Annotated in this window: 51 protein-coding genes and 1 pseudogene (2 of these 52 cut by a window edge); 10 read left to right on the plus strand and 42 right to left on the minus strand. The window is 65.1% G+C overall.

Going from position 1 to position 57,671, the window contains the following annotated elements:
- The 13 genes and pseudogenes from F600_RS30760 to F600_RS0121475 form a co-directional block, all read right to left on the minus strand.
- Nucleotides 1–2,643, minus strand: partial view of a type I polyketide synthase gene (locus F600_RS30760; protein WP_162141461.1) — the 5' portion only. Its footprint begins 5,043 nt before the window's first position; 2,643 of the gene's 7,686 nt are visible here — the first part of the coding sequence; it begins with the start codon at nt 2,641–2,643; the stop codon falls past the left edge of the window.
- Between the two features lie 226 nt (nt 2,644–2,869).
- On the minus strand, nt 2,870–5,386 hold the full coding sequence (locus F600_RS0121425; RefSeq protein WP_018162711.1) for an ABC transporter permease: 2,517 nt from the start codon (nt 5,384–5,386) through the stop codon (nt 2,870–2,872).
- Nucleotides 5,387–5,402: 16 nt separating this feature from the next.
- Nucleotides 5,403–6,176, minus strand: coding sequence for an ABC transporter ATP-binding protein (locus F600_RS32470; RefSeq protein ID WP_051090916.1), 774 nt, complete (start codon nt 6,174–6,176; stop codon nt 5,403–5,405).
- Between the two features lie 534 nt (nt 6,177–6,710).
- Nucleotides 6,711–7,193 (minus strand): annotated as a pseudogene (locus F600_RS32475) (NYN domain-containing protein); the annotation flags it as partial.
- Between the two features lie 155 nt (nt 7,194–7,348).
- Nucleotides 7,349–9,631, minus strand: a complete 2,283-nt coding sequence (locus tag F600_RS0121435; RefSeq protein WP_018162713.1) for a Tex family protein — start codon at nt 9,629–9,631, stop codon at nt 7,349–7,351.
- Between the two features lie 20 nt (nt 9,632–9,651).
- Complete coding sequence (locus F600_RS0121440) at nt 9,652–10,704, minus strand: alpha/beta fold hydrolase (protein ID WP_018162714.1); 1,053 nt, start codon at nt 10,702–10,704, stop codon at nt 9,652–9,654.
- A gap of 6 nt (nt 10,705–10,710) precedes the next feature.
- Nucleotides 10,711–11,394, minus strand: a complete 684-nt coding sequence (gene trmD, locus F600_RS0121445) for a tRNA (guanosine(37)-N1)-methyltransferase TrmD (RefSeq protein WP_018162715.1) — start codon at nt 11,392–11,394, stop codon at nt 10,711–10,713.
- Nucleotides 11,391–11,906: a ribosome maturation factor RimM gene (gene rimM / locus F600_RS0121450; protein ID WP_018162716.1), complete on the minus strand. Its 516-nt coding sequence runs from the start codon at nt 11,904–11,906 to the stop codon at nt 11,391–11,393. The genes trmD and rimM overlap by 4 nt, the downstream gene beginning before the upstream one ends.
- 13 nt (nt 11,907–11,919) lie before the next feature.
- Nucleotides 11,920–12,162, minus strand: coding sequence for an RNA-binding protein (locus F600_RS0121455; RefSeq protein ID WP_018162717.1), 243 nt, complete (start codon nt 12,160–12,162; stop codon nt 11,920–11,922).
- A complete protein-coding gene (gene rpsP / locus F600_RS0121460) occupies nt 12,162–12,605 on the minus strand; it encodes a 30S ribosomal protein S16 (RefSeq protein WP_018162718.1) in 444 nt (147 codons plus the stop codon). Before rpsP ends, F600_RS0121455 begins: the two co-directional genes overlap by 1 nt.
- Nucleotides 12,606–12,795: 190 nt before the next feature.
- A complete protein-coding gene (locus F600_RS0121465; RefSeq protein ID WP_018162719.1) occupies nt 12,796–13,341 on the minus strand; it encodes a DUF4333 domain-containing protein in 546 nt (181 codons plus the stop codon).
- A gap of 47 nt (nt 13,342–13,388) precedes the next feature.
- Nucleotides 13,389–14,288 carry a hypothetical protein gene (locus F600_RS0121470; RefSeq protein WP_026306814.1) on the minus strand — a complete coding sequence of 300 codons (900 nt, stop codon included), beginning with the start codon at nt 14,286–14,288 and terminating at the stop codon, nt 13,389–13,391.
- Between the two features lie 28 nt (nt 14,289–14,316).
- On the minus strand, nt 14,317–14,874 hold the full coding sequence (locus tag F600_RS0121475) for a TIGR03086 family metal-binding protein (RefSeq protein WP_156024756.1): 558 nt from the start codon (nt 14,872–14,874) through the stop codon (nt 14,317–14,319).
- 153 nt (nt 14,875–15,027) lie between these two features.
- Between F600_RS0121475 and F600_RS0121480 the strand changes: the two genes are divergently transcribed.
- A complete protein-coding gene (locus F600_RS0121480; RefSeq protein ID WP_018162722.1) occupies nt 15,028–15,903 on the plus strand; it encodes an SGNH/GDSL hydrolase family protein in 876 nt (291 codons plus the stop codon).
- On the opposite strand, the gene F600_RS0121485 is transcribed toward F600_RS0121480, so the two are convergent.
- Both F600_RS0121485 and F600_RS0121490 read right to left on the minus strand, forming a co-directional pair.
- Entirely contained in the window at nt 15,892–17,286 is a 1,395-nt protein-coding gene (locus tag F600_RS0121485) for an acyltransferase (protein WP_018162723.1), read from the minus strand. The two genes, F600_RS0121480 and F600_RS0121485, sit on opposite strands and share 12 nt — an antisense overlap.
- A gap of 109 nt (nt 17,287–17,395) precedes the next feature.
- The gene (locus F600_RS0121490; protein ID WP_018162724.1) at nt 17,396–18,499 is read right to left on the minus strand and encodes an amidohydrolase family protein; all 1,104 of its coding nucleotides are present in this window, start codon (nt 18,497–18,499) and stop codon (nt 17,396–17,398) included.
- Nucleotides 18,500–18,660: 161 nt separating this feature from the next.
- On the opposite strand from F600_RS0121490, the gene F600_RS0121495 reads away from it, so the two are divergent.
- Genes F600_RS0121495 through F600_RS0121505 form a run of 3 tightly spaced genes read left to right on the plus strand, consistent with a single transcriptional unit; the run spans nt 18,661 to nt 22,113 of the window.
- Nucleotides 18,661–20,001 (plus strand): glutamine synthetase family protein, encoded by a 1,341-nt coding sequence (locus F600_RS0121495; RefSeq protein ID WP_018162725.1) that lies wholly within the window; start codon nt 18,661–18,663, stop codon nt 19,999–20,001.
- A complete protein-coding gene (locus F600_RS0121500) occupies nt 19,952–21,337 on the plus strand; it encodes an aldehyde dehydrogenase family protein (protein ID WP_051090892.1) in 1,386 nt (461 codons plus the stop codon). The genes F600_RS0121495 and F600_RS0121500 overlap by 50 nt, the downstream gene beginning before the upstream one ends.
- An 11-nt stretch (nt 21,338–21,348) precedes the next feature.
- Nucleotides 21,349–22,113: a 3-oxoacyl-ACP reductase gene (locus tag F600_RS0121505; RefSeq protein ID WP_026306815.1), complete on the plus strand. Its 765-nt coding sequence runs from the start codon at nt 21,349–21,351 to the stop codon at nt 22,111–22,113.
- 87 nt (nt 22,114–22,200) lie between these two features.
- On the opposite strand, the gene ffh is transcribed toward F600_RS0121505, so the two are convergent.
- The 13 genes from ffh to F600_RS0121570 all read right to left on the minus strand — a co-directional run bounded on the left by ffh (nt 22,201) and on the right by F600_RS0121570 (nt 37,453).
- On the minus strand, nt 22,201–23,778 hold the full coding sequence (gene ffh / locus F600_RS0121510; RefSeq protein WP_026306816.1) for a signal recognition particle protein: 1,578 nt from the start codon (nt 23,776–23,778) through the stop codon (nt 22,201–22,203).
- 95 nt (nt 23,779–23,873) lie between these two features.
- The gene (locus F600_RS31730; protein WP_018162729.1) at nt 23,874–24,047 is read right to left on the minus strand and encodes a hypothetical protein; all 174 of its coding nucleotides are present in this window, start codon (nt 24,045–24,047) and stop codon (nt 23,874–23,876) included.
- Between the two features lie 163 nt (nt 24,048–24,210).
- A complete protein-coding gene (locus F600_RS0121520; RefSeq protein WP_081628969.1) occupies nt 24,211–26,790 on the minus strand; it encodes a [protein-PII] uridylyltransferase in 2,580 nt (859 codons plus the stop codon).
- Nucleotides 26,780–27,118: a P-II family nitrogen regulator gene (locus F600_RS0121525; RefSeq protein ID WP_018162731.1), complete on the minus strand. Its 339-nt coding sequence runs from the start codon at nt 27,116–27,118 to the stop codon at nt 26,780–26,782. The genes F600_RS0121520 and F600_RS0121525 overlap by 11 nt, the downstream gene beginning before the upstream one ends.
- 33 nt (nt 27,119–27,151) lie before the next feature.
- Nucleotides 27,152–28,510, minus strand: a complete 1,359-nt coding sequence (locus F600_RS0121530) for an ammonium transporter (RefSeq protein ID WP_018162732.1) — start codon at nt 28,508–28,510, stop codon at nt 27,152–27,154.
- A gap of 245 nt (nt 28,511–28,755) precedes the next feature.
- Nucleotides 28,756–29,370, minus strand: a complete 615-nt coding sequence (locus F600_RS0121535) for a hypothetical protein (RefSeq protein WP_156024757.1) — start codon at nt 29,368–29,370, stop codon at nt 28,756–28,758.
- A gap of 93 nt (nt 29,371–29,463) precedes the next feature.
- On the minus strand, nt 29,464–30,825 hold the full coding sequence (gene ftsY, locus F600_RS0121540; protein ID WP_018162734.1) for a signal recognition particle-docking protein FtsY: 1,362 nt from the start codon (nt 30,823–30,825) through the stop codon (nt 29,464–29,466).
- A gap of 38 nt (nt 30,826–30,863) precedes the next feature.
- Nucleotides 30,864–34,433 carry a chromosome segregation protein SMC gene (gene smc / locus F600_RS0121545; protein ID WP_018162735.1) on the minus strand — a complete coding sequence of 1,190 codons (3,570 nt, stop codon included), beginning with the start codon at nt 34,431–34,433 and terminating at the stop codon, nt 30,864–30,866.
- A gap of 12 nt (nt 34,434–34,445) precedes the next feature.
- Nucleotides 34,446–34,901 carry a DUF350 domain-containing protein gene (locus tag F600_RS0121550; protein WP_018162736.1) on the minus strand — a complete coding sequence of 152 codons (456 nt, stop codon included), beginning with the start codon at nt 34,899–34,901 and terminating at the stop codon, nt 34,446–34,448.
- A complete protein-coding gene (locus tag F600_RS0121555) occupies nt 34,901–36,073 on the minus strand; it encodes a glutathionylspermidine synthase family protein (RefSeq protein WP_018162737.1) in 1,173 nt (390 codons plus the stop codon). Before F600_RS0121555 ends, F600_RS0121550 begins: the two co-directional genes overlap by 1 nt.
- The gene (locus F600_RS29290) at nt 36,073–36,732 is read right to left on the minus strand and encodes a twin-arginine translocation signal domain-containing protein (protein WP_040632264.1); all 660 of its coding nucleotides are present in this window, start codon (nt 36,730–36,732) and stop codon (nt 36,073–36,075) included. Before F600_RS29290 ends, F600_RS0121555 begins: the two co-directional genes overlap by 1 nt.
- Nucleotides 36,732–37,007 (minus strand): acylphosphatase, encoded by a 276-nt coding sequence (locus tag F600_RS0121565; protein WP_018162739.1) that lies wholly within the window; start codon nt 37,005–37,007, stop codon nt 36,732–36,734. Before F600_RS0121565 ends, F600_RS29290 begins: the two co-directional genes overlap by 1 nt.
- A gap of 5 nt (nt 37,008–37,012) precedes the next feature.
- On the minus strand, nt 37,013–37,453 hold the full coding sequence (locus F600_RS0121570; protein ID WP_018162740.1) for an OsmC family protein: 441 nt from the start codon (nt 37,451–37,453) through the stop codon (nt 37,013–37,015).
- 150 nt (nt 37,454–37,603) lie between these two features.
- Between F600_RS0121570 and F600_RS0121575 the strand changes: the two genes are divergently transcribed.
- Nucleotides 37,604–39,169 carry an alpha/beta fold hydrolase gene (locus F600_RS0121575; protein ID WP_162141462.1) on the plus strand — a complete coding sequence of 522 codons (1,566 nt, stop codon included), beginning with the start codon at nt 37,604–37,606 and terminating at the stop codon, nt 39,167–39,169.
- Here the strand turns inward: F600_RS0121575 and F600_RS0121580 are convergent.
- From F600_RS0121580 to coaD, 9 genes are all read right to left on the minus strand, one after another.
- Entirely contained in the window at nt 39,159–40,184 is a 1,026-nt protein-coding gene (locus F600_RS0121580) for a PHP domain-containing protein (RefSeq protein WP_018162741.1), read from the minus strand. The genes F600_RS0121575 and F600_RS0121580 overlap by 11 nt on opposite strands.
- A 10-nt stretch (nt 40,185–40,194) precedes the next feature.
- Entirely contained in the window at nt 40,195–40,758 is a 564-nt protein-coding gene (locus F600_RS0121585; protein WP_018162742.1) for a dihydrofolate reductase family protein, read from the minus strand.
- A gap of 89 nt (nt 40,759–40,847) precedes the next feature.
- Nucleotides 40,848–41,771 carry a Dyp-type peroxidase gene (locus tag F600_RS29295; protein WP_018162743.1) on the minus strand — a complete coding sequence of 308 codons (924 nt, stop codon included), beginning with the start codon at nt 41,769–41,771 and terminating at the stop codon, nt 40,848–40,850.
- A gap of 9 nt (nt 41,772–41,780) precedes the next feature.
- Entirely contained in the window at nt 41,781–42,644 is an 864-nt protein-coding gene (gene mutM / locus F600_RS0121595) for a bifunctional DNA-formamidopyrimidine glycosylase/DNA-(apurinic or apyrimidinic site) lyase (protein WP_018162744.1), read from the minus strand.
- Nucleotides 42,645–42,652: 8 nt separating this feature from the next.
- Entirely contained in the window at nt 42,653–43,405 is a 753-nt protein-coding gene (rnc, locus tag F600_RS0121600) for a ribonuclease III (protein WP_018162745.1), read from the minus strand.
- A 20-nt stretch (nt 43,406–43,425) separates the two neighbouring features.
- The gene (rpmF, locus tag F600_RS31330; RefSeq protein ID WP_081628971.1) at nt 43,426–43,605 is read right to left on the minus strand and encodes a 50S ribosomal protein L32; all 180 of its coding nucleotides are present in this window, start codon (nt 43,603–43,605) and stop codon (nt 43,426–43,428) included.
- Nucleotides 43,606–43,671: 66 nt separating this feature from the next.
- Nucleotides 43,672–44,265 (minus strand): YceD family protein, encoded by a 594-nt coding sequence (locus tag F600_RS0121605; RefSeq protein ID WP_370670712.1) that lies wholly within the window; start codon nt 44,263–44,265, stop codon nt 43,672–43,674.
- Nucleotides 44,266–44,305: 40 nt separating this feature from the next.
- Complete coding sequence (locus tag F600_RS0121610) at nt 44,306–45,013, minus strand: DivIVA domain-containing protein (RefSeq protein WP_018162747.1); 708 nt, start codon at nt 45,011–45,013, stop codon at nt 44,306–44,308.
- A gap of 310 nt (nt 45,014–45,323) precedes the next feature.
- Nucleotides 45,324–45,800, minus strand: coding sequence for a pantetheine-phosphate adenylyltransferase (gene coaD / locus F600_RS0121615; RefSeq protein ID WP_018162748.1), 477 nt, complete (start codon nt 45,798–45,800; stop codon nt 45,324–45,326).
- A gap of 107 nt (nt 45,801–45,907) precedes the next feature.
- Between coaD and F600_RS0121620 the strand changes: the two genes are divergently transcribed.
- The gene (locus F600_RS0121620) at nt 45,908–46,141 is read left to right on the plus strand and encodes a hypothetical protein (protein ID WP_018162749.1); all 234 of its coding nucleotides are present in this window, start codon (nt 45,908–45,910) and stop codon (nt 46,139–46,141) included.
- On the opposite strand, the gene rsmD is transcribed toward F600_RS0121620, so the two are convergent.
- Together rsmD and F600_RS0121630 are read right to left on the minus strand one after the other, a co-directional pair.
- A complete protein-coding gene (gene rsmD, locus F600_RS0121625) occupies nt 46,138–46,692 on the minus strand; it encodes a 16S rRNA (guanine(966)-N(2))-methyltransferase RsmD (RefSeq protein ID WP_018162750.1) in 555 nt (184 codons plus the stop codon). The genes F600_RS0121620 and rsmD overlap by 4 nt on opposite strands.
- Nucleotides 46,693–46,701: 9 nt before the next feature.
- Nucleotides 46,702–50,106, minus strand: a complete 3,405-nt coding sequence (locus tag F600_RS0121630; RefSeq protein ID WP_018162751.1) for a pyruvate carboxylase — start codon at nt 50,104–50,106, stop codon at nt 46,702–46,704.
- 148 nt (nt 50,107–50,254) lie between these two features.
- On the opposite strand from F600_RS0121630, the gene F600_RS0121635 reads away from it, so the two are divergent.
- On the plus strand, nt 50,255–50,653 hold the full coding sequence (locus tag F600_RS0121635) for a cold-shock protein (RefSeq protein WP_018162752.1): 399 nt from the start codon (nt 50,255–50,257) through the stop codon (nt 50,651–50,653).
- A gap of 112 nt (nt 50,654–50,765) precedes the next feature.
- Here the strand turns inward: F600_RS0121635 and recG are convergent, their stop codons facing one another.
- Nucleotides 50,766–53,015, minus strand: a complete 2,250-nt coding sequence (recG, locus tag F600_RS0121640) for an ATP-dependent DNA helicase RecG (RefSeq protein ID WP_018162753.1) — start codon at nt 53,013–53,015, stop codon at nt 50,766–50,768.
- Entirely contained in the window at nt 53,012–54,562 is a 1,551-nt protein-coding gene (locus tag F600_RS0121645; protein ID WP_245541599.1) for a DAK2 domain-containing protein, read from the minus strand. Before F600_RS0121645 ends, recG begins: the two co-directional genes overlap by 4 nt.
- A 168-nt stretch (nt 54,563–54,730) precedes the next feature.
- Here F600_RS0121645 and F600_RS0121650 point away from each other — a divergent pair, with 168 nt between their 5' ends.
- The 3 genes from F600_RS0121650 to F600_RS0121660 all read left to right on the plus strand — a co-directional run bounded on the left by F600_RS0121650 (nt 54,731) and on the right by F600_RS0121660 (nt 57,416).
- Complete coding sequence (locus F600_RS0121650) at nt 54,731–56,668, plus strand: GMC family oxidoreductase (protein ID WP_018162755.1); 1,938 nt, start codon at nt 54,731–54,733, stop codon at nt 56,666–56,668.
- Between the two features lie 106 nt (nt 56,669–56,774).
- Nucleotides 56,775–56,966, plus strand: a complete 192-nt coding sequence (rpmB, locus tag F600_RS0121655; protein ID WP_018162756.1) for a 50S ribosomal protein L28 — start codon at nt 56,775–56,777, stop codon at nt 56,964–56,966.
- Complete coding sequence (locus F600_RS0121660; protein ID WP_018162757.1) at nt 56,967–57,416, plus strand: GNAT family N-acetyltransferase; 450 nt, start codon at nt 56,967–56,969, stop codon at nt 57,414–57,416.
- 70 nt (nt 57,417–57,486) lie between these two features.
- On the opposite strand, the gene F600_RS0121665 is transcribed toward F600_RS0121660, so the two are convergent.
- Nucleotides 57,487–57,671: the 3' end of a uracil-DNA glycosylase gene (locus F600_RS0121665; protein WP_018162758.1), read on the minus strand. Its footprint extends 490 nt past the window's final position; only the last 185 of its 675 coding nucleotides appear in the window; its start codon lies beyond the right edge, outside the window; the stop codon is at nt 57,487–57,489.

Consider the following 57,671-nt stretch of genomic DNA (forward strand, 5'->3'; position numbering starts at 1 on the left):
GGCATCGACGGTGTAGTTGACGCCGCCGAAATCGAACCGGTTGGCAATGCGACCAGCGGCGACGTTCATCAACAAGCCGGCGAACGAGTCTTCGGTCCACTCCGGCAGAACGCCATCGAGCCGGTCCGCCAACTCGTCGGCCTGAGCGCCGAAGAGTCGTGGGAGGTTCGACCGCACGAGGTAGCCGTTGCCGAGGTCGCCTACGCCACCACCGGCGCCGAGTATCACCGACGTACGTTCGCGGTTGAACGGGCGCGTCCGATAACCGGCGTCGGCGAGCGCGTCCCGCACCATCAACAGAGCGAGGAGTTGGAAAGGTTCGATCGATCGCAGCGAGGCGGGCGGCATTCCGAATTCGAGCGGATCGAACGGCACGTCCTCGATGAACCCGCCCCACTTGGAGTAGATCCGGTCTCGGACAGTTTTGTCGGCGTTGAAGTAGTCGTCGACCCTCCAGCGGTCGGCCGGTATCTCGCCGACCGCGTCGACCTCGTTGAGGATGTTCCGCCAGAAGGCATCGAGCGTGCTCGCCCCGGGAACGATCGACGACATCCCGACGATCGCCACGGCGCACGGGTTCGGTGCCTTGACCTCCACGTCCCGTACCCGACCGAAGGCCTCGAGTCGGTTAACGGCACCGCTACTGATCTGCTCATGCAGCTCGGCGATGGTGCACGTCTTCTCGCGCAGCGCGGCCACCTGGCCGATCATGTACATGCCCTGGTCCCAGCGTTCGACCTCGGAAAGCTCGGCGAACTTGGGGGCAGACGGATCGGTTCCGTATCCGGGGTGTCGAGTCAAGCCTTTGGACGCGATGCGCAGCCGGCCGATGTTGAGGACTTCGAGCTCGTCCTTGATCTCGGCCGTCGAGGCACCGGAGCGCTCGAGCCGTTGCTTCTCGGCGATGAATGTCTCGGCGAACGGCGACGGAAGACACCTCGTCACGTAGCCGGGCGCCGACTCGAGTTCGATCGTCGCGTCCGCGCCCAACGCCGCGGATTGGTAGTCGGCACCGATCGCGCCGAACGCCACCGCTTCCGCGGTGAAAAGGTAGGCCGTACCGCACAGGACGCCAATGGCAACGCCGCGCTTGACCAGCGGCGCCGCGATCGCGGCGACCATCGCGGCCGAACCCCCGTCGTGTACACCACCGGCGAACAGGACACGCAGACCATCGATCCGCGGGTGCGCGTCAAGGTAGGCCACGAGTTCGGTCACCGCCGTGTTCCACAACACGAAGCTGCTGCGCGGCCCGATGTGTCCCCCGCATTCGCGGCCTTCGAGCACGAACTTGCGCACGCCATCGTCGAGGAACATCTTCAGCAGTCCCGGCGACGGCACGTGCATGTACGTCGCGATGCCCTCGCTCTCCAGCAGGTTGGCCTGGTCGGCGCGACCACCCGCGATGAGTGCGAACGGCGGCTTGAATCGCCGGATCAGATCGAACTGTTCCTGCCGCAGCGCCGGCGGTACGAATCCGAGGATGCCGACGCCCCACGGACGGTCGCCGATAAGTTGCGCCGTTTCGCGCAACAGCGGATCGATCTCGTCGCCGCGCATGAGGGCAAGCGCAAGGAACGGGAGCCCACCGGCTTCAGCGACGCTCTTGGCGAACCGCGCAGTATCGCTGACTCGGGTCATCGGGCCCTGCACGATCGGATAGCGCGTGCCGTTCGCTGTGCCCAGCGCCGACTGCGTTCCCATCGCAGCTTGTTCGCAGGCGAGCGCGACCTGCTCCCGGGCGGCCGTTGTCAGGGCCTCGATGATTCCACCGACGGTGCAAAAGCGTTCCGCAAGATCGGCCGCAAAGGCCGCATCCTGGCCGATCGCCCACAACGGGTCGTCGGCGACCCGGGTTTGCGCAATCACGTGCTCTCGCCACTGTCCCGCGGTGCCAACGTCGGTGCCCAGCGTCCGGACCCGCGCGGCGGCCGCGGAGTCCTGACGCGAGTAGCAGCGAAATCGAGTGCCAGCGGCGCTGATGGCCTCGGTTTCGCTGCCGTCCGTTGCGGCCAAACGGCGACGAACCGTTTCGGCCGGTCGAGCTTCGCGGGCCAGGAGGAGCTGAGTGTCCAGCACGATGCCCGCCGCGCCGGCGACCATGGCCGCGGCCGCAGTGTGTAGCCCGATTCCGCCCTGCAGCCAGACCGGGGTATCGATGTGGTGCACGATCTGCTGCGCGAGAGTGAACGTCGTCTCCGAACCGACCCAACCCGCCGCTTCGTTTCCCTTCGCGATGATTCCGTCGACGTCGGCGCCGGCACAGCGCAGCGCTTCCGCGAGGCTGGTGACCACCGCCAGCGCCCGGTGACCGGCCGACTTGACCGTCTGCACGGACTCAGCGAGCGTCTCGGCGTCCGCGAACATCGACGTGAGCAGGACCGCGTCGAGTCGCCGAAGTGGCAGAGACAGGACGGTCGCTAGCAAGTCGCTGTCGACTGCGTCGATCAACACACCGAATTTCCCGCCGGCGTGCTCGTCGAGCCGCGTGAGCGAATCGACAGCGTCCTCGTGCGTCGTAGCGAATTCGAGGTTCAACACCCCGAGAGCGCCGGCCCTCGTCGCCGCGATGGCAATCGATGGATCACAGCACGAAGCCGGAGTCAGAGCGATGGCCAGAAGAGCCTGATCGAAAGGACTCACGACAACCACCTTTGGTCGATGTGACATCCGTCATACTTGTATTGGTTGAAAGATCAAGTCAATAGATTTCGGAATATTTAAAACCTACCGGTTGGTTTAATCAGCGCTGCGCCGGCAATTATTCGGATGAAATGTGATCTACCGAGCCCGCTGATCAAATCCGGAAGCCTCTATCCGGCAATCGATTTCGGAGCTTCCCATCGACGGCTGCGACCGGCGCCCAAGATCAGATATCGACAATTGCCTCGAGAGGACTTGTTCGCGCCGCTCGGGTCGCCGGCCAGAGCGCCGCAAGGACGCCGACGAAGGCGCTCGCGACCAGCATCATCGCCACTTGAACCCACGGAACCGCGGTGGTCTGGAGACCCTGCGAGGCCAGGGTGTGCACAAACGCCACACCCAGTGGGACGCCCATGACGACGCCGACGATCGCACCCGCCAACGCGATCAGCACGGACTCGACGTAGATGATGCGCCGAATCTGAACGCGCAACATTCCGACGGCCCGCAACATACCGATCTCTCGCCGTCGCTCCACGACCGACAGTGCCAGCGTGTTGACGATGCCGAGGATTCCGATGATCACGGCGAGACCGAGCAGGCCGTACAAGACGCCGAGCAGGGTGTCGATCTGCTGCGCCTGGGTTCCCTTGAACTGCTCGGGGTCGAGAACTTGGACAACGTAGAACTGCGCGGTTGCATCTTCGAGCGCGGCACGGACCTCGCTCGCGACGGCGTCGGGCGCGATGCTCACGAACGCCACCGCATCAGACCGCTGATTGTTCAAGACCAATTGGTTGTAGAGGTCGGGCCCGGCGACGAAATCGCCGACGATCGGATTGCGCTCGTAGATCCCGGCGATCGTCGCCTTGATCGGAGCGCCACTCGGATTAGCAAACTCGACGACATCGCCCGGCCTGCGCCCATCCGCATGGTCGTCGGACAGCAGCACCCCCGCTGCAGGCACCCTCCCGCTACCGCTCACGATTTTTAGCGCAACGGCGGCGCGCAAATCCCCTTCGGTCGACGTACCAACGACTCGCGTTCCAGAAATCGCGGTCGTGATCTGATGCAACGGCGTCACCGATCGCACACCTGCCACCCCGGACGCCGCTTTGCTCGCCGCGGTCGGGATGCCGCGTTGTACCGGCCCGCCGGCCGCGTTGGACAGCACGAAGTCGGCGGTGACGCCATTGTCGACGAGCGAGTTGACACTCGCCTTCGCCGAGGCACCGAGAATTCCGACGACCGACACCAACATCAGTCCCAGCGTCAATGCGGACGCGGTGGCAATGGTTCGCCGGGGATTGCGGATCGCATTGCGCCGACCCATGGCACCCATCGTCCCGAAGGGGCGAACCGCGTAGCCGAGGCCGGCAATCAGCAGGGTCAGGACGGACTCGGCAGCGAGGGTTCCCGCGAGGATGAGCCACGCGGCACCGATTGCCACGAGAGCGACGGCATGCGATGTCGACGTGGTGGCGAATGCGCCACAGAGGACCACGACCACACCCACGGCCGCGATCACCACCGCGGGCACGGTCCGCGATCGGGTATCGACTTCGCCGCCACTGAACTCCATCCGCATCGCCTCGATCGGCGAGATCTTCGAGGCGCGGCGCGCGGGCGCGTAGGCGCTGATGACGGTCACGACGATGCCGACGGCCAGCGACAACACCACCGCCTGTGCGGTCAGCTGCAACCGGCCCGAGGGCAAGGCGAAGCCGGCGGCATTGAGTCCGGACCTGAGCCCGTACGCGAGACCGATCCCGCCGAAAAGTCCGATGATGCTGCCGAGTACGCCGATCACCGTGGCTTCCAAGGCAACCGAGTTGCGGATCTGGGCCCGACTGGCCCCCGTGGCACGCAGTAGTGCGAGCTCACCGAGGCGTTGCGCGACGATCATCGAGAACGTGTTGTAAATGATGAACGTCGCAACCGTCAGCGAGATGACGCCGAACGCGAAGAGAAAGTAGTTGATGAACCGCAGCGCATTGAAGACCTGACCTCTGAGCTCTTCGCGCACCTCATCGCCGGTCTGCACCTTCAGCCCGGGAAATGCGGTCTGAATCCGGTCCCGCAACTCAGCCGGACTCACATCCTTTCCGGCGACGTCGACGTAGGCGACGTGACTCCCGTCGGTGAACAACTTCTTCGCTTGTTCGGCTTCGAACACCGCGCCGACATATCCCCCGGTATCAGTGGGGACCTCGTAGATACCGCTGAGCTTGACCGACACCGGGTCGGGCAGGGAATTCACCACGATCCGGACGGAGTCGCCGGGGTGAAGATCCGCCAGCCGGGCGGCTCCGGTGTTGAGCGCGACCTCGCCGTCCTGTGGCGGACGGCCCGCGACGAACCTGAGCTGGTCCGCGATCGCCTGATCCCGCGGGAGATAGGTCATGCCCTCGCTCACCGCGCCGCCATTCTGGATCGGCTTGTTGTCCTTGTCGAGAAGCACGATCGAGCCACGGACGCTCGGGGCGACCTTGGCGACTCCAGGCACATCGCGAATCTCGGGTACCTGGCCCAACGTGATCGCACCACTCGGACCTTCGCCGCTCACGCGAACGTCGACGCCTTTCGCAAGGTTCTCGAAGATTCCGTCGAACGTCCTCTTCAGCGAGTCCGTGAACACAAAGGAACCCGCCACGAACGCCGTGCCCAGCACGACCGCAAGCAGCGTGAGCACGAGGCGGACCTTGTGCGCGGCGAGATTCCGCAGCGAGATCTTCCAGATCATCCGGACACCAGAAGTATCACCTCACCGCTTCGAACAGCTTCATGCGCTCGAGAACCGAGTCCGCAGTCGGCGCGGTCAATTCGTCGACGATCGCGCCGTCGGCGAGGAAGACGACTCGGTCGGCGTAGCTGGCCGCCGACGGGGCGTGGGTCACGATGACGACGGTCTGGCCGAACTCGTCGACTGCCGCCCGCAAGATCGACAGCACCTCACCGGACGACCGCGAGTCGAGGTTGCCGGTCGGCTCGTCGCCGAAGATGATGTCGGGCTTGGCCACCAATGCGCGCGCACACGCCACTCGTTGCTGCTGGCCACCCGACAATTCGCTCGGGCGGTGTCCGAGCCGGTCCCGTAGTCCGAGTCGCGAAATGATGGTGTCGAGCCACGCCCGGTCCACCGTCTTGCCCGCGATGTCGATCGGCAGCGTGATGTTCTCCAGCGCGGTCAACGTCGGAACGAGGTTGAACGCCTGGAAGACGAATCCGATCCGGTCGCGTCGCAACGCCGTCATCTGGTTGTCCGACAGTCCGGTGAGCCTCGTTTCCCCGATCAACACCTGACCGCTGGTGGTCGAATCCAAGCCGGCCAGGCAATGCATCAAGGTCGATTTTCCGGAGCCCGATGGGCCCATGATGGCGGTGAACTCCCCTTTTCCGAACTCGACCGAAATTCCGGCGAGTGCTCGTACCAAGGTGTCGCCGGCACCGTATGTCCGGACGACATTCACCGCACGAGCGGCAGCTTCGTGCCGCGGCGCGCGACCGCCGTTGACCGGAGGTCTTTCGGACACATACCGGTCGACGGGCCGATCGAATCGCTCGCGTGGCGCGGGAGCCGGGACGACTGTCTTGAGCGAGCCGGCGAATCGGCCATCCACATAGGACCAAAACCGATCTCGTAGCTGGTGGTGTATGTCGTCGTCGACACGCTGCGTGCCCAGCAATTCCGTCAGATCCTCGACCAACGCACGGTCCACGTCGCCTGGAATCGATGGCTTTCCCAACGCCAGCGCACGCCAATCCTGCGGCGTTGCACCTTCGGTCCACGATTCGAAGACCTGCCGGCAGACGTCATCGATTCGCTCGTCGAGTCGCACCGTTTCGACGGTCGTGTCGCCGCCCTCCCAAGCGGACGAGGGTGCGGTGGTGACGTGTGCAAACGTGTGTCGGCGCGTCGGACGTCGTGGGGTCCGCCGCGTCCCGCCGGACGGCAGCGCCACCGGCGGGGCCGAGGCCGCCGGGTCGGGGGCCTCCGGAGTCGTCATCCGCCGGGAGAAGGCGGCGTCGACCACCCCGCCATCGAACAGATCGAGGCTGTCGGCGGCATCCCGGAGGTATTCGCTGATTCCGTGGGGCTTTCCCGCGGCATTCGGCAACGCCAGAACGGTCACCTGGGCACCGCGGGATTGCGCCTCCTCGACGGCCTCCGCCAGGTCATCCTCGCCGGAGACCACGAACATCGCCTCCACGACCCCGTTCGAGGCATGCGCCACGAGATCGAGTCCGATCCGCAGGTCGACTCCCTGCTGACCGCTGTCGTGGCCCGCTTTGGCGAGTCGAAGCTTGACGCGCGGTAATCCCCCGATGGCCTGCTGAACCGATTCGGCGGACTCTCCTTGGGCCGAGTCGTACCAATGCGCCCGCAGTAGCGGCAGTCCAGACTGGGATTCGGCGTGCGCGACGAGAGCCGACATGAGCCGCTCATAGTCGACGTCGATTCCGGCGCGCTGCGATCTTCCGGTCACGCGGGCGGATGCCGCGGCGAAGAGGTACCCCGCGTCGATGTACAGAGCGCAATGCGGACGCATGGAAGACCCCCATATCGGCTTCGGTCAGTTCACCGAGTCATGGCCGACTACTACCTGTCCATCATGCGCAACGAAACTCCCGTCTGCCTCAACACTGATCTAAATTGACCTTGGAAAAGGGTGGTTGGGCCTTCCAACGTGGACGGAAATGCGGGTCACCGCCCAAATCCGGCTTTTCGCAGGGCCTCGGCCATCGAACCCGATGGCGCGGGACGCTGGTCCTGACGAGGCTGTTGACGAGCCTGCGGTGGCCGCCCCGGCTGGCGATTGCCCGCCGGCCGGGACTGCTGCGGAGCCTTGGCCGGCGCCGCTTCGTCCTCGAGACGCAGTGTCAGGCTGATGCGGTTTCGAGGCACATCGACTTCGATCACCTTGACGCGCACGACGTCACCGGACTTCACGATCTCGCGCGGGTCCCGCACGAAATTGTGCGACATCGCGGACACGTGGACGAGACCGTCCTGGTGGACTCCGATGTCGACGAATGCACCGAAGGCCGCGACGTTTGTGACGACGCCCTCGAGCACCATTCCGGGCTTGAGGTCTCCGACCTTCTCGACGCCGTCGGCGAAAGTGGCCGTCTTGAACTCCGGACGCGGGTCCCGGCCCGGCTTCTCGAGCTCGGCGATGATGTCGGTGACGGTCGGGACACCGAACTGCTCGTCGGTGAACTCGGCCGGGCGCAGCGAACGCAACACCGCGGTGTTGCCGATCAGCTCCGGAACTGCGCTGCCGGTCTTCGACAGGATCTTGCGCACCACGGGATACGCCTCCGGGTGCACCGCCGACGAATCCAGCGGGTCATCACCGCCGCGAATCCGAAGGAATCCGGCGCACTGCTCGAACGCCTTCGGCCCGAGCCGCGGGACCGACTTCAGCGCTCGCCGAGAACGGAACGAACCGTGTTCGTCGCGGTGCGCGACGATGGCTTCGGCGAGGGCACTGGAAATGCCGGAGACCCGCGACAGCAGGGGCACGGACGCGGTGTTGACGTCCACCCCGACCGCGTTCACCGCGTCCTCGACGACCACGCCGAGCGAACGCGCGAGCAGAGTCTCCGACACATCGTGTTGGTACTGCCCCACGCCGATCGACTTCGGCTCGATCTTCACGAGTTCGGCCAGCGGATCCTGCAGACGCCGGGCGATCGACACGGCGCCGCGAAGCGAGACATCCATGTCCGGAAGCTCCGCAGAGGCGTACGCCGAAGCGGAGTACACCGATGCACCGGCCTCCGACACGACGACCTTGGTCGGCTTCCTGCCTGGAATGCGGCTGATGAGCTCGGCGGCGAGCGCGTCCGTCTCCCGCGATGCCGTGCCATTACCGATGGCGATCAACTCCACGCCATGACGCTCGACGAGGGCACCGAGTACCGCGATCGCCTGCTCGGACTTGCTGTGCGGCTTGTGTGGGTAGATGACCTGCGTATCGACGACCTTGCCGGTCGAATCGACGACCGCGACCTTGACGCCTGTGCGAAATCCGGGGTCGAGGCCCATCGTCGCCCGAGTACCCGCCGGCGCAGCGAGCAGCAGGTCCTTGAGGTTCATGGCGAAGACGTCGACCGCCGCGCGCTCGGCCGCCTGACGCAGGCGGGTACGCGTGTCGAGCGCCAGGCTCACCTCGATCTTGGTACGCCAAGCCCACTTGACCGTGTCGGAAAGCCAGCGGTCCGCCGGGCGTCCACGGTCGGCAATCCCGAACTTCGCCGCAATCCGGCGCTCGTAGCCGTCCGACTCGTCACCGGTGTTGAAGTCGAGAGACAGCACCTCTTCCTTCTCGCCACGGAGCAGCGCGAGAATCCGATGCGACGGCATTTTCTCGAAGGGCTCACTGAATTCGAAGTAGTCCTTGAACTTCGCGCCGGCCTCTTCCTTGCCTTTACGAACCTGGCAGCGAACTTCGCCGCTCTTCCAGACGACGTCGCGAAGCTCACCCACGAGGTCGGCATCTTCGGAGAACTTCTCGACCAGGATGGCGCGCGCACCCTCGAGTTCCTCGGCGGTGTACTGCGCCGGATCGGTCGTGGGGTCGCTCAGGAGGCCTTCGGCGACCGGCTCGAGACCCGCCTCACGAGCGATCTGCGCCTTGGTCCGGCGCTTGGGCTTGAACGGCAGGTAGATGTCCTCGAGGCGAGCCTTCGTGTCCGCGGCGAGAATGCGCTGCTCGAGGGCGGCATCGAGCTTGCCCTGCGAACGGATCGAATCGAGGACGGTCTTCCGGCGGTCTTCGAGCTCGCGCAGGTACGACAGACGCTCCTCGAGCGTGCGCAATTGCGCATCATCGAGACCGCCCGTCACCTCCTTGCGGTACCGCGCGATGAACGGCACGGTCGAGCCTCCATCGAGAAGATCGATTGCGGCCTTGACCTGCCATTCTTCACAGCCAAGCTCGTCGGCAATCCGGACACTGATCGGGGTAACAGAGATCGTCACCCGGCCGACAGTAATCCCTTTTAGTCGTCCAGAGAATTCAGGAATTCCGCGAGTCGAGTCCACGTGGTCGCGCGAGCGTCCGAACCTGCGAGGGCGCCCAGGTGGCTGCCCGGCACGATCTCGATCCGCACGCTCGGAGAGCCGGTGAGAACGTGGGCTGCCGCCTCGACGGACTTCCGCGGAGCGAGGACGTCACCAGTCGCGGCGAAGGCGAGGACGGGCACCTTGACGTTCGCCAGCTCGATCTTGCGGTCGCCGATCGTGAAATGACCGTCCGCAAGATCGTTGGCGAGCATCAAGCGCACATAGACCTGGTTGTACAGACGACCCGGGTACGCGTAGAGCTGCTGGGTGAACCGCTCGACGGCGTTCATCCGGACGAGCGTGTCCTTGTCGGCGAGGTTCTTGATGATGAACCACGGGCGCTTGATTTCACGTTCGAGTGCAGCAGCCCGGAAGCTCAGCCGTACTGCGGGCGCGTGGATGTTGCCCGCCACGCGAATCGCGTTCGAGATGAGGTGACCGCCGGTGTACTTGGCAGCTTCACGCAGCAAGTGCACACCCGGGTACTCGGAGTAGTCGATCGGCGTGGTGACGGCCGTGACCGACCGCACCGGCAAATCCGGGTTGGCAGCCATCGTGAGGTAGCTCAGGGTGCCACCGAGGCTCCAACCAAGGATGTCGATGTACTGATCGCCGTGCGCCGCGGAGACCCGCTCGATCGCTTGCGGGACGATGTCGTCGAACCAGTCCTCGAAGCCCATGCCGCGGTCTTCCCAAGTGATCTCGCCGTAGTCCACGACGTAAACAGTGCGGCCCTGTTCGATGAGGAACTCGATGAGGCTCTGGCCAGGCCGAAGGTCGTAGCACAACGCGGGTGCGGCCAGCGGCGGGACGAGCAGGATCGGCTTCCCAACGTCGGCGCCATAGCGACGAAGCAGACGGTGCGGTTCGTCGAAGAGAACTTCCGACGGAGTTGGCACGAAAGGCTCGATCGTCCCGTTCAGCAGGGCCCACCCATTGGTGGCCGCGTCGCCGAACAGATCGATCCAGCGCTGGTCAATCAAACCCACTAGTGCTCACTCCTTTGGAAGCAGGTCTGGCCGTCGCTGCTGCGTACGCAGCAGCGATTGCTCACGGCGCCATTGTGCAACCTTGGCGTGGTCACCCGATAGAAGAACGTGAGGTACATCAAGTCCGCGCCACGACGCCGGACGGGTGTACGACGGGCCCTCGAGAAGTCCGTCGGAGAACGAATCCTCTTGGTGTGACTGCTGATTCCCGAGAACTCCGGGCAGCAGCCGGGTCACGGCCTCAGCCATGACGAGAACCGCCGCCTCGCCGCCGATGAGGACGTAGTCACCGATGCTGACCTCTTCGACGCGCACACGTCTGGACGCATCGTCGAAGACCCGCTGGTCGATGCCTTCATAGCGCCCACACGCGAACACGAGGTGCTTCTCGCCGGCCCAGCGCTGTGCGGTCTCTTGTGTGAAGGGCACACCGGCCGGCGTCGGGACAACGAGCAACGCGTCGTCCGGGCAGACCTCGTCGAGCGCATCGCCCCAGATATTGGGCCGCATGACCATGCCCGGTCCGCCACCGTAAGGAGCGTCGTCGACCGACTTGTGCACGTCGTGCGTCCACTTTCGAAGGTCGTGAACGTCGACGTCGATGAGTCCCTTGTCGATCGCCTTCCCGAGGAGCGCAATGCGAAGTGGGTCGAGGTACTCCGGGAACGTCGTGACGACCGTCAGCTTCATAAGTCGAGGAGACCCTCAGGAGGGTCGACGACCATGCCGTCGGCGCGCGTCACCGAGGTGACGATCGCAGACACGAACGGGATGAGAATCTCGCGGCCGTCGGGGGCCTTGACCGACAGCAGCTCGCCGGCGCCGGTGTGCAAGACCTCTTTGACCGTGCCGATGTCGGTGCCGTCGCCAAGACGCACCGCCATTCCTTCGAGTTCGTGGTCGTAGAACTCGTCGGGATCGTCGGGCGAGGTGAGAGTGGCCGAATCGATGACCAACAGCCAGCCGCGCAGCGCGTCGGATTCGGTGCGGTCCGCGACGCCGTCAACGGTCAGCAGAAGACGGCCGGAATGTTCGCGGACGCTGCGAACCACAAGTGGCTTGGTACGCCGCTCGCGCGGCGCGCGTGCAGTGAGCACGGCGCCGACAACGAAGCGGTCCTCCGGTTCGTCAGTCCGGACTTCGACGACCAGTTCGCCATGCACACCGTGCGATTTGGCGATCCGGCCAATGACGAGTTCCACGGTGGGGTGGAACTTACTGATCTGTGTCGACGACGTCGACGCGGATGCCGCGGCCACCGATACCGGCGACGAGGGTCCGCAGCGCGGTAGCCGTACGACCACCGCGACCGATCACCTTGCCGAGGTCGTCCGGGTGGACGTGAACCTCGACGGTGCGGCCGCGACGACCGGTGATCAGCTCGACCCGGACCTCGTCCGGGTTCGAGACGATTCCTTTGACGAGATGCTCGACGGCATCAGCGACAACGGCACTCACTATTCGGCAGCCTCAGCGGTCTCGGCCGGTGCCTCAGCGGCCTTCTCGGCGTCCTTCTTCGGGGCCTTCTTCTTGGGGGTGATGGCCGGAGCCTCGCCACCCTCGACCTCGGCGAGCGCAGCGTTGAAGAGGTCCTGCTTCGACGGCTTCGGAGCCTTGACCTTCAGCGTGCCCTCGGCACCCGGGAGGCCCTTGAACTTCTGCCAGTCACCAGTGATCTTGAGGAGGTGAAGAACCGGCTCGGTCGGCTGTGCGCCAACGCTGAGCCAGTACTGAGCGCGCTCCGAGTTGACCTCGATGAGCGACGGCTCTTCCTTCGGGTGGTACTTGCCGATGCTCTCGATCGCGCGGCCATCACGGCGGCTGCGGGCGTCGGCGACGATGATCCGGTACTGCGGGTTGCGGATCTTGCCAAGACGGGTGAGCTTGATCTTTACAGCCACTATTGGGCCTTTCTGATGTTCGCTGCGGTGAAGCAGCCAATGGTCACAGTGCAATTCAGCGACCCACACGGAATGCAGGCCCGGTTTTGCGTTTGATTGGTGTTGTGACCGCCGCGCGGTTCGGAACCGGAGACGGGCTAACGGGAGTCCATTGTGCCAGAGGACACGTCAGGCGAGAAAATCGGTGCCCTCAGGCCTGCCATACCCCGTTGAATTCCACGTGCATGCCCTCAGCCACGGTGACGGTGATCTTCATTGTTCCCTTGTCACCGTCGTCCGCTTCGACTGCACAGTCGGCGACTGCACCAACCTGCCCGGGAATCGATCCTCCGGGGCAGTCCAGTTTCGTCAGCGTGAATCCGTTCTGCTGCTTGAAGATCTCGCTGAGGACTTCTTTCGCGCGTGCCGCCGAGAGCTTGCGCGTGCTGTCGATCACTTCCGAGTTGAAGTAGATCTTGTCGTCCTTCGTCTCGGTGAACGAAACCTTGATATCGGCGGTGACGCCGTCTGAGGTCGCGGTGCAGGTCGCCGTCTGCCCAGAAGTCGCATTCAACGAGTCCTTGCAGGTGACATCGACCGTCTCGCCGGTCTTGTCCTTGAACTGCTGAGCGATCGACTTCGCCAGGTCGTCAGCCGAGATGCTGGAGGTGGACGCCTCACAACTGAAGGCGGTCGCGAACACCGCCGCGGCGGCAGCAGCAAGAACAGACAAGCGGCGGACTCGGAGCGTGCTCATAGTCCGACATTAATCCGACCGGGACGCCACATAAAGGGCGAATCGGGCTACGGCTGACGCATGCGAATCTGAATATCTGCCCGCCCGCACTCGCCCACGAAGCCGTCCCTTTCCGCAGCAGTTGCGGTGGGCATATCGCAGGTCCAGCCATCGAATTCGGCGGACCAGGTGTTGCCGCTGTGCTCGAGGAACCGGTCGGATACATACCGAATCACCACCGCTTCCGCGTCGTGGCAACTGATGACACCCGCGTCGACGTGGACGCGCACCTGGGCGCCGGTCGAGGGAACGCGCACCGTCTTGCACGTGCTGCCCGGAACAACGTCAGGTCCCGAGGACCGGTACGCCTGCCCAGTGCCAGCCGGGGTGTACACGAGCGTGCCTACGCGTCCGGAGATCGTGAAGCCCTTGCCGGTCGAGTCGGATTTGCAGGACACCCCCGTACCCGTCGCGTTGCACGTGAATCCGGCGGCGCTGATGGTTTCGCCGGCATTCAGTACCTGCGCGAGATCCTTGCCGTTGGGCCCGACTGCCCAGAAGAACGGCTGCCCGAGCGAGTAGAACGCGGAGTCCTCGTTCTTCCCGACGACGAGCGAATCCGGTTGAGCCGGATTTCCGTTGAAGTGGTCGGGCACCAAGGGAGCGTCGTCGAAGCCCTTGTTCGTCGGTGCCCCGGGCTGGCAGCCGGCCACCGGATCGGATACCCGCGAGATGAACATCTGCGGGACGATCGCGCAGCGCCACTGCCGATCCGCCGTCGCGAACCAATAGGCGCCCGTCACCTCGTTCTCGAGGTAGAAGCGGTCGGCCGACACATCGTGCGGCGTCGTGGATGGACCGGCGCTCGAAGCTCCGGTTGACACCGCGGAACCCTCCGTTGAGCTCGAACAACCGCCGAGCATCAGCAGGGCCGCGAGGGCCAGCGTGCACAACCCCCAGCGAGACATAGATGGGCAGTGTATGTGCTGCCCTCTCCTACCGCGGATCCCGCCCGGTCATCGCGAGCAGCCGATCCTGGGGTGACGCGTCGTCGGGGACGGGCACCGGATCGGCAAATAAGCCAGATGCCTTGAGCATGTCCTTCTTTGGCTCGATCTCGGCCAAGACTTCTTGAACGAGAGTCGGGTCGAGCGTCTCGTCGGCGCCGATCGCGCGTGCGAGATCCCAGGTGTGCACGGCTGCATCGCACACCATCTCGCGAAGGTAGTGCTCGATCGGCACGAGTCCGTAGGAAAGGGCGACCGTTCCCTCCGGTGAAGCGTTCTCCCAGGCCTTCAGCGCCTGCGCCGAGAACCGATCCCATTCGGCGGGGAGATCGTCGCCGAGGGGGTCGATATCTTTGGTCGCCTCCGCGACCGTCCGGCCATTGACCAACGGGGCGACCCACTGCTGTTCCCCGATGACGTGGCGAACCAAGTGCGCCACATCCCATTCTGTGTCCGGCGTCGGCGCCTGCCAGTCTTTGACTTCTCGTACCCGCTCGCCGAATCCGGCGAGCGCGGTCTTGCAGAGTTCGAGCCAATCGGCCATCACTGCCTCCTCATAAACGGAGCACCTGTTGCCGACCATACGCCACCGAAGACCGGCAAAAAACGGTCCGCGCCACGCCGATGACGCGCGGTGGGCGTGATCACGGAAACAGTGTCGACTTCGATGCGATTTCGTTTCCTATGTGAAACTTGGGACATGCGTCGTCGACAGGCCGCCGGGCTGACCACTGTGGTGGTCGGTGCCATTGGTGCTGCCGTCGCCACGGCGGTCGTTCTGTCTGACGAGCCCGCGAAGACCGTCGACCAGCCGGTCAAGGCGGTTGTCGCGGCCCTGCCGGAACTGCCACGAACCTATGTGGCGCTGGGGAGTTCGTACGCTTCCGGGTCCGGGGGCAACGAGGTCAGCGGCACGCGTTGCCAACAGTCCGTGGACAGCTATCCCCGCCAGATCGCCGCAGCACTCGACATGCGCCTCGTGGACGCCACCTGCTCCGGCGCGACCACCAAGAACATTCTTCGGGTCCCGCAAGCGCCGCTTGTCGATCGCCCGCAGATCGATGCGGTGTCGCGGGATACGGACCTCGTGACCATCACCGCCGGCGGCAACGACATCGACTATTTCGGCCGCATGATGGCGATGAGTTGCGCGAACACCGGCTGCGGACGCGGCGGACCGGCTCCCGAACCCACTGCGGCGAACTACCAGGCCGTCGAGGACGCCTTGGTCGAGACCATCGGAGCCGTTCGGGCGCGGGCACCCCACGCGACCATCGTGGTGGTCAACTATCCGCCGGCCGTCGAGCCGTCCGCTCGGAAGTGTCCGGATCTGGCTCTGACCGATCACCAGGTCGCCGAAATCACGCACGTCCACGACGAGCTGGGCGCCGCCACCGCGCGCGCGGCACAGAAGGCGGGCGCCGTCCTCGTCGACACGTCGAAACTCGGCGCGGACCACACGGTGTGTTCCGCCCAGCCGTGGCTGGACGGAATCAAGTCGTCGGCGCCGTACCACCCCAACGCGCGCGGGAGGACGGCGATGGCCGATCTCGTCTTGGCCGCGCTACGAGCCTGACCGCACCAGTTCTCCGTTCACCTCATCCGGCACGGACGGCACGTCCCGCCTCTGACGGCGAGCCACCACCGCGGCCGACCCGATGAGCAACACCCCGGTCCACACGACGACTCCGCCGACCCAGAGATCGAATCCGTACTTCAGCACGAACCCCAGGGCGATTCCGGCTGCGCCGACGAGCATCGACCGTCCCGAGTTCTGGCTACGCCAGTCGATGCGCTCACGTCCGGTCGTGATGAGACTGATGGGACTGCGCCGCAGCACCTCCACGATGAACACCGTGAGGGCGACGGTCGCGGCGTACGTGATGAGCACGCGCGGCACGGTCGGGATGTTCCACGTCGCGGCCTGCGGAAGAAGTGCGTCGAGCGCGAGCGCGTGCGCCAGGTAGATACCGAACGACCGATCTGACGCGGTCTTGAGGAATCGATCTGCACCCGAGCCAGGCGTCCGCCGCTCCTGCCAAACGGTGCCGAGGCAGTAGACGATCACGATGATCGAGATGAACGCGAACACGTTATGCAGCATGAACACGTTCGTGGCGCGATCCATCGGCTCGCCCCGTCCGAGCACCTGCACGTAGTACATAAGCGTGACGGCGATGACCGCCGCCCCCGCGACGATCAAGAGCGCTCGCCAGCGCACCATCAAGCGCGTGAAGGCGTCGAAGTGGAGCGCTGCCATCGCGCCCGCGACCACGAAGAACTGGTACGGGATGAGCGTGATGTCCAGATTTCGCCACAGTGCGCTCGGCAGTCCGTCGGCGAAGAATGCCGGGACCGGGCGCACCATCGCGAGCATGACTGTGGCCTGGAAGGCGAAGCTGGCGGCCAACAGGTAGCGGTGAAAACCCCAGGTGCGTCGCAGAACCCACAGGAGCAGCGGGAACACTGCATAGATCTGCATCGACACCGACAGGAAGTACAGGTGTCCCCACGCATTGCCGGTGACGAGGTCATACGTGACGCTCTTGGCCGACCCGGCCAGCGATCCAGCGCTGGCGAAGACGTCGTCGAGTTCGCCGCGCCGGAAGCGGCCGTACAGCCAGTAGAACAAGCTCCACGTCACGAACGGCAGCCCGACGAGCTTGAACCGGCGTCGCCAGAACGTCGGCGCGTGGAGTTCCCGGCTGCGGTACTGGTACGCGAGCACGAAGCCGGTCAGTCCGAAGAACCCGTAGCGGGTGTAGCGCAGGAGCAAGCCCATGCCGCCGGCCGCCACGTTCGCGAGTGCGACCACGTTCAACAGAACGTGGTCGAGGATCACCCCACCGAACGTGATCAGGCGAAACAGATCGATTTGATGGAGGTGTTTGTCGCGTTTGGCGACCCTGCTCCGGTCATCCACCGGAGCACCTGTCAGCTGCTGCTCGGTTGCGGTCACTTGCCCCCCGTACCGTCGTTCATCGGGGATAAAGCTTTCCAGCCATTTGCGAAAATCCTGGGATCTAAACGGACATTTCGCGCTGGGAATCAGCTGGCGATGATCTTCGCTAGTGCGAGACGACCAATCGACCGCGCAGGATGACGTAGTCAGGCGCCGACAGCACACCCGGGCCAGATCGCGGATCCTCGCGGTAGACAAGCAGATCCGCGGGTGCGCCGGGCTCGATACCGGGATGACCCAGCCACGGACGGGCGTTCCAGCTGGCCGCACCGAGCGCTTCATCGGGGGTCATCCCCACGCCCTTCAACGCCTCGACCTCATCCGCCACACGCCCGTGCAGAATTCCGCCGCCGGCATCGGTTCCGGCGTAGATCGCGATCCCGGCATCGTGCGCGTTCGCGACCGTCTGTCGTACGCGTTTGTGGAGGTCGAGCATGTGGCTCTGATACTTCGGAAACTTCGACGCCCCGCTCGCGATGTCCGGGAAGTTCTCGATGTTGATGAGCGTGGGCACCAAGGCAACTCCCCCGGCCGCCATCATCGCGACGGTGTCGTCGGTCAGGCCGGTTCCGTGTTCGATGCAGTCGATGCCAGCATTGATGAGGCCGGGCAGTGCGTCTTCGCCGAAGACGTGCGCCGTGACGCGCGCACCCTCTTGGTGAGCCGCTTCGATCGCCTTCTCAAGGATGTCATCGGGCCACAGCGGCGCGAGGTCGCCGACTCCCCGATCGATCCAGTCGCCGACGATCTTGACCCAGCCGTCGCCGCGACGCGCTTGGTACCGAACGGCATCGGGCAGCTGAGACACGTCCTCGAGTTCGATACCGAGGTCTCGGATATAGCGACGCGCGAACGCGATGTGCCGACCAGCGCGAATGATCTTCGGGAGTTCGTGGTGGTCGTCGATGAAACGCGTGTCAATCGGTGATCCCGCATCGCGAAGCAGCAGCGCGCCTACTTCGCGCTCCATCTCCGCTTGCTTGATCGCACCCTCGTGCGTCTCGTCGCCACCGCCGTACTTGATCCCGACGTGGCAGTGTGCGTCGACCAGGCCTGGAACGATCCAGCCGCGATCGCTCAGTGTGTCCGCGTTCGCGATGGGCTCGAAGGAGATGACTCCGTCGTGAATCCACAGATCACGTTCTTCGGTGCCCGGGAGAACGACACCACGAACATGGAACCGGTTGCCAGTCAGATTCCCATGGGCCACACGCCCAACCTACGCGGTAAGCGCCGCACAGATCGGACGCTCCCAGCGCCGCAAAGGAACTATTTCCTTTGCGCGACCGACAGGTGCCGATTTGTGCGGGGTCAGCCCAAATCATCGCGTGTTTGGCTCGCCCCGCACCGCCGGGAGCGCAGGATAGGCACATGGCGGACGGCATGCTGACCATCGACCATTTATCCACGGCTGTGGACCGCGGCGAGATCGACACCGTTGTCGTCGCGATGACCGACATGCAGGGCCGCCTCCAGGGGAAGCGCTGCGATGCACGGTATTTCCTCAGCGAGGTCGCGACGCAGGGCACCGAGGCGTGCAACTACCTGCTCGCCGTCGACGTCGAGATGACCACGGTCGACGGCTATGCGATGTCGTCGTGGGAGCGGGGTTATGGAGACTTCCTGCTGCGGCCCGATTTCGCGACGTTGCGCCGGATTCCGTGGCAGCCCGGCACCGCGCTCATCTTGTGCGATCTCGAGTGGCTCGACGGATCGCCGGTGGTCGCGTCACCGCGGCAGATCCTGCGCGCGCAGATCGACCGGCTCGCTGCGCACGGTCTCACGGCTTTCGCGGGGACCGAACTCGAATTCATCGCGTTCGAGGACACATATGAGGCCGCGCGCCACGCCGGATACCGCGGGCTGACGGCGACCAACCAGTACAACGTCGACTACTCGATTCTCGGTACGTCGCGGATCGAGCCGCTCTTGCGCAAGATCCGCACGTCAATGGCCGGTTCGGGCATGACCGTCGAGTCGGCCAAAGGCGAGTGCAACGACGGGCAGCACGAGATCGCGTTCCGCTACAAGGATGCGTTGACGACCTGCGACAACCACTCGATCTTCAAGACGGGCGCCAAGGAGATCGCCGCGCAGCAGGGGCAGAGCCTCACGTTCATGGCGAAATTCAATGAGCGTGAAGGCAACTCGTGCCACATCCACATGAGCATGCGGCGCGGGGCGGAATCCGCGTTCGCCGGCTTCACCGACACGATGCGCGCGTTCCTCGCCGGCCAACTCGCGTGTGCCCGCGACTTCACGCTCATGTACGCGCCGAACATCAACTCCTACAAACGCTTCGCGAAGGGCAGTTTTGCCCCGACCGCGGTTGCCTGGGGCGTCGACAATCGGACCTGCGCCTTCCGGGTAGTCGGTCACGGCGACGCCCTGCGGGTCGAGAACCGCATCCCGGGTGGCGACGTAAACCCGTATCTCTCGGTCGCCACGATGATCGCGGCCGGCCTGCACGGCATCGAGAACGGACTGACGCTCGAGGAGGAAACCCTCGGCAACGCCTACCAAGCCGACAAGACGCACGTCCCGTCGACACTGCGTGAGGCCGCCCAACTCTTCGGTGCCAGCGCTGCCGCCCGCGCAGCTTTCGGCGAGGATGTGGTGAACCACTACCTCAACATGGCCCGCGTCGAAGTCGAGGCGTTCGATGCGACGGTCACCGACTGGGAGCGCATGCGTGGCTTTGAACGACTCTAAGACGCTGATCAACCCGGCGAACGAGCGCGAAATCTGCGTTGTCGAGGGGTACTCGGTCGCCGAGACCGACGCCGCGATCGACCGGGCCCAACAGGCTTTCTCGACGTGGCGCGAGGTCACGCCCGGCGATCGGGCGCGGTTGCTGCGCCGGTTTGCCAGTGCGGTCGATGGCGACATCGAGAATCTCGCCCGCATCGAGGTCGAGAACTCCGGTCACACCGTCGGCAATGCGCGGTGGGAGGCAGGCAACGTTCGCGATGTCCTCGATTTCGCCGCGGGTATGCCGGAACGACTGCACGGGAAGCAGATTCCGGTCGCCGGCGGCATCGATGTCACGTTCGCCGAGCCTCTCGGCGTCGTCGGCGTCATCGCGCCGTGGAACTTCCCCATGCCGATCGCGTCATGGGGCTTCGCGCCCGCTCTGGCCGCCGGCAACACGGTGGTGCTCAAGCCCGCGGAACTGACTCCACTCACGGCCCTTCGACTGCAGGAACTCGCACGTGAGGCGGGCATTCCGGAGGGAGTGTTCCAGGTCCTGCCGGGCAAGGGCTCGATCGTCGGCGAACGGTTCGTCACGCACCCGGCGGTGCGAAAGATCGTCTTCACCGGTTCCACCGAGGTCGGCAAGCGGATCATGGCGGGGTGCGCGGAACAGGTCAAGCGCGTGACGCTCGAGCTCGGCGGCAAGAGTGCGAACATCGTCTTCGCGGATAGCGACCTCGACGCCGCGGCCACGGCCGCTCCGATGGGTGCGTTCGACAACGCCGGTCAGGACTGCTGCGCACGCTCACGCATTCTCGTGCAGCGCAACGTGTTCGATCGATTCCTGGAACGCCTGGAACCAGCCGTGCGCAATGTTCGCGTCGGCGACCCCACCAACGCCGAGAACGAGATGGGACCGCTCATCTCGTCCGAACACCGCGATCGCGTCGCGGGCTACGTCGGCGACGTCGCGTTCACGGGATCGTCCCCCGATGGACCCGGGTACTGGTACCCGCCGACGGTCGTCCTCGCCGGCCGGAACGACCGGATCGCGCAGGAAGAGGTGTTCGGGCCGGTCGTCGCGGTCCTGCCCTTCGACGACGAAGCGGACGCGATCTCGCTCGCGAACGCCACCGACTACGGGCTCTCCGGGTCGATCTGGACGTCGGACGTCGGGCGGGCGTTGCGCGTCGCGCGCGGCGTCGAATCCGGCAACCTGTCGGTCAACTCGCATTCGTCAGTCCGGTACTGGACGCCGTTCGGCGGTTTCCGTCAGTCCGGACTCGGTCGCGAACTCGGACCCGACGCGGCACTCGCATTCACCGAAACCAAGAACGTCTTCATTGCTACGTGAAGGGAAATACATTGCAGCGCTTGCAGGACCGTGTCGCCGTCATTACGGGTGGCGGCAGCGGGATCGGAAAGGCCAGTGCGGTCCGGTTGGCCGCGGAAGGGGCTCGTGTCGTCGTCGTGGACGTCGATGCCGCCACCGGTAAGGCCGTCGCTGATGCGGTGAACGGTGAGTTCGCACAGGTCGACATCACGAACGAGGACGGTATCCGGGGCCTGTTCGATGATGTCGTGGAACGCCATGGGCGCCTCGACATCGTCTTCAACAATGCGGGTATCTCGCCACCCGACGACGACTCGATTCTCACCACGGGCATCGATGCGTGGCGCCGCGTCCAGGAAGTCAACCTGACGTCGGTTTTCCTGGGCTGCAAGTATGCGATTCCGCACATGCAGCGCCAAGGCAAAGGCTCGATCATCAACACCGCGTCCTTCGTGGCCTTGATGGGCGCGGCGACGTCCCAGATCTCCTACACCGCCTCGAAGGGCGGCGTTCTCGCGATGAGCCGGGAACTCGGGGTGCAGTTCGCGCGGGAAGGCATCCGGGTCAATGCCCTGTGCCCAGGACCGGTCAACACTCCCCTGCTGCAGGAACTGTTCGCGAAGGACCCGGAACGGGCCGCGCGCCGACTGGTCCACATCCCGCTCGGACGCTTCGCCGAGCCGGAAGAAATCGCCGCGGCCGTCGCGTTCCTGGCCAGTGATGACTCGTCGTTCATCACGGCGTCGCAGTTCCTCGTCGACGGCGGCCTGACCGGGGCGTACGTGACGCCGCTCTAACCAATGCCAAACGGTTCGGTGCTCGGACAGGTTCGTCATCGATATATATCGATGACGGCTCCGTGAAAGCACCGAACCGTTTTCGACTCAGTTCTTCGGGAACTTCAGCTTCGACAAGTCGATGCCCTCGAGTCCCGGCGGGAGTTCGTTGAGGCCCTTCGGCATGTTCGACAGGTCCGGGAATCCCGCCGGCATTCCGGGCATGCCACCCGGCATCCCGGGGAAGCCCTGCGGCGAACGCGGAGCAGTCGGCCCGCGACCACCCTTCTTGCCCTTGCGGTTCTTGGCGTTCTTGCGGTTCGAACCACCGCGCGCGGCGCCCGGGAAGCCCATCTGACGGCCCATCTGGGTCATCATCTTGCGAGCTTCGAAGAACCGGTCGACGAGCTGGTTGACGTCGCTGACCTTGACGCCCGAACCGTTCGCGATGCGCACCCGGCGGGATGCGTTGATGATCTTCGGGTTGGCGCGCTCAGCGGGCGTCATACCGCGGATGATCGCCTGCACGCGGTCGAGTTGCTTGTCGTCGACGGCAGCGAGCGCGTCCTTCATCTGACCGGCGCCCGGAAGCATCTTGAGGATGTTTCCGATCGGACCCATCTTGCGGATCATCATCATCTGCTCAAGGAAGTCCTCGAGAGTGAGCTCTCCGGAGCCGATCTTGGCCGCGGTGGCCATGGCCTGCTGCTCGTCGAAGTGCTGCTCGGCCTGCTCGATGAGGGTGAGGAGGTCACCCATCCCGAGGATGCGGCTCGACATGCGCTCGGGGTGGAAGACGTCGAAGTCCTCGAGCTTCTCACCAGTCGAGGCGAACATGATCGGCTCGCCGGTGACCTGACGGACGGACAGCGCGGCACCACCGCGGGCGTCGCCGTCGAGCTTGGTGAGCACGACACCGGTGAAGCCGACGCCGTCCTTGAAGGACTGCGCCGTGGTGACCGCATCCTGACCGATCATCGCGTCGAGGACGAACAGGATCTCGTCCGGGTCGACGGCGTCGCGGATGTCGGCGGCCTGCTTCATCAGCTCGGCATCGATACCGAGGCGGCCGGCCGTGTCGACGATGACCACGTCGTACTGCTTGTTGCGGGCCTCCGCGAGACCGTCGCGCGCCACCTTGACCGGGTCGGCCGCCGAGACGCCGAGCGGGTTCTCACCACCGCCGACAGACGTGCCGGCGTGCGGCGCATAGGTCGGAACGCCGGCGCGCTCACCCATTACCTGCAGCTGAGTGACCGCACCGGGGCGCTGGAGGTCGCACGCCACGAGCAGCGGCGTGTGCCCCTGGCCCTTGAGCCACTTCGCGAGCTTTCCGGCGAGGGTCGTCTTACCCGAACCCTGCAGACCGGCGAGCATGATGACGGTCGGCGGCTGCTTGGCGAGCTGGATACGGCGGGTCTCGCCGCCGAGGATCTCGATGAGCTCCTCGTTGACGATCTTGACGACCTGCTGCGCCGGATTCAGAGCACCGGAGACCTCGTGGCCCTTGGCCCGCTCTTTGATGCGGTTGATGAACGACCGAACGACGGGCAGCGCAACGTCGGCGTCGAGCAGCGCGAGACGGATCTCTCGACATGTGGCATCGATGTCGGCGGGCGTCAGCCGGCCCTTACCGCGCAGATCGCGCAGCGCACCGGTCAACCGATCAGACAGGGATTCGAACACCGAAAAGCGCTCCTGGAGTCGTGAGTCCTACCCGACCAGGGTAGGCGAACAGCTGCCGAGGCCGCGAGGCGGTATGCCCTGACGACAGGAACCGACTACGCGGAGAGGCGGTGATCCAGGTCGTACGAGAAGTCCGGACGTGCCGGCTCAGTCTCGGGGTTGCCGGCCTGCATGGCCAGGACTGCGGACACTCCACCGGCTGAGCCACTGGAGATAGCCATGAGCGCCATGACAACTGACTTGCTAGGCACCCAACGCTTCGTGTTCATTCGCACCCGTTACTGCTCGTAGCCCCCGACCGGACCACCCGCTGCCAGACCGATTTCACTGCGTTACCAATGATTTCGATCACATAACAGCTGGCGTGACCGCAACGTTATCACCGCGGGCTGCGCGCGTGCACAGGCATTGAACCGCGACACGCCGCACGATTCAGGAGGCCGATTTCGCGGTCGCGACAACCGCGAGAACGGCCGCCTCGATGTCCTTCATCGGGACCGCGCCGACCTCGATACAGAAGGTGTCGACGACGAGCGAACCCATCGTCGAGACCTTGGCCCAACGCACATCCGCACCGCACTTTTCCAGTGCCCCAGCGACCTTGCTGAGCAGGCCGAGCTGGTCCTCCGCGCGCAACTCCATGATCTTGAGACCGGAGTGTGCATCGGGGAACCACAGGACCCGCGGCTTGGGATGCGGATGGTTCGACGGCAGGCCGGTCGGCTTCACGACCACCGGCTTCGTCGCCTCCCACTCCGCGGCACGCTTGGCCAGGAGGGCGTCGACATCGAGCGATCCGCTGATCGCGCGCATCAATTCCAAGCGCAACAACTGCGGATCCGGCGGCGACCCGAATCGGGGCGAGACGGCGAAGGTGTTGATCGCCGACCCTTCCGATGCGCCGACGGACGCGCCGAGCACTCGCAACGAGTTGAGTGCGAGGACGCCGGCCGCATCCGAGAGCAAGCCGGGACGGTCGGGCGCGATGATCGTGACCATGTGGGTGTGCTCGGTCATCGGCCGCATGTCGACATGCAGACCGCCGCCGACAGCGCGTTCCAGCAGCTCTGGCGGAATCGGATCGGGAGCCGGAAGATTCTCGCCCGCGAGCACGGCACGGCACCGCCGGACCAGCTCGCCGATGAGCGTCGACTTCCAGTCACCCCAGACACCGGGACCGGTCGCCAACGAGTCGGCTTCAGCCAAGGCATGCAGGAGGTCCAACAGCACGGCGTCACCGTCGAGCTGCGCGACGACGTCTTCCGCGGTCGCTGGGTCGGCGAGGTCCCGTCGCGCCGCCGTGGACGGCAACAGCAGATGGAAACGGACCATCCGGGCCAACAGATCGATGTCGTCGGGCCACAGGCCGAGTCGTTTGCCGATCTGGCGGGCGAGTTCGGCACCGACAGTGCTGTGGTCGCCGGCGCGGCCCTTGCCGATGTCGTGCAGGAGGGCGCCCAGGACGAGCAGGTCTGGCCGCGAGACCCGTGTGGCGAACCCGGCGGCATAGACGGTCGTCTCGACAAGATGGCGGTCGACCGTCCAGGTGTGGATGGAGTCGCGCGGCGGCAGGTCCCGTACCGCTCCCCATTCCGGGAGCAGTCGGCCCCACAGGCCCGTACGGTCGAGCGCCTCGATGACGTCGATCGTGTTCGTACCGGCGCCGAGCATCACGAGGAAGTCGTTGACGGCTTCCTTCGGCCAGGGCGTCCGCAGTTCCGGCGCCGACTCGGCGAGACGGCTCAGCGTTCCGGCCGACATCGGCAGTCCGGTCTGCGCCGAGGCCGCAGCCACCCGGAGAATCAGTCCAGGATCGCGCTCCGGCCGCGCATCCCGCGCCAGAACGACCTCACCGGCATGTTCGACCACTCCTTCATCCAGTGGTCGACGCACGGGTGCCCGCCGCAGTCGCGAAATGCCCTTGCGTGGCAGTGCATTCTGGGCGGTCCGGAGTCCAACATCGACGGAGTACGTGATCGTGCGAGCCGAGTCGCTGAGCAGGCGCGCCAGGTCGAAGCGGTCGCCGATACCGAGCGCCGCACCGATCTCGTCGGCGTCCTGGGCCCGCAACTGGTCGCGTGCGCGACGAGCCACGACGTGCAGCTCGGTGCGGACGTCGAGCAGGTGCCTCTCGGCCTCGCGCGGACCGCCGCTGGGCCAGTCGCCGGACAACGACGGCATACCATCGGTCAACTGCGCGAGCGAAAGTGCTTCGAGCAGTTGGACGTCACGCATGCCGCCGCGACCGTTCTTCAGGTCGGGTTCGGCGCGGTGCGCCACGTCGCCGCTGCGCTGCCAGCGGCCGCGAGTCTGTTCGACGACTTCGTCGAACCGGTTGCGCACATTCGCGCGCCAATCTTTGCGCACACCTTCGATGAGAGCCCCGGACAGGTCTTCATCACCGACGATGTGGCGGGCTTCGAGAAGCCCGAGCATGGCTGTCAGGTCCGTGCTGGCGACCGACAGTGCCTGCGGCACCGTCCGGACACTGTGGTCGAGCTTGATGTGGGCGTCCCACAGGGGGTACCACAGCGAGTCGGCGACCTCGGAGACCTTCTTCTGATCCTTCTGATCGTGGAGCAGAACAAGGTCGAGATCGGAGTACGGGAGCATCTCACGCCGCGCCAGTCCACCGACGGCGACGAGCGCGAAGCCACTTCCCGCAAGAATGCCGGCCTCATGCCCCTTCGAGGTCAGCCAGAACTCGTAGAGATCGAGCAGAGCGGCGCGAAGAGCCTTGGCGTCGAGGCGACGATGCCGGCCGCGGCTATTCTCCAACAGCTGGCCCAGCGCGCGGGACAGGTCCCCCGCGGAGCTGGAGACGTTCGTGCCACTCGACGGCGACGACCCGGCCGCAGCCTTGCGAGCTCCGGGATGAGGGCCTGCGGACGGGGACGGTCCCGCCCCAGCCTTGCGAGCTCCAGACTTGGGGCCCGCGGACGGGGACGGCCCCGCCCCAGAGTTACCTGGAGCGGGGCCGCCGCGTCGCGACCCTTTTGGGTCAGATGGCATCCGTACCGCGTTCTCCGGTGCGAACTCGGATAACCGCCTCGACCGGGGTGACCCAAACCTTGCCATCACCGATCTTGCCGGTCCGCGAGGCCTCGACAATGGTCTCGACGACCTTGTCGACCGCCGCGTCGTCGACGACGACCTCGACGCGAACCTTCGGAACGAAATCGACCGAGTACTCGGCGCCACGGTAGACCTCGGTGTGGCCCTTCTGGCGCCCGTAGCCCTGAACCTCGCTGACGGTCATGCCAAGCACGCCTGCCTGCTCAAGGCCCGTCTTCACGTCCTCGAGGGTGAACGGCTTGATGATCGCAGTGATCAGCTTCATCTCTTATCCCTTCGATGCTCTCGGTTCTCGGGCCTACGATACGTTCACGTAGTCGTAAGCGGTTTCTGCATGCTCAGCTTCGTCGATACCAATCGCCTCGTTCTCGTCACTGACACGCCAGCCGAGCGGCTTGAGAGCCAGGGCGATGACCGTGGTGAGGACTGCGGTGAAGATCAGCGCCGACAGGGCGATGACGATCTGGACAACCAGCTGCTTGTAGTCGTGACCGTAGAACAGACCGGTCGTGGTCGACAGGAAGCCGACCGAGACGGTGCCCCAGAGACCCGAAACCAGGTGGACGCCGACGACGTCGAGCGAGTCGTCGAAGTTGAACTTGGTCTTCAGGCCGACAGCCCATGCCGAAGCGACACCGGCGACGACACCGACAGCCAGCGAACCGACCGGCGAGACCGCACCACACGACGGGGTGATGGCGACCAGACCAGCAACGGCGCCCGAAGCGGCACCGACGCTCGTGGCGTGACCGAAACGGATCTTCTCGTACAGGAGCCATCCGAGCATTGCGGCGGCGGTGGCAGCGGTGGTGTTGATCCACACCATGCCGGCGATGAGGTCAGCCTTACCCTCAGAACCGACGTTGAAGCCGTACCAACCGAACCACAGCAGCGCAGCGCCGAGCATGACGAACGGGATGTTGTGCGGGCGGAACGCAACCTTGCCCCAGCCCTTGCGCTTACCGACGATGAGCGCGAGAACCAGACCAGCCATACCGGCGTTGATGTGGACGACCGTTCCACCGGCGAAGTCGACCGGAGCAACAGAGGCAACGCCGTCGGTGGTACCGAACAGCTTGGCTGCGATGCCGTCCTTCGAGTTCGACAGCAGACCGCCACCCCACACCATGTGCGACAGCGGGAAGTAGATGAGCGTGGCCCACAGACCGCTGAAGACCAGCCAGGTGCTGAACTTGACGCGCTCTGCGATCGAGCCGCTGATGAGGGCGACAGTGATGACCGCGAAGGTCAGCTGGAAGCCAACCCAGATGATGGCCGGGATGCCACCGAATCCACCCCAGACAACCGCGCTCTTGACGAGTGCGCCGTCAACCGTCACATCGCGGGTCTCGAGAAGCCCCGAGAGTCCCCACAGTGAGAACGGGTTGGAGAATACGCCGAAGTAATCGCTGTCACCGGTGTGTGCCGACGAGAACGACATCGAGTAACCCCACAGCACATAGATGACGCTGACGACGCCCAGGGCGCCGAACGACATCATCATCATGTTGAGGACGGACTTCGATCGCGACAAGCCTCCGTAGAAGAAAGCAAGTCCCGGCGTCATCAGCAGAACGAGTGCCGACGCCGTGATGATCCACGCGGTGTCGCCAGAGTCGAACGCTGAGAATGACGAATCAGGCAGTGCTAAAACCACTTATTACCCTCCTTTGAACACGCCGAGCATTCGACGTCATGGTCAAAGACTCAGGGGTGGAAGTTTCGTCCAAGGTTCTCGGCTGTTTCCACCCGGTTAACCATGATCGTCGGTTTGTTGCATCTGTGTTTCCTAATCCACAAGCGTCCCGTCGAACCCACGTGAGACATGCAGGTAGAAGGCTATTCCGCGCCTTAAGCGGACATCGCTTGGGTTTTCGGGTGATTCAAGCCAAATAAGATCAGCTAACCGGCCCGTTCCGCGATCTTGAGTGACGCTACTGGCAGACCCTGCGCAAACGCACGTTCGACAATTGCGAGCACGTCAAAGCGCAAATTGTCGGCAAACTTCGGGCTGTGAACCAGGCGATTGAAATACGTGACGACGCTCTCCGCGACCACGCTGTTGACCTTGCCGACCCACGCCACGAGACGAGACGGGATATCGAGCGGCACCACCAACGCCTCGACATCTTCGCGACGGACGGTTTCGACATCCACGACGACAAACCCCGGGCTCTCGAGCAGCAATCGGAGTCGTGTGTGGGCAATAACCCGGATCTGGTATTCGACTTTCGCCGGCACCAATCCCGCACCGCGCAAGGCGACCTTCACCCGCAGGGCGACGGGGACGGTCAGATTCACGTCCCAATGCGGATCATCGCTACAGCGCGCACGCACGGTTCCGGGAACACCGCGCGCCGATGCGACCGCCAACCCGACGGGACCGACCGGCGTCGGGTCGACAGTGAAGCCGTCTCCGAGGACCTGATTGACCATTCGGGCGACCCGCTCGGGGGCCATCGCCGCACCGAGGATCGACCGCGCGAAGTCCGAGTGCGACATTTGTGCTGACGACATCCAGCTCTCCATTCCACACCGTTGTGGGATGAGGCTGAAGCTACTCCGCGACCGGACCCGAGTTCTTCAAACCCGCGAGCCAGTTACCGAAAATCAACCGAGTAACGCGTCCACGAACGCCGAGGGCACGAACGGCGCGAGGTCGTCCGCACCTTCGCCAAGTCCGACGAGCTTCACCGGCACACCCAGCTCGTGCTGGACCTGGAACACGATTCCGCCCTTGGCGGTGCCGTCGAGCTTTGTCAGCACGACACCGGAGATGTCGACGACGTCGGCGAACACCCGAGCCTGCATGAGACCGTTCTGACCGATCGTGGCGTCGAGGACGAGAAGGACCTCGTCGACGATCGCACGCTTCTCGATGACGCGCTTGACCTTGCCCAGCTCGTCCATGAGCCCGGTCTTCGTGTGCAGCCGGCCGGCGGTGTCGATGAGGACACAGTCGACGCCCTGCTCGATGCCCTTGGTGACCGCGTCGTAGGCGATCGCCGCGGGGTCACCGCCTTCCTTGCCGCGCACGGTGTCCGCACCGACGCGTTCGCCCCAGGTCTGCAGCTGGTCGGCAGCGGCGGCCCGGAACGTGTCTGCGGCGCCGAGCAGAACCCGGCGGCCATCAGCGACGAGGACGCGGGCCAGCTTGCCGGTCGTCGTGGTCTTTCCGGTGCCGTTGACGCCGACGACCAACACGATGGACGGATGATCCGCGTGCGGGAGCGCGCGCACTGCCCGGTCGAGCTCGGGGTGCAGCGCCTCCACCAGGACTTCCTTGAGGAGCGCGCGGGCCTGCGCCGAGGTACGAACGCCGCGGGCGGCCATCTGCTCACGCAGCTTCTCGACGACCTGCATCGTCACGGCGGTGCCGAGGTCGGCGATGAGAAGGGTGTCTTCGACTTCCTCCCACGAGTCCTCGTCGAGGTCGCCACCGCCGAGAAGTCCGAGAAGGCTCTTTCCGACCGCGTTCTGCGAACGCGAGAGGCGACCGCGCAAACGGTCCAAGCGCCCCTCGGTGGGCTCGATCTCCTCGATGGCCGGAGCGGTCTCGAAGTCTTCCGGTTCAATCGTGGTGCTCGGCGCCGAGACCGGCTCGGCGAGTTCCTCGAGCGTGATCTCGTGGATCTCACGCTTGTGCTCGACCGGAGCCTTGCGCTCAACCGGAGCCTCGGGCTTAACGGGAGCTTCGGGCTCGACTGGAGTCTCGACGACGGCTGCGGGTTCGGCAGGAGCCTCGACAACGGGCTCAGGTTCCGGTCGCCGCTTGGGCAGCGTGGCGGTTCCAGAACCTTCACTGAACGAGAAACCACTGCCCGCCTGGTACTTCGCCGGCTTCTCGATCTCGGGCTTCTCCGGCGCGACCAGAGAGATCCGGCCCTTGCGGTAGCGGACGAACCCGACGATGAGCACCGTCAATAGCGCCGCGACGACGAGAGCGATGATCAGCCACGTTTGCGTTGTCACGTCAGCTATCCAACCATCCCGTCCGATTTCCGGCCCGTTCACACCCGTTCGTCGCGCGCCAATCGCTGCGAGATGACGGTCGTGATGCCGTCGCCGCGCATCGATACGCCATATAGCGCGTCGGCGACTTCCATCGTCGGCTTCTGGTGCGTGATGACGATGAGCTGCGATTTCTCGCGCAGTTGCTCGAACAGGGCGATCAGTCGACGCAGGTTCGTGTCGTCGAGGGCCGCTTCGACCTCGTCCATGACATAGAACGGCGAAGGCCGCGCGCGGAAGATCGCCACGAGGAATGCGACGGCGGTCAGGGACTTCTCGCCACCCGACAGCAGCGACAACCGCTTGACCTTCTTGCCCGGCGGCCGAGCCTCGACCTCGATACCCGTGGTCAGCATGTCGCTGGGGTCGGTGAGCACGAGCCGGCCTTCGCCCCCGGGGAACAGCGTCGTGAAGACGGTCCCGAATTCGGCTTCGACGTCCGTGTACGCCTCGGTGAACAGCTGCAGAATCCGCGCATCGACATCACTGACGACGTCGAGCAGGTCCTTGCGTGCCTTCTTCACGTCCTCGAGCTGCGTCGACAGGAAGTTATACCGCTCTTCGAGCGCCGCGAACTCCTCGAGGGCGAGCGGGTTCACCTTGCCCAGCACCTGCAGATCCGCAGCCGCACGTTTGGCCCGGCGCTCCTGCTCCGCGCGGTTGAACTTCATCGGCTGGGGAGCCGAGACCATCTCTCCCCTCTCCTTCGCCGCTTCGTACTCGGCGATCTCGAGTGGAGTCGGCGGCAGTTCGACGTCCGGGCCGTACTCGGCGACCAGATCGTCCAGGCCGATGCCGAACTGGTCGGAGATCGACGATTCGAGTGTCTCGACCCGCAGCGCTATCTGCGTCCGTGCGAGTTCGTCGCGATGCGCGGAGTCCGTCAATGCGGCGCGGCGGGAGGTCAGCGTCGAGACCAGCTTCTCGGCATCCGAATGCAACCTGGTCAGCTCGGCGCGCTTGGCGTCCAGCACGTCCCGCTCGCTGGTCGCGGAGGCGAGCAACGCCGATACCCGCGCGGCGAGCTGTCCGCCGTAGTCCACGACAGCCTGCGCGGACTCGGCCGCGGCACGGCGCGAACGCTGCGCGTGCTCGGCACGGGCCCGCGCCGAACGCTCCGCCTGCGCCTGCCGGCGGAGGCCGTCTGCCTTGCCCCGGATGGCACTCGCGCGTTCTTCGGCGGTTCGAACAGCCAGCCGCGCGTCGAGTTCGGCCGACCGGGCGGCGGACAGCGCAGCAACCGCGTCGTCGCGCTGCGCGAGCGCTTCCTCGGCGACCGCCGACGACTCGGGCGCTGCTTGCTCCGCGCGGACTTCGAGCGTCGCGGCCAGCGCCGCGAGTTCGGCGAGCACACGCGAACGATGGTTTTCGACCTCATCTCGCCGCGATTCCAGCCGGGACACTTCCGCGGCCGCGAGCTCGGCCGCGTTTCGCAGGCGCGACACCTCATGCTCCGCGGCGGTCGCGACGCGCTGATGCTCACGGATCGCCGCTTGCGTGGAGTCGACGGTTTCCCGGAGGTCGACCTGGTCCGAATGCGCCTGCGCCAGCTCGGCAGCCAGACTCTTCGCGTGCTGCTCCGCGGCGCGCAGGGCCCGCCGTGCCGCCTCGACCGACTCGCGGACCTCGATCGGACTCGCAGCCCGGTCCGAGCCGCCGCGAACCCAACCAGCACCGACCACGTCACCGGCTTTGGTTACCGCGCGCACGCGGGGATCGGCCGAGACAGCGTCGATTGCCGAAGCCAAGTCATCGGCGACGACGACATCACCAAGCAGAGCCTCTAGAGTGCCCGACAACTCCGCCGGACATCGAATTTCATCGAGCAGCCGGTGACTGCCGGATTCTGACAACGCTCCGCTCGCCGCCGGGAAGGCAATGACCGCGCGTCCGGCTTCGGCCTTACGCAGGGCACCGATGGCGTTCTCCGCCGAGTTCGCGCCGTCCGCGACCATCGCGTCCGCCGCTGTCCCTAGCGCCGCGGCCACGGCGGCGGCATAACCGTCCGAGATGTCGAGTTGGTCGGAGAGAAGTCCGTCGACACCCTCGACCGGGTTCCGCGCGAGCCATTTCGCTGCGTCCCGCGGAGCCATTCCGACTGCGAGCGCATCGACCCGCGCGTGCAGCGACGCCACTTCGTGGCTCGCCTTTCGCTCCCGATCGCGCAGGACGGCGACTCGATCCTTGACCACGCGGAGTTCGGCGACCGCAGCGTCGTACTCCTGGCTCAGGTCGACGGAGTTGTCACCTTCGTCATCGGCGACATAGGCAGCGTCGTACGCGGTCTGCGCAGTCTCGGCACGCTCACCAGCCTCCTCGATCGAGGCGACCAGCCGGTCGAGTTCACCCTCCATCGCGGCCGCGCGAGCACGCAGCGAGTCGACCTGGCCCTCCAAACGGACGAACTCTTCCCGTCGATCCGCCTGGGCTCGGATCGCGGCGACATGCGCACGCTCGGCGTCCCGCGCGATCCGTTCGGCATCGGCGAGGTTCTCGGCAACGGCGGCGAGCGCCTCGCGCGCGACGTCAACCGCCTCCTGAAGCGCTTCCTCCTGCATTGCGGCGCGATCCGCGGCCGCCTCGAGTTCATCGGGGTCCGGACCGCTCGTCGCCACCGCAGGCTGCGACAGATGCCGCACCCGCTCAGACGCAACGCGGACCGTCGCGTCGAGCCGGTCGGTGAGGGTCCTCAACCGCGTGGCGAGCGCCGCGGCCTGATCCGACCTCGGAACCACGCTTTCGAGCTGATCCGCCGACAGCATCAATTGCTCGGACGCGGACGTGAGCTGTGCGTCGATCTCTGCCTGCTGCTCGCGAATCACCGACTCGCGCTCTTCATGGCCCGCGAGTTCCCTGCGTCGTTCGACGAGATCGTCCGCGGCAAGCCGCAGCCGGGCGTCGCGGAGATCCGCCTGAATCGTTTGGGCCCGCCGAGCGACCTCGGCTTGTCGTCCCAGCGGCTTGAGCTGGCGGCGGAGTTCGGCGGTGAGGTCGGTCAGCCGGTTGAGATTGGCAGCCATCGCGTCGAGCTTGCGGACGGCCTTCTCTTTGCGCCGCCGGTGCTTGAGCACGCCCGCGGCTTCCTCGATGAATGCTCGCCGCTCTTCGGGCCGCGATTCGAGGATCGCGGACAGCTGCCCCTGCCCGACGATGACGTGCATCTCGCGACCGATGCCGGAGTCGCTCAACAACTCCTGAATGTCGAGCAGGCGACAGCTGTTGCCGTTGATCTCGTACTCGCCAGCACCGTCGCGGAACATCCGGCGAGTGATCGAGACCTCGGTGTACTCGATGGGCAGAGCGCCATCGGAGTTGTCGATCGTGAGGGTGACCTCGGCGCGGCCCAGCGGGGCGCGGCCAGCGGTTCCCGCGAAGATGACGTCGGCCATCTTCCCGCCGCGCAGCGCTTTGGCGCCCTGCTCCCCCATGACCCATGTCAACGCGTCGACGACGTTGGACTTACCGGAACCGTTCGGTCCGACGACGCACGTGATGCCCGGTTCGAATCGAAGAGTCGTCGACGAGGCGAAGGACTTGAAGCCCTTCAGCGTCAGACTCTTGAGGTGCATCTACGTGGAGATCTACAGGATCGCGACGGAGACCACGAGGCCAAGGGCGAGGTGCGCGGACGCGACAACCCAAGCCTGCGGCCGGAAGTCCTCCGCGGCGAGCAGGTCGCCGATGTCGAGGCCGACCAGCGATTCGAGCATGCGCACCCCCGCCACCTGTGCGGCAATTCCGACGAGACCGAAGGTCAAGGCGGTCACCAATCCCTGCCAGAGGGAGTCACCGCCCGATGCGTAGATCGCCAGAACCACGATCAACGCCATGGCAACGGTTCCCATGGACGTGACGATCACAGCGTTCGGTTTGCCATCGCGGACGAACTTGCGCAGGTCGCCGGCCGTGGTGAGGTCGACCGCGAAGAATCCGATGATCATCAGCAGGAGGCCGATGATCGCGTAGAGCACGATCGCCGCGAGACCTCTGCCGAGGTACGCGAAATAGTCCGAATGCAGCGCGGCAAGGGTGTCCATTAGTTCTCCGTATCGGGTATCCGGTGCGGCACGAAGGCGGCACCGTCATCGGTGATCAGTCCTGCAGTTTCACGAATTCCAAGTCCAGCGGCGTCGTCGCCGACGACCCATGCGCCCAGCACCGGACGCATCCGGTCGAACACGGGAAGCGGGTCGAGCAGTTGGTAGACGAAGCCTTCGGCGCCATAGATGCCGCCCGTCGCGGTCGTCATGCCGGGGCCGACGATCGTGATGTTCGCGCCCTCGCGACCGAGCTTCGGCTTGCGCACGTATTCGGTGAGCTCGTGCGGATGGTCGAGGTACGCCGGGAGGAGGTTCGGGTGCCCCGGGTACATCTCCCACAGCACCGCGAGCAGTGCCTTGTTGCTCAACAGCGTCTTCCACAGCGGTTCGAGCCACATCGTGTTCGGCAGGCTGTTGACGACGTTCTTGCCGAAGTCGTCCTCGAGGACCCACTCCCACGGATACAGCTTGAAGATCGACTGCATCGGGACCTCTTCGAGGTCGACGAATCGGTTGAACATGCTGTCCCAACCGATCTCCTCCACGGGCAGGCCGATGGTGTCGAAGCCCGCTTCGGCGGCCGTCTCCTGGAGGTAGGCGGTCGTCACATTGTCTTCGCCGCTCTCGTCGGCCGCGGTCCAGGAGAAGTGCAGGACGTTCGACGCGAGCGATCCCTGCACCTCACGCCACCGATCGACAAGCTTTTCGTGGATCGAGTTCCACTGATCGTCGTCCGGGTGCGTGTCGGTCAGCCAGTGCCACTGGATGATCGAGGCCTCGACCAGCGACGTTGGCGTGTCGGCGTTGTACTCGAGCAGCTTCGCCGGACTGCGCGCGTCGTAGCGAAGGTCGAAGCGGCCGTAGATGTGCGGGTCTCCCCGCTTCCACGATTCGGCGATCGGGCCCCAACTCCACTCCGGAAGTCCGAAGTCCTTGAACCGCTCGGTGGTGATGACGTGTTCGACGGCGTTCTTGCACATGATGTGCAGGAGTTCGACGTCTGCCTCGAGCGCGAGGATCTCGTCCATCTCGAACTCGTAGTGCACCGATTCGTCCCAGTACGGACGCGGCAAACCGTCCGCATCGCGCGCCGGAACGCCGTAGACAAGCCCCTGTTCGATGATGGTCGTCTGCCAGCCCGGCCTGGGTTGACTTCTCTTTCGCCGCATCAGCTGCTCGAACTGGACTTGGAGCCCAAGCCGCCGCGCGAGATCGTCGTGCCCGACTTCGTCTTCACCGTCGTGTTGCTGGGTGCGAGATACGAGCCGCCCACCGGCGAGCGACCAATGCTGTTGGACCCACCGTAGTAGTAGCGGTACGAGTGACCGCCGTAGTAGAAGAAGCCGCTCGAATTCGGCGACCCGTGGCAATACGAGTCCGAGACGACGACTTCCTGACCATTTTGGTAGGACGTGCAGTACGCGGTCGTCGTACCTGCGGAGGAGACCGTGTAGATCGCCGCGACGACACCGGCCACGCCGACCACGGCGGCACCACCCATGAGCCGACGGCGGTTGGTGCGCTTCTTCTTCGCGAGCATCGCAGCCTGCTGTGCCGCCAGCGCTTCCGCGCGTTCCCGAGCACGAGTCTCGCCCGCGCTCATCGGGCGCGGGCGGGCCGTGTTCGGGTCCTGGTAGCGGACGCTCCCCGGGCCACCGGTGGGCGGCGGGGCCGGCGGCTGCTGCGGGGGTTGCCACGGCGGTGGCGACTGCGGAGGCTGCCCCGGAGGCGGCTGTTGCTGCGACGGAGGCTGCTGCTGTGGAGGGGTCCACGGGGGCGGCTGCCACGGCGGCACCTCACCGGAGTTGCCCGGTTCGTAAGGATTCATCAGCGCTCTCCGAATCCGACGAGGTCGCCGCGCGGCGCCTCCCACGTTTCAGTCACGAGGTCGACCTTGCCAGGTGTCTGGCCGGATCGCAGCGCAGCAAGCAGCGCGTCGCATTTGTCTTGGTCTCCTTCAGCCACGACGTGTACCCGGCCGTCGGGCTTGTTCTGGGCGAAGCCGACGAGTCCGAGCGCCAACGCCTGCGAACGCGTCCACCACCGAAACCCCACGCCCTGCACGCGACCGTGCACCCAGGCGCTGAGCCGAACCGTTGCCATACGTCTTAATCCAGCTTGAATTCGAGGGTGACCTTCGTTCCGGCCTTGAGGGTCCGGCCCACGGTGCACACCTTGTCGATCGCGCGCTCAGCGATGGTGAGAACTCGCTTCTGCGTGGCCTCGTCGAGTTCGCTGAGGTCGAGCTCGAAGACCTCGTGCAACTCCGGGTAGATCTCCTGGTCCCGGTCCGGCTTGCCCGAGATTCGCACGGTGGCGTCGAAGTTCTCGCCGAGTTTGCGAGTGAGCGGGATGTCCGCACTCATCGCACTGCACGCCCCGAGAGCGATCTTCATGAGCTCACCCGGCGTGAAGACACCTTCGACCGACTCCGAACCAACGAGTACCTCGGCGCCGCGCGAACTCTTGCCGGTGTATCGGCGTTGGCCCGTGCGCTCAACCCACAGCTCAGTTGGTGGCTTGGGCACGTCAGGGGTCTGATCACTCATGCCTAGATCTTGCCAAAACCGCGGTCCGGTTCTTCGCTCAGCCCTCACCCGACAGACTCGAAAACGCCTCGTGAACTGATCTTCACGCGCAAAATGGCTCCAAATGGCCAGATCCGGCCAGCTCATGGGCGAGAGCGGAGATCCCACACCGTGACCAGATATGCGAACCAGCAGCGCAGTGGCTGGTGGGCAACTGACAACGACGATCAATACCGCAAGCGGCGCGGGGCGTTAGGCCCGCAGATGTTCACGCTGGCGGCACTCATCGGGATGGGTGGACTCGCCGCACTGGTTGTCCTGGGATTCGTCATCTGGTGGGTCGTGACCCGCGGCGTCGGCGACACCCTCCTGGTCTTCATCGCGTTGGCGTTCATCGTCGGGCTGTTCCTCATCGGCACGGTCGTGGTGATGATGGTCTTCGCGGCGTTCTCCGTCGGCAAACAGTGGGAAGTCAAGGTCGAGCCGCAAGGCGAGCAGACGGTCGTGACAACGCGCGACGGCGTCGATCTCCACGTCGAAGTACAAGGCGACCAAGGCGCCCGCCGCACTGTCGTATTTGTGCACGGCATTGCCATGTCGTCGAAAATGTGGCACCACCAGCGGAATTCACTGCCTATCGACACCCGCGCCGTGCTCTACGACGCCCGCGGTCACGGCCGCTCCCAGGGTCAGAAGCTCGACGTCAAAGTGCCGGGCGTACGTCAGCTCGCCGACGACCTCGGCCGGGTCATCGACGAGACCGCTCCCGGCGGTGACCTGATCCTCGCCGTCCACTCGATGGGTGGCATGACGATGTTCGCCCTCGCCGCGATCCGCCCGGACATCTTCGATCGGGTACGCGGAATTCTCCTGCTGAACTCCGGCCCCGGTCCCGGCAAGGACGTCATCTGGCTCGGCGTCCCGAAGATCCTGTCGCCACTGCGCAAACTCCTGCTCAAGATCGCCGCACCCGGACTGGCCCTCGTCGGCATCCTCCCGGGGTTCCTGCTTCGCATCCTGGGCATGGCGCCGTATCTGATCGCCGCCCGCTGGCTCGCCGTCACCGACGACTCGTCGAAGGAAGCGTGGCGACTGACCGCGCGGATGATGTACGAGACCACGCCGAAGCGCTACGCCCACCACATCGCGGCCTGCATCGAACACGACGAGCGCCCCTCGCTCGACCGGATCTCACACATCCCGATGATCGTCGTCGCAGGTGAACAGGACAATCTGTTCAAGCGATCGAGCTTCGACTCGTGGGTCAAAGAGCTTCCGCAGGCGGTCTTCTTCTCGGTTCCGGGCGACGGACATATGACGATGCTCGAACGCCCCCGGTGGGTCAACCAGCAACTGGCCACGCTCATCACCACGGTCGAGGTCGAGCCGGAGATCGAGGAAGTGACGCAAGGGGCTCCCCGCAAGGGCAAGCTTCCGCGCCAGAACGTGCCGTACATGTGGAACGACTACAAGGAAGAGGTCGAGGCGGTCCAAGCGACCCAGGGTAACCAGGCCGCGCAGGCGGTGAAGGTGACGCCAGCACCCCGAGAAGCCAAACTCCCGCGCCAGAACGTGCCGTACATGTGGAAGGACTACCAGGACGAGGTCGAGGAGGCCCAGGGCAAGCACGCCGAGAAGACCGCGTCCGGCGGTGGTGGAATCGACTTGCTCGGCCAGATTCCGGGAACGTTGAAGAAGATCCTGGGCGGCGACAACAAGGACGACGCTACGGAGTAGCGGACTCCTTGCGGGTCCAGGCACGCAACCTCTCCCACGGCCAGGTGTTGATCACCCGGTCGGCAGGGACATTGCACGCCTGGGCCCGTTCGCATCCGTAGGCCTGCCAGTCGAGTTGCCCGGGCGCGTGCGCGTCGGTGTCGATCGAGAAGAAGCAGTCCATCTCGCGAGCGAGCGTCATCAGCCGCGTCGGTGGGTCCCGGCGCTCCGGACGGCTGTTGATCTCGACCGCGGTGCCGAACTGGCGGCACGCTTCGAACACGATCTCGGCTTCGAAGGTCGATTCCGGCCGCTTCCCTCGACCTCCTTCGACGAGCCGGCCGGTGCAATGTCCGAGCACATCGACGTTCGGGTTGGCGATCGCGTAGACCATGCGTCTGGTCATCGTGGCCGAATCCGCGCGCAGGTTCGAGTGCACGCTGGCCACGACGATGTCGAGCTGGGCGAGCAGATCTGATTGTTGGTCGAGCGATCCGTCGTCGAGGATGTCGACCTCGATCCCGGTGAGGATCCGAAACGGTGCGAGCCGCTCGTTCAGTTCGGCGATGACGTCGAGCTGTCGGCGCAAACGGTCGGCACTCAGTCCGTTGGCGACGGTGAGACGTGGGGAATGATCGGTCAGCGCGCAGTATTCGTGGCCGAGCGCAGCGGCCCGCCGCATCATCTCGTCGATCGGGCTGCCGCCGTCCGACCAATTGGAATGCGTGTGCAGGTCCCCGCGCAGTGCCAGGCGTAGTGCACCTCCCCCGCCGGCAATCGGCTCGGCGGCACCGCTCACCTCGGCGAGGTAGTCCGGGACCTGTCCGGCAACCGCCTGGCTGATGATGGCCGACGTCTTGGGGCCGATGCCCGCGAGGTCGATCCAACTGTTCTCGGCGGTGCGCCGGGCCCGCTGCTCTGCGGAGAGCCCTTCGACGATGTCGGCCGCCCGACGGTAGGCCTTGACCCGATGCGTCTCAGCACGTGATCGCTCGAGGTAAAAGGCGATCTCACGCAGCGCTTCGACCGGGTCCACTCTCGCGATACTAGTGACGCGAGTACTTGATGAAGATGACCCCGTCTTCGAAGATCTGGTGCCCCACCATGTGGAACTTCTGGAGCGAGGACCCTGCGATGAGCGGGCGGCCGGAACCGAGCACCATCGGGAACAGCTTGAGATAGATCTGGTCGATCTCCTCGACGAGGCTGCCGGCGAGTTCGCCGCCGCCGCAAAGCCATATCCCCTTGCCCGGCTTCTGCTTGAGATCGCGGACATAGCCGGCGGGGTCGGACGAGACGAGTTCGATCGCGGGGTCGGGTGACTCGCCGAGCGTCGTCGACACGACGACCTGTTTGAGATGCGAGAACGGATTCGACGTGCCGGTTCGAACGCCGAAGTCATAGGTCTTGCGACCGAACAGCACCGTGTCGAACGTCGAGCCGCCTTTGAGTCCCAGTGCTTCCCGGATCTTGGTCGGAACCGCCTCGGGATACTTGGCCTTCAGCGCAGCCGCGTGGTCGCCGCCACCGCCGAAGAAGTCGACATGGCCGTCGTCCGTCGCAATGAATCCGTCCATCGTCGCGGCGACGTAGTACGTGAGCTTGCGCATCGTTCGCTGCCTCTCACCCGGGGATCCTGGCCCTTCGACGGTATCCCCGAAAACCGCGCCCGACAACGGATTCGCGCCGATCTACCCGATCAGGAGCCAGGAAGCGCCGGCGGCGCGGCGAGGAAGTCCGCCGAGGGTGCGAAGAACAGACCGCCAGTCACCGCCGTTGAGAAGTCGAGGATGCGGTCGGTATTGCCGGGCGGATCACCGAGGAACATGTTGCGCAGCATTCGTTCGGTGACCGCGGGGTCGTGCGCGTACCCGATGAAGTAGGTCCCGAACTCGCCATTGCCGACCGATCCGAACGGCATGTTCGCCCGCACGATCTTCAGCTCGTCACCGTTCTCGTCTTCGATGACGTTGAGCGCGGTGTGTGCATTCTCGGGCTTGACGCCGTCCGACAGCTCGATGTCGTCGAACTTGGTGCGACCGATGACGCGTTCTTGCTCGTCCACGGGCAGCGCCCGCCAGGCGGCGACGTTGTGCAGGTACTTCTGGACGTGGACGTAACTGCCGCCATCGTCGGTCAGCGCCGCAGCGGCTGCCGTCCTCCCGATGGGATTCTCCGTGCCGTCGACGAATCCGAGCAGGTCACGGCGGTCGTAGTAGCGAAACCCGTGGACTTCGTCGACGACCGTGACGGCGTCCCCGAGTTCGACCATCAACCGGGACGCGAGCTCGAAGCAGTAGTCCATCGTCTCCGCACGGATGTGGAACAGCAGGTCGCCCGGTGTCGAGGGCGCCTTATGGCGCGGACCCGAGAGTTCGACGAAGGGGTGAAGTGCGCCCGGCCGAGGGCCGCTGAACAGGCGGTCCCACGCCGCTGAGCCGATTCCCGTCACCACTGACAGTTGCTTGTCTGGATCGCGGAAACCGATCGTGCGCGTGAGGCCGGACAGCTCCGCGAGCGCCCCGTGAACGGCTTCCTCGCCGCCCGGGTTGATCTCGGCGACGAGGAAGATCGCGGCCTGGCTCAGCTGGCGCAGAAGGGCTTGCGGAGTGTTTACGGCCACTCGACGAAATTACCGTTTCGGACGCGGCCGCGTCTGGCAGCGCGGGCAGAAATACGACGAGCGGTTCATGAACGCCTCGCGGTGCATGACGGCACCGCAGCGATCGCATGGTTCACCTTCCCGTCCGTACGCGTGCAGTGACCGGTCAAAGTAGCCCGACTGGCCGTTGACGTTGACGTACAGCGCGTCGAACGACGTGCCGCCGGCGTCGAGGGCAGCCACCATGACGTCGCGAGCATGGCCGATAAGGCGATGCAGTGCCGGCCGGGTCAACGAACTCGCGGTCCGACGACCATGAATCTCGGCTCGCCACAACGCTTCATCGGCGTAGATGTTGCCGATCCCGGCGATGACGGTCTGATCGAGAATGACGCGCTTGATCTCCGAATCCTTGGCCTTGATCCGGCCGACGACCGCATGGGCGTCGAATTTCGGGTCGAGCGGATCACGGGCGATATGGGCCACCGGGATCGGGACGATCGTGCCGTCGACCTCGACCATGTCGGCCAAGGACCAACCGCCGAACGTGCGCTGGTCGACGAATCGAAGCTGCTGGCCGCTACTGAGCGCGGCAACGATGTGCGCGTGCTTCTCGAGCGGCGCGTCCGGAGGCTGGATGAGCATCTGGCCGCTCATGCCGAGATGCACGATGAGGGACTGTCCGCTGGGAGCGAGTTCGAGCCACATGAACTTGCCACGGCGGCCGGTCGCCGCGATCGTCTGCCCGGTCAGCTGGCTGATGAGATCGAGCGGTCCCGCAACATGGCGACGCACGGATCGAAGGCCGGTGACGGATACTCCGGTAATCGTCGAACCGGTGACGTGACTGTCGAGTCCGCGGCGAACGACCTCGACTTCGGGAAGCTCAGGCACGGCGGATTTCAGGCACCCTGTTGCGGCTTGCCCGACAGCAGGTTCCAGGCGGCGCTCGCGGCCTTCTGCTCGGCTTCCTTCTTGGTGCGGCCTACGCCAGTACCGGAAGGATTGCCGGCCACGAGAACAGTGGCCGTGAATTCTTTGTCGTGGTCGGGTCCGGTGGACGAGATCTCGTACACCGGGGTGCCGAAGGAACGCTCGGCGGTCAGTTCCTGGAGACTCGTCTTCCAGTCATGACCGGCCCCCATACGAGGAGCACGTTCCAGAAGCTCGGCGAAGAGGCGAAGGACGACCTCACGCGCGACCTCGATGCCGTGCTGGAGGTGAATGGCGCCGAGCAGCGATTCCATCGCATCGGAAAGAATGCTCGGCTTGTCTCGACCGCCCGTAAGCTCCTCCCCCTTGCCGAGGAAGAGATGCGCGCCGACGCCACCCTCACCGAGTCCGCGAGCGACTTCCGCCAACGCGAACTGGTTGACGACGCTTGCGCGCAGCTTGGCCAGCTCACCCTCGGGTTTCTCGGGATGAACGACGTAGAGCTGTTCAGTGATGGCGAGGCCAAGGACCGAGTCCCCGAGGAACTCGAGTCGCTCGTTGGTCGGCAGGCCACCGTGCTCGTACGCGTACGACCTATGCGTCAAGGCCAGCGTCAGGAGCGCGGGTTCGAGCTCGACACCTAGTGCGTCGAGAAGTTTCCGATGCGCGTCTGCGCCATCCGCATGCGGGGCGCCCTGTCGCTGGCCTTCGACCTTAGACATTTGGGTTGGAAGGAGACGCCTTAGACGGCGATAACCTGCCGGCCCTTGTAGGTGCCGCAAGACGGGCACACCACGTGCGGGAGCTTCTTTTCGCCGCATGCCCGGTTCGGGCAGGACACGAGGGTAGGCGCAACGGCCTTCCACTGGCTCCGGCGCGAGCGGGTGTTCGAGCGCGACATCTTCCGCTTCGGAACGGCCACGTCCGTCTCTCCTTGCTATCTCCACGCAGCCGAATGCCACGTGTCAAAGTCGGTGTTCTGGTCTAGCTACAACTGGTCGGCGGTGCCTTCACCATCAGGTGGATTCAGCTTCGCGGCGAGACCAGCCCAGCGAGGGTCAAGTATCTCATGACTGTGGTCCAAACCAACAATCGCGAGGAGAGCACCGCATTCGGTGCACAATCCGGGACAGTCCGGACGGCAGACGGGCTGCAGCGGAAACTCCAGACCGGCGGTGTCCACGACAAGCGGTTCGAGGTCGATGTGATCGTCCTCGACGTGGTAGACCTCGCCCTCCTCGGTCGTCGCCTCGGTGGTGCTGTTGGGGTAGGCGAACAGCTCGAGAAACTCGAATTCGGCAGTGCCATCAAAAGGTTCGAGACAGCGGACGCACTCGCCCTTGGTCGGCGCGGTCGCCGTGCCGGTGACGAGCACGCCTTCCGAGACCGACTGGAACTTCAGGTCGAGTTCGACCTCGGCGCCAGGCTCGATCGCGATGAGGTCGAGGCCGATCCGATTGGTGACGTCGACCGTCCGATGCAGGGTCTTCATCCGGCCCGGGCCGCGGCCCAGAGATCGGATTTCGAACACAAAACCACCGTCGTGGATTTGACGGTGGTTGCGATGGGGTTTGCCGGACACGCTGCAAATCTTACCGTGCCCGGCAGCTCCAAAATTCCAGCTAGATGCGGCGGCGTCCGCGGCCCTGCGGCGCGACGAGTTCGGACGCGTGGTCCGGAACCGTGTAGCCGACGCGAAGGTTGTGGCGGCCGGTACCGACCGAACGCAGCGTGCCCTCGAGCAGCGCCTCGAACTCGCTCAGCTTGGAGTCGACGTACTGGTCGCACTCGTGGCGCTTCTGTGCCGCGTCAGCCTTGGCCTCGTCGATGATGCGAGCAGCCTCGGCCCGAGCCATCTGCATGACCTCGGTCTGCGACACGAGACGGCCACGCTCGGCCTCGCCCTCGGCGATCGCACGGTCGTAGGCGTCGCGGCCGGCGTCGACCATGCGCTCGGAGTCTTCCTGCGCACGAGCGGTCAGCGCCTGGTACTCGTGGTTGGCCTCGTTGACGCGAACATCGGCGTCGTCCTGCGCCGAAACGACGATCGCGTCGGCTTCCGCCTGGGCCTCAGCGACGAGACGAGAGGCCTCTTCGCGTGCCTCCCGCAGGATGCGGTCGGACTCGGTCTCGGCGTTCGCCAGGATGTCGTCCTTGTCGTCGAGGACGTCCTGTGCGTCGTCGAGCTCAGCCGGGATCGACTCGCGAATGTCGTCCAGGAGGTCGAGCATCTCGCCCCGCGGCACGATGCAGCTGCGCGTCGCCGGAATGCTCCGTGCCTCCTCGACGATTGCCACGAGTCCGTCCAGTGCCTCGAATACCCGGTACATCCCGTACCCCCGCTTCCCATGCTGATCTCTCGGTCTGAAGATCAGTGTGCCAACGGAATTCGCGCAGCTCGGGGCCTGCTGCCGAGTGTCAGATCACGATGAAGCCGCGGTTCGAAATAGGAATTGTTACCAAGGGGCCCGCCGGCCCCACCGCGGCCGCCGGCATACGCGCCGATTTTGGACGCGCGGTTTCGCCAGGCGAACCGTTGCGTCCAAGATCAATTTGGATGGAGCTGCGCCAGGTCCCGCCCCTCGTTGCCGACCACTCTGAGCGACAAGTAGCGATGAGAGCCTGGGTCTCGAAGCGCAGCTATCTACCCAGCTTCTCCATCAGGCGGGCGTGCACGCCCGGCGGAAGCATGTCCGTCACGTCGCCGCCGAACCGGGCGACTTCCTTCACGAGCGAACTGGACAGGTAGCTGTGGATCGGGTTGGTCGCGATGAACAGCGTGTCGACGCCGGACAGCTTGTTGTTCATCTGAGCCATCTGGAGCTCGTAGTCGAAGTCGCTTCCGCCGCGCAGACCCTTGACGATGGCCGTCACGCCGCGCTCGCGCGCGAAGTCGACGAGAAGGCCCTGCCATGCGGCAACTTCGACGTTCGTCAAATGGGTGGTCGACTCCCGGAGCAATTCGATGCGCTCATCGATCGTGAACATTCCCTGCTTGCTTGGGTTGACCATCACCGTGACGATCACGCGGTCGAACTGCGCCGCCATTCGCGTGAAGATGTCGATATGGCCGTTGGTCACGGGGTCGAACGACCCCGGGCAGAGAACGCCTGTCATGCGCCGGAGTCTATCGGGCCATAGTTGCGAATCGATTGCCTGAACACGGGAAATCCGCTGGTCACCAATACCGGATTGTGACCCGCACCACCCTTACCATCTGTCCCGTGGGCACAATCTTTGCAGAGGTCGAAGCACGCGTCGCCATGCTCGAATCCGAGCGTGCCAGCTTCCGCGCGCTACGGTCGGCCGTGATCGCACTCGAAGAGCAGCATGAAGCAGATTTGAAGAAGATCGAGGCGCTCCATACGCGCATCGATCAACTCACCGCGCGGCTTCAGCAGTTCGAGGACAGCCAGGACGACATCAACGATCTGCTCGTCAAGGCAATCGAAACCTAAGCCTCGACAACCGCGAGCTCGACCCGCGTCTCTCCATAGTCGGTCGACTTCAGCAAATCAATGCCTTTGGGCCACAAAGTCTTCGGCGATCGCGCCGAACGCTCGAGCACGATGAACGTGCCATCCTCGACCCAGCCGTTGGCCAGTAGCGCGGCCAGATCAGCGCTCACCGCGGCGTCGGACACGGCATACGGCGGGTCGCTGAAAACGACATCGAACGGCCGCTCCGATTTCGTCGCCAGCACCGATCCGACCGTCGCAGTCCGCAACTGACCACCGATAGCAAGCTGCGCGATGTTGTCGCGAATGATCCGCGACGCCTTCGCATCGGACTCGACGAGCACCGCCGACTCAGCGCCCCGCGAGAGCGCTTCCAACGCCAGCGCGCCCGATCCCGCGTAGAGGTCGAGCACGCGCAGTCCGTCGAAGTCCACGCGTGCCGCAAGGGCACTGAACACCGCTTCGCGGACGCGGTCGGAGGTCGGTCGGGTTCCCGTAGCGGGAACCTTGATCCGACGACCTCCGACCGAGCCGGAAATGATTCTGGTCAATCAGGCCGCCTAGTCAGCCGACGTGCCTTCGCCCTCGATCACGACGAGGAGGTCACCACCCTCGACCTGCTGCACCTTGCCGATCGCGACACGCGTGACGGTGCCGGCCCGCGGCGCGGTAATCGCGGCTTCCATCTTCATGGCCTCGATCGTGGCGATGGTGTCACCGGACTGGACCCTCGTCCCGACCTCGACCTGCAGCGTCACGACACCGGCGAACGGCGCCGCGACGTGGTTCGGGTTGTTGCGGTCGGCCTTCTCCGCAGCCGGTACCTCGGCCGCGATCGACCGGTCGCGTACCGACACCGGACGCAGCTGGCCGTTGAGAATGCACATGACAGTGCGCATACCGCGCTCGTCCGGCTCCGAGACGGCCTCGAGTCCGATGAGCAGCTCGACACCCTTGGCGAGCTGAACGCGGTGCTCTTCGCCGCGGCGCAGACCGTAGAAGAACTGGTTCGCCGACAGCAGCGACGTGTCTCCGTACTGCGCACGATGAGCGAGGAATTCCTTGGTCGGTCCCGGGAACAGCAAGCGGTTGAGCGTCCCGCGACGCGTCTTCGAATCAGCGTCGAGACCGGCTTCGTCCTCCGCCGACAGCGGCGTCTCCGGCTTCGGCTTGCTGCGGCCTTCGAGCGCCTTCGTGCGGAACGGCTCGGGCCAGCCACCGGCCGGGGTGCCGAGCTCGCCGCGCAGGAAGCCGATGACCGACTCCGGCAGGTCGTACTTCTGCGGGTTGGCCGCGAACTCCTCCATCGTCACGCCCGCGCCGACGAGCGCCAGCGCGAGGTCGCCGACGACCTTCGACGACGGCGTCACCTTGATAAGGCGCCCAAGCATCCGGTCAGCACCGGCGTAGGCATCCTCGACGGCTTCGAAGCGGTCGCCGAGCCCGAGGGCGATCGCCTGCTGGCGCAGGTTGGACAGCTGACCACCCGGGATCTCGTGGTTGTACACGCGACCGGTCGGCGACGGCAGACCCGATTCGAACGGCGCGTAGACCTTGCGCAGCGCCTCCCAGAACGGTTCGAGATCGCACACCTTTTGCAGGTCGAGGCCCGAATCCCGTTCGGTGTGCGCGGCGGCCGCGACGATCGCCGACAGCGGCGGCTGCGACGTGGTTCCCGCCATCGGCGCCGACGCACCGTCGACCGCGTCCACACCCGCCTGCCATGCCGCGTACAGCGTCGCGAGCTGGCCACCGGGGGTGTCGTGCGTGTGCAGGTGCACGGGAAGATCGAAGTTCGAGCGCAGCGCGGTCACGAGCTTGACCGCCGCCGGTGCCCTCAGCAGACCCGCCATGTCCTTGATCGCAAGGATGTGCGCACCCGCATCGACGATCTGCTCGGCGAGCTTGAGGTAGTAGTCGAGGGTGTAGAGCTCCTCGTTCGGGTTCATGAGGTCGCCGGTGTAGCTCATCGCCACCTCGGCGATCGGCGTTCCCGCTTCTCGAACCGCATCGATCGCGGGACGCATCTGATCAACGTTGTTGAGTGCGTCGAAGATGCGGAAGATGTCGATTCCGGTGTTCGTCGCTTCCTGGACGAACGCACGGGTGACCTTCTCCGGATACGGCGTGTAGCCGACTGTGTTGCGCCCACGCAGCAACATCTGGAGGCAGATGTTCGGCACATCTTCACGCAGCAGCGCGAGACGCTCCCACGGGTCCTCGTGGAGGAAGCGCAGTGCGACGTCGTAGGTCGCACCACCCCAGGCCTCGATCGAGAGCAACTCCGGGGTCATGCGCGCGACGTGACCGGCGACCATCGTCAGACCGCTCGTCCGGACGCGGGTCGCGAGCAGCGACTGATGTGCGTCACGGAACGTCGTGTCGGTGACCGCGATGGCCTTCTGCTCACGCAATGCCCGGGCGAAGCCCTCCGGGCCGAGCTCGAGAAGGCGCTGGCGCGATCCGGGCGGCGGCGGGACCGAGAGGTCGAGCTTGGGCAGTTTCGTGTGCGGGTAGACCGTCGACGGGCGGTTGCCATGGGGCTTGTTGACCGTGACGTCGGCGAGGTAGCTGAGGATCTTCGTTCCACGGTCCGCCGACGCGTGCAAGGTCAGCAACTCTGGGCGCTGCTCGATGAACGACGTGGTCACGCGGCCGGCGCGGAAGTCGGCGTCGTCGAGAACGGCCTGCAGGAACGGAATGTTCGTCGCGAGACCGCGAATACGGAACTCGGTGACCGCACGACGTGCGCGCGAGACGGCCGTGGGGAAATCCCGGCCGCGACAGGTGAGCTTGACGAGCATCGAGTCGAAGTAGCCGGTGACCTCGGCGCCGAGCGTCGTACCACCGTCGAGACGAACGCCCGCGCCACCCGGCGTGCGGTAGGCGGTGATACGACCGGTGTCGGGACGGAAGCCGGCCGCCGGGTCCTCGGTCGTGATGCGGCACTGCAGAGCGGCACCGCGCAGGACGATGTTGTCCTGGCTCAGGCCGAGGTCGGCGAGCGTCTCACCCGAGGCGATCCGCATCTGTGCCTGCACGAGGTCGACGTCGGTGACCTCTTCGGTCACCGTGTGCTCGACCTGGATTCGGGGGTTCATCTCGATGAACACGTGCTTGCCACGCTCGTCGAGCAGGAACTCGACGGTGCCCGCACACGAGTAACCGATCTGCTTTGCGAACGCGACGGCGTCTGCGCAGATCTGGTCCCGGATTGCCGGGTCGAGGTTCGGTGCCGGAGCGAGCTCGATGACCTTCTGGTGGCGGCGCTGCAGCGAACAGTCACGCTCGAAGAGGTGAATGACGTTGCCCTGCTCGTCGGCAAGGATCTGCACCTCGATGTGGCGCGGGTTGATGACGGCCTGCTCGAGGAAGACCGTCGGATCACCGAAAGCAGACTCCGCCTCGCGTGCAGCAGCCTCGATCGATTCACGCAGCTGCGCCTTTTCCTGCACTCGGCGCATACCGCGACCGCCACCACCGGCAACGGCCTTGACGAAGACCGGGAACTCCATGTCCTCCGCAGCGGCGAGCAGCGTGTTGACGTCCGAACTCGGTTCTGACGACGACAGGACCGGCAGTCCGGCAGCCTTTGCCGCGGCGATCGCGCGGGCCTTGTTACCGGTCAGCTCGAGGATCTCGGCCTTCGGGCCGACGAACTTGATGCCCGCTTCGCGGCAAGCTGCGGCCAGGTCCGGGTTCTCGGACAGAAAGCCGTAGCCGGGGTAGACCGCATCCGCGCCGCATTTCTTTGCGACCGCGACGATTTCCTCAATCGACAGATAGGCACGGACCGGGTGGCCCTTCTCGCCGATCTGATAGGACTCGTCGGCCTTCAGGCGGTGCACGGAATTGCGGTCTTCGTATGGGAAGACCGCGACACTACCGGCGCCCAGTTCATAGGCTGCGCGGAAGGCGCGGATGGCAATCTCGCCGCGGTTGGCGACCAAGACTTTTGAGAACATCCCGCTAACTTACCCGGCTTCTTGTTACAGATACCGGCAGGTTGGTGTGTCCGAACCCTCACTGTCCGCAGGTCATCGACGTGAACTTCACAGTGCTTACCCAGAAACTGCACCGGCGCAAATGTCAGCGCGCGGTTAGGCTGAATTCGTGGAAACCGGCAAGATCGTTCGGTTCGACGCGGACCGCGGGTACGGATTCATCAGTCCGGACTCGGGCGGCGACGACCTGTTCGTCCATACGAACGACCTGCACTTCGAAAAGTCCGTCGCACGACCAGGAACGGTCGTGCGATTTCGTTCGGAATCGAGCGACCGGGGCGCGAAAGCGGTCGACGTCGAACTCCTCGAAGGCCGCCCCGCACGCGCGTACGCGCCGGGGAAGTCGAAACCGACCGGTGAGTGCGACACGCTCGACGAACAGGACTACCTCAGCGAAGTCACTGAGATCTTGATCGAGAGCGCACCGTCCATGACCGGAGAGCAGATCGCCGCAGTCCGTCAGGCGTTGCTGCGCGAGGCGATCCACCACGGCTGGGTAGACGAGTAGGGCTGCGAAACGCCTCCGGGGTGACCGTTCTCGCGCAAGGCGGCTTGTACAAACCAAGCGTTTCGTACAAGCCGCTCTGGACGAGAATGGTCACCCCGGAGTAGCGCAGCCCCTAGTTCTTGTCGATGTAATCGAGCCGCTGGTGGTTGACCGCGGCCCGAGCCATCCCGAGCAGTCCCGGATGATCCGCGAGCGTCGGGTCTCCCGCAACGACTTCACGCGCGAACTTCTGCGCTTCGAGGATCACGGGGAGATCGTCGATGAGCGACAGCAGGCGCAGGTTCGACTTCGTGCCCGATTGCGCGGCACCCAGAATGTCACCCTCACGACGGGTTTCGAGGTCGAGAGTCGCGAGCTGGAAGCCATCGTTCGTGGCCGCCACCTTGTTGAGCCGTTCGAGCGCGGGGCCCTTTGACAGCGTGATGAGGATGCACAATCCCGCATGCTTGCCTCGGCCCACGCGGCCGCGCAGCTGATGCAACTGGCTGATGCCGAAGCGGTCGGCGTCCATGATGACCATCGTCGTGGCGTTGGGGACGTCGACACCCACCTCGATGACCGTCGTCGACACCAGCACGTCGAGTTCGCCGCGACCGAACGCCCGCATCGTGGCGTCCTTTTCATCCGCCGGCAGGCGACCGTGGAGAAGCCCGACGCGGAGTCCCGCGAGCGGCCCGGCAGACAACTGCTCGAACAGGTCGACGACGGCGACGGTCGGCGGCTTCTTCGCCTTTCCGTCGTCGTCATCATCTTTGGGCTCGATGAGTTCGTCGTTCTCACCGTCGCCGATACGCGAACACACGACGTAGGCCTGCCGCCCCTCGGCGACCTCCTCGCGGATGCGTTGCCACGCGCGGTCGACCCATTGCGGCTTCGACTCGGCGGGAACGACTCGGCTCACGATCGGACTGCGGCCGGCCGGCAGTTGGCGCAGCGTCGAGGTCTCGAGATCACCGAGGACGCTGACCGCGATCGTGCGCGGAATCGGCGTCGCCGTCATGACGAGCATGTGCGGGCTGACCCCGTCCCGCCCCTTCGACCGCAGCTGATCTCGCTGCTCGACACCGAACCGGTGCTGCTCGTCGACGACTACGAACCCGAGGTCGAAGAAGTCGACGTTGTCCTGGATGAGCGCGTGTGTGCCCACGACGATGCCGGCGTCGCCGGTGACGATCTTCAGCAGCGCTTCGCGCTTGGCGGCGGTGCTCATCGATCCGGTGAGCAGCGCGATCGACGTCGCCTCCTCGGCGGCACCGAGTTCACCTGCGGTCGCCAGCTCCCCCAGCATCGAACGGAGTGTTCGCGCATGCTGCGCCGCAAGCACTTCCGTCGGCGCGAGCAGAGCGCACTGGTATCCGGAGTCGATTACCCGGAGCATCGCCCGGAGCGACACCACCGTCTTTCCGGAGCCCACCTCACCCTGCAGCAATCGACTCATGGGGTGGCGCTGCGACAGGTCGTAGGTGATTTCCTCACCGACTTCGAGCTGTCCCTCGGTGAGCTCAAACGGCAGTCGTGCGTCGAAGGCATCGAGCAGCCCGCCGTCCCGGCCCGCACACGCGGGCGCCGGTCGACTGTGGGCTTCCCGTCGACGCAAGGCCAACGACAGTTGCAGCGCGGCCGCCTCGTCGAAGCGGAGTCGGTCCTTTGCGGCATCGACGTCGTGCTTGTGGTCGGGCAGGTGGATGAGACGCAAGGCTGTCCCGAGTTCGATTAGCCCGTGTTCGGCGCGGATCTCCGGCGACAACGGGTCCGGAACATCGTCGAGCAGGTCGAACACCTGGCGGATGCAGCGGAAAACGTCCCAGCTTTCGAACTTCGCGGTCGCCGGGTAGATCGGGATGAGGCTTCGATCGAAGATCGCCTTGTCGAGTCCGCCGGGTCCGGTTGCGGCCTTCGCCAGACCGCCCAAGGCGCCGGCACCCTTGACCGGGGCGTCGTCGTCCTCGGACATCACGAGATATCCCGGGTGCTGCAGACTCCACGACTCCCGGAAGTACTTGACGGTGCCCGAGAACATCACCCGCATGTCAGCTTTGAGCACGTGGTTGACCTTGTTCCCGTTGAAGAAGGTCGCTTGCACCGGTTTGCGGTACTGATCAGTATCGAGCGTCACCAGCAGCAGCTTTTGGCGCGGGTTGTTTCGAATCTGCTTGAGCTCGGTCTTCGTGATGTAGCCCATCGCGGTGATTCGATCGCCTTCGGCCGGCGGGGTATCGCTCAGTTCCTTGGCCTGCGTCGCATACCGATGCGGGTAGTGGCGAAGAAGGTCCTCGACGGTGTGGATGTCGAACTCTTCAGCCAGGACGGTCGCAGCCTTGCCGCCAACGACAAATTCAAGACGGTCGGAAAGGGTCGTCACTCGAATCCGATCTGGAAGACTTCTGCGGGTTGTCCGCCTTCGTACACCTCGACTTCGACGCCGTGGTAGTTGCGGGCGACGTACGACGTCACCGTCTCGATGAGCTCGGAATCCCCGTCGTCGCCGATCAGGATGGTCAGCAGTTCGCCGCCGAGGCCGACGATTTTGTTGACGAGACGAATCGCGCCAGCGGTCAGATCCGCGTCGATGATCACGACCTCGGTTCCGACGTACCCCAGCGCGTTGCCGGGCCCATACGTACCGGCGAGAGTCAGCGCGCGGTCGCGCGCGATGCGCAATGTGCCCCACCGTGTCGATGCCGCCGCTTCGGACATTGCGTAGACGTCGTCGGCGATGACCCGGCGCGAGTCCTGGACGGCGACCGAGGCGAGCCCCTGAACCATCGAAAGACTGGGCAGGAGAAGAACTTCCCGATGCGAGTCACGGGTCGAAGCACCCACCACGGCGAGTTCGTCGGCGTTCAGCACGCCGTTCGCGAGGAGCAGCACCTCCCGATGCGGAAGGGCGCGAACCGCCGACACGATGCTCTCCGGCGTCACCGGATGCGCGGCCCGAACGACGGATGCCCCCGCACCTTCGAACAGAGCCGCGGTCCCCTCGCCCAGCGTCAGGGCAAGCACTCCGCGCGTCGACGCCTCGGCAGTGGCCGAAACCCCCAGGTAGTTGATCCGGACCGAACTCAGCGTTCCGGCACGAAGCCCGGCCTCGACCGCGGCGCCGGCATCCGCACAATGCACGTGCACCGAGAAGATGTCGCCGTCGGCGACGATCGCGACCGAGTCACCCAGCAGATCGAGATCCCGGCGCAGGTCGACAACAGCGTCTTCGGACGTTCCGGTCACGACGAACATGACCTCGTAGGTCGCATCAGCGGTGTGCAGACAGGAGTTGTCATCCGCGCCCTTGTACTTCTTGCGTTCGGGCCACGACCCGGTCGTCGCGAAAACGAGTGCGTCGATGATGACGACGAGCCCGCGACCGCCCGAGTCGACAACCCCGGCCTCGCCGAGAACGTCGAGTTGCTCGGGCGTGCGATCGAGCGCCTGGCCGGCGACGGCCGCAGCGTGACGGGCCGCGTCCGCGAGGGGCATGTCTTCGGGCAACTGCAGAATCTCATCGGAAACGGTCGCGAGGATCGTGATGATCGTGCCTTCGACCGGTGTACTCATCGCCTCCCGGGCGAGCGCAGCGCCGCGTCCAAGCGCGGTGGCGAGCCCATGCGGACTGAGCGGCCACCCGGGCGTCTCCGCAACCGCACGCATGACCTGCGACAAGATGATCCCCGAGTTGCCGCGCGCGCCGAGCAGTGCACCCCGGGCCATCGCTCGGGCGACTTCGCTACCAGAGGCTTTTCCGCCCACGCGGGCCGACGATTCGACCGCGGCGCGCATCGTCAGCAGCAGGTTGATCCCGGTATCGGAGTCGGCGACCGGGAAGACATTGAGGTTGTTGATCTCGTCGCACCGTGCGGTGAGGCCTGCGACGCACGCGCTTCCCCACTGACGAAGCACTGCTGCGTCGAGCACGCCCACCTCCTACCCGGTCCCGCGGGCCACATTAGCGCCAGAATCCGCGAATGCCCATGCGTCTTGAGCCACTGCCGGAATTCGTCCTCTCGGAGGACGCCGCGACCGCCTCGTTCGCGGGATACTTTCCTGGTCTTGGCTGAGTGACCGACGAACAAGGGACGCGTGATGAAGCTGAACCAGAAGCAGCTCGATGCCCTCACCACCATCTCCAACACTTTTGCGGCCGGCGACGGCCAGGCGCCGAACGCGGAATCCGTGGGCGTGCCGGATTTGATCACCAAGCTCGTCGATCGCAATCCGCGTGCCGGCGAGCGCAAGCAGCTGGAATCGTTGCTGAAGATCTGGGATTCGAAGGCGTTCGGGCTGCTCAGCGGCGCTGGCTTCAAGAAGTTCTCGTCGCTCTCGCAGGCCGACCGCGAACGCTTCCTGCTGACTTACGCGGATTCCCGCGTCCCGCAGAAACGTGCCTTGTTCCAGGCACTCAAGATGGCGTCGACGCTCGCGTACTACGTGTCCCCCGACGCCGCCGCACTGTGGGAAACGATGGGTTACCCCGGCCCGTTGGGGACGCTTCCCTCAGCACCGGCCAAACCGCTGTCGCCGCTGCGCGTCTCGACGGACACGACGCTCGATTGCGACGTCGTCATCGTCGGTTCGGGTGCAGGCGGTGGAACTGCCGCTGGCGTCCTGTCGGAGGCCGGGCTCGACGTCGTGGTGTTGGAAGCCGGGGATTACTACGACGATGCCGACTTCGACGGCGGCGAGTGGAGCGGATTCACTCGTTTGTATGCCGGTGCACCTACCGTCACCGCCGAAGGTCAGGTCGGTTTGCTCGCAGGCTCGTGTCTGGGTGGCGGAACAGTCGTCAACTACACGACCTCTTTCCGCACACCCGACGATGTTCGCGCCGAGTGGGCTTCTTTGGGCGCAAAACAGTTCGCCGGTGACGAATACACCGCCGCGCTCGACGCGGTGTGCGCACGTCTGGGCGTCAACCAGAACAACGGTCGCATCAGCTCCACCGACGAATACATGGAGAAGGGGCTGCGCGAGCTCGGCTGGCACATCGACGAGATGCCGCGGAACGTCAAAGCCTGCGACCTCGACGAGGAGTGCGGTCGCTGTGGTTACGGCTGCCGAATCGGGTCCAAGCAGTCGACGGCCAAGACGTGGCTGAGCGATGCGGCGGATCGCGGCGCCCGCTTGATCGTGGGCGCGAACGTGCGCGAGGTTGTCGTGAAGAACGGCAAAGCCACAGGCGTAAGGGCGACCACCTCCAACGGCAGCACGCTCAACGTCAATTCGCGCGCTGTCGTTGTGGCCGCCGGCGCAATTCAGACGCCCGCCCTGCTCAAACGCTCGGGACTCCGGAACCCCAACGTCGGCAAGTACCTCCGGCTGCATCCAGTGAGCCTGGTCGGAGCCGAGTTCGACGAAGACGTCCGCCCATGGACCGGCGGTATGCAGACCCGGTACTCGACACAGCACCGCGACCTCGACGGCAAGGGATATGGCGTCATCTACGAGACCGGGCCGGCGAATCCCGGAGTAGCGGTGAGCCTGACGCCGTGGCGCGGGAGCGAGAGCCATCTCGACCGAATGCAGAAGTTGCGGACGATGTCGGCCGTCGCGTGGATCGTCCGGGATGAGGGAGTGGGCAGGGTCAAGATCGGACGCGACGGCGAACCCATCGTGAAATACCGCCTGACCGGACCAGACACCGCTCACTTCGCGCGGGGATTCGCCGGTGCCGTGGAGATCATGGAAGCCGCCGGCGCAAAGCGGATTCACGCCCCACACCAGTCGGGGCTGTCGTATGCGCCCGCGACCGACAACCGCGACGACTTCATCGCCGCCTGCAATGCCGGCGGTTACGGACCCGGCCGATGCCTCATGGCGTCGTTCCACATCATGGGGTCCGCGCGGATGGGCGGCAACTCCGCCGACTCGGCCGTGAATCCGGACGGCGTCACGTGGGAAGTGCCGAATCTCGTCGTCGCTGACGGATCGTGCTTCCCCACGGCCTCCGGCGTGAACCCGATGATCTCGATCGAGTCGATCGCCTACATGAATGCGAAGCGATTGGCTGCGTCGCTGGCCTAGTGCTCGGTTTGGAGTAGCAGCCACTCGACGGCTACTCTGTACAGGTTGCCTCGACCCCCGGTCGATGGCTAAAGACTTTTGTCCCACATCATCAAGGAGTTCCAGCATGGCTGCCGTTTGCGACGTGTGCGGTAAGGGCCCTGGCTTCGGCAAGTCGGTCTCGCACTCGCACCGCCGTACGAACCGCCGGTGGAACCCGAACATCCAGACCGTTCGTGCTCAGGTTGCTCCGGGTACCACTCGCCGCACCAACGTGTGCACCTCGTGCATCAAGGCCGGCAAGGTCGTCCGCGGTTAATTGACCGTCACGGTCACACCACTTCACGCCAACAGCGTCGCGGCACTCGCGCAGTGTCACATCGACTGTTGGCGTGAGTCGTATCGGGGACTGGTCGCGGACCACGTCCTCAATGCTTTCGACGTCGCCCGGCGTGCGGACCAGTGGGAACGGGTTCGTGCCGCCGGTCTTTCGCGTATCTACACCGCGGTCAACGGGTCTGGTGTCGTTGGGTTCGCAGCGGCAACCGACGCCGAGCTGGACGCCTTGTACGTGCGCCAATCACACTGGGGCACCGGACTTTCGAATGAATTGATCGAAGCCGCGATAGGCGACGACTCAACTCGACTGTGGGTCTTCGAAGAGAATCACCGCGCGGTGCGCTTCTACCGGCGGCACGGGTTCGTCGCCGACAACGTCTCGCGTATCGAACCGTTCACGGGACTGACCGAGATCCGGATGAGCCGCTGAATTCGTCGTCTCCTGGCGGAGGCATCGCCTATACGGGGCTGCCTCGGCTGTGGGACGACAAGTTGAGCAGCTACGGCAGGCGCCAATCGACCGGCTCGCCGCCGATCTCCTCGAGCAGCTCGTTCGCCTGGCTGAACGGACGCGATCCGAAGAACCCGCGATGCGCCGACAGCGGCGACGGGTGGGGCGACTCTATGATCGGCACGTCCTGCAACATCGGCTTCAGCGTCGCCGCCTGCGCTCCCCAGAGGATCG

This window comes from Smaragdicoccus niigatensis DSM 44881 = NBRC 103563, assembly GCF_000380645.1.
In the GTDB taxonomy this organism is placed as follows: domain Bacteria; phylum Actinomycetota; class Actinomycetes; order Mycobacteriales; family Mycobacteriaceae; genus Smaragdicoccus; species Smaragdicoccus niigatensis.

Coding starts and splice junctions, on each gene's coding strand:
- F600_RS0121425 (WP_018162711.1), bottom strand. CDS start 5,386: ATGATCTGGAAGATCTCGCTGCGGAATCTCGCCGCGCACAAGGTCCGC.
- trmD (WP_018162715.1), bottom strand. CDS start 11,394: ATGAAGCTGACGGTCGTCACGACGTTCCCGGAGTACCTCGACCCACTT.
- F600_RS0121465 (WP_018162719.1), bottom strand. CDS start 13,341: ATGAGCACGCTCCGAGTCCGCCGCTTGTCTGTTCTTGCTGCTGCCGCC.
- F600_RS0121470 (WP_026306814.1), bottom strand. CDS start 14,288: ATGTCTCGCTGGGGGTTGTGCACGCTGGCCCTCGCGGCCCTGCTGATG.
- F600_RS0121480 (WP_018162722.1), top strand. CDS start 15,028: ATGCGTCGTCGACAGGCCGCCGGGCTGACCACTGTGGTGGTCGGTGCC.
- F600_RS0121495 (WP_018162725.1), top strand. CDS start 18,661: ATGGCGGACGGCATGCTGACCATCGACCATTTATCCACGGCTGTGGAC.
- F600_RS0121500 (WP_051090892.1), top strand. CDS start 19,952: ATGCGACGGTCACCGACTGGGAGCGCATGCGTGGCTTTGAACGACTCT.
- F600_RS31730 (WP_018162729.1), bottom strand. CDS start 24,047: ATGAACACGAAGCGTTGGGTGCCTAGCAAGTCAGTTGTCATGGCGCTC.
- F600_RS0121520 (WP_081628969.1), bottom strand. CDS start 26,790: ATGCCATCTGACCCAAAAGGGTCGCGACGCGGCGGCCCCGCTCCAGGT.
- F600_RS0121525 (WP_018162731.1), bottom strand. CDS start 27,118: ATGAAGCTGATCACTGCGATCATCAAGCCGTTCACCCTCGAGGACGTG.
- F600_RS0121535 (WP_156024757.1), bottom strand. CDS start 29,370: ATGTCGTCAGCACAAATGTCGCACTCGGACTTCGCGCGGTCGATCCTC.
- smc (WP_018162735.1), bottom strand. CDS start 34,433: ATGCACCTCAAGAGTCTGACGCTGAAGGGCTTCAAGTCCTTCGCCTCG.
- F600_RS0121550 (WP_018162736.1), bottom strand. CDS start 34,901: ATGGACACCCTTGCCGCGCTGCATTCGGACTATTTCGCGTACCTCGGC.
- F600_RS0121555 (WP_018162737.1), bottom strand. CDS start 36,073: ATGCGGCGAAAGAGAAGTCAACCCAGGCCGGGCTGGCAGACGACCATC.
- F600_RS29290 (WP_040632264.1), bottom strand. CDS start 36,732: ATGAATCCTTACGAACCGGGCAACTCCGGTGAGGTGCCGCCGTGGCAG.
- F600_RS0121565 (WP_018162739.1), bottom strand. CDS start 37,007: ATGGCAACGGTTCGGCTCAGCGCCTGGGTGCACGGTCGCGTGCAGGGC.
- F600_RS0121570 (WP_018162740.1), bottom strand. CDS start 37,453: ATGAGTGATCAGACCCCTGACGTGCCCAAGCCACCAACTGAGCTGTGG.
- F600_RS0121585 (WP_018162742.1), bottom strand. CDS start 40,758: ATGCGCAAGCTCACGTACTACGTCGCCGCGACGATGGACGGATTCATT.
- rnc (WP_018162745.1), bottom strand. CDS start 43,405: ATGTCTAAGGTCGAAGGCCAGCGACAGGGCGCCCCGCATGCGGATGGC.
- F600_RS0121610 (WP_018162747.1), bottom strand. CDS start 45,013: ATGTACCGGGTATTCGAGGCACTGGACGGACTCGTGGCAATCGTCGAG.
- coaD (WP_018162748.1), bottom strand. CDS start 45,800: ATGACAGGCGTTCTCTGCCCGGGGTCGTTCGACCCCGTGACCAACGGC.
- F600_RS0121630 (WP_018162751.1), bottom strand. CDS start 50,106: ATGTTCTCAAAAGTCTTGGTCGCCAACCGCGGCGAGATTGCCATCCGC.
- F600_RS0121650 (WP_018162755.1), top strand. CDS start 54,731: ATGAAGCTGAACCAGAAGCAGCTCGATGCCCTCACCACCATCTCCAAC.
- rpmB (WP_018162756.1), top strand. CDS start 56,775: ATGGCTGCCGTTTGCGACGTGTGCGGTAAGGGCCCTGGCTTCGGCAAG.